The following is a 42,264-nucleotide window of genomic DNA, read 5'->3' on the forward strand; positions in this document are numbered from 1 at the left end:
AGCGCGCGCTCGGTTCGGACCAGCGCAACGCCGACCTCATCTCGCAGACGCGGGACCGCGCCGACCTGGTGCTGGAGAACCTGCCGCTGGCGAACTTCGCGATTTGACGCTCATCGTCACGGGCGGCAGCCGGGGGATCGGCGCGGCGATCTGCGTGCTGGCCGCCGCGCGCGGCCACGACGTCGTCGTGAACTACTCCGGCGAGCGGGCGCCCGCGGAAGACGTCGCCGCGCGGGTGCGGGCTTCGGGACGGCGGGCGCTGGCCGTCCGCGCGGACGTCTCCAGCGAGGACGACGTCCGCGCGCTGTTCGACGCGGCGGCCGAGCTGGGGCCGGTGACCGGCCTGGTCAACAACGCGGCGATCGTCGGCAACACCCCGGGCCGGCTGGAGGACTACGAGGTCGACGTCGTCCGGCGCACCCTCGACGTGAACGTCACCGGCGTGTTCCTGTGCTGCCGGGAGGCAGTGCGCCGGATGTCGACCCGACACGGTGGTGACGGCGGCGCGATCGTCAACATCTCCTCGACGGCCGCCCGCACCGGCTCGGCCGGGGAGTGGGTGCACTACGCGGCGTCGAAGGCGGCCGTGGACACGCTGACGTTCGGGCTCGCGCAGGAGGTCGCGGCGGACGGCATCCGGGTCAACGCGGTCCGGCCCGGCATGGTCCACACCGGCCTGCACGCGGCCGCTGGCCTGCCGGACCGGATGGCGAAGTACGCGCCGCAGATCCCGCTGGGCCGCGCCGGGCAGCCGGCGGAGATCGCCGAAGCGGTGTTGTTCCTGCTGTCGGCGGCGTCGTCGTTCACGACGGGCGCGGTCCTGGACGTCGGCGGCGGCCGCTGATCCTTGTGAACCGGCATTTCCCGGCTTTCGTGTGGTGAGCGTTCCCGGAACCGCGCGAAAGGTGAACGACAATGCGTACGTTCGAGCTGCCCGCTTCGGTGGGCGGGACGACAGCGGATCGGATACTGGGCAGGCAGCTGGTCCGGACCTGGGAGGACGACGGGATCTTCCAGGTCGCCGCCACTCCCGAGCAGGACCGCGTCACCGGCGAAGCGCTCGCCGAAAGCCGGCGGTTCTTCGCGAGGTCCCTGCCGGAGAAAGCGAAGTTCGTCAGCGACCTGACCTACAGCGGCTACATCGCCTCGGGGGAGGAAGTGACCGCGGGCGAGGCCGACTATTCGGAGATCTTCACGGTGTGCCCGGACATCCCGCGCACCGACACCCGCGTCACCGAGGGCTGGCCGTGCCACGGCCCGGTCCCGTGGCCGGACGACGGCTACCGGACGGCGATGGAGGCGCACCTCCGGCAGGTCGGCGAGATCGGCGAGAAGCTCCTGCGGCTCGTCGCGCTCGGGCTCGAGGTGGAGATCGACCGGCTGACAGAGCTCACCCGCGACGGCTGGCACCACATGCGCGTGCTGCGGTTCCCGGCCCGGTCCGCGACGACCGAGCGCGGGATCGGCGCGCACACCGACTACGGGCTGCTGGTGATCGCCGCGCAGGACGACGTCGGCGGGCTCTTCATCCGGCCGCCGGTGCCCGGCGAGCCGCGTCGCCGCAACTGGCTGCCCGACGAGAGCACGGCCGGGATGTACCAGGACGAGGAGCCGTGGCACTTCGTCGAACCCGAGCCGGCGGTGTTCACCGTGTTCCCCGGCGACATCCTGCAGTTCCTCACCGGCGGCCGGCTCCTGTCGACCCCGCACAAGGTCCGGCTCGCCGACCGGGAGCGGTACACGCTGGCGTACTTCCACGAGCCGTCGTTCGGCACCACGGTCCGCCCGCTGGCCGGCGGGGACGAGACCATCCACTACGGCAGGCACTTCACGAACATGTTCACCCGCTGCTACCCGGACCGGGTGACGACGAAGCGCATCCTCGCGGAGAACCGGTTGCGGTTGCTGTGACCATCACCGTCGGCCACCATCCGTAAGGTGCGTGTGACCGGCGGTAGGTTCCGTCCGCCTGCTGGGACGGCCGGAGACGGCGAGATCACGATTGGCCGGGGAATTGGTCACCTCGGTTTCGGCGATCGGCCGCTGTGCAACTCTGGGGAGCCGCACCGAGAAAGGACGGCTTCGGAAGCCATGGCCAAACTCATGTCCGTGCACCACCTCGCGCTCACCGTGACCGACGTGGACCGCAGCGTGCCGTGGTACGTGCGCGTTCTCGACCTCGAGGAGGTCACCCGGCGCGAGGAGCCGGACACGGGCCTGCGCAAGGTCGTGCTGCGGTCCGCCGGCGACGAGTTTTCGGTGGTCCTGGTGCAGCACGCGGACACCGGAAGGCGCGGCTTCGACGAGCGCCGGACCGGCCTGGACCACGTGGCCTTCCGGGTCCGCTCGGCGGCCGAGCTGGCGGAGTGGGAGAGCCGGCTGCAGGAGTTCGGCGTCCACTACCAGGACGCGGCGCCGTCACGCACGTTCGAGGGCTCGCGAGTGGTGGTGTTCCGCGACCCGGACGGCATCCAGCTGGAGATCTGGGCCGACCCGGAGCTTTGATTCACGCCCGTGCGTCGTCCGTCTCGTCGACCGGACGGCGCATCTCCTGCCGGTAGCGCAGCACGCCGTACCCGGTGCCGAACACGAAGAACGCGACGCTGATCCACAGCGCTGCCGTTTTCAGCCACGGCAGGGAGTCCAGCAGGCCCGCGCCGTAGTAGCCGAGCAGGACCAGCGTCGGGACCCACAGCAGCCCGCCGAACGCCGTCGCCACCAGGAAGCGGCGGGGGTCCATCCGGGCCGCGCCCGCGATCAGGGGTGCCAGCGTGCGGATCCACGGGATCCAGCGGGCCGCCACGATCGCGAAGAAGCCCTTGCGGTCCAGGAACCGCTGGGCGCGCTCGAGGTTGTGGCGGTTCAGCACCTTGCCGTCGCGGCGGGCGATCAGCTTCGTGCCGCTGGTGCGGCCGATGTAGTAGCCGATCTGGTTGCCCAGGATCGCGACGATCAGCGCGGCTCCCGACAGGAACCACGCGTTGGCGTCCGAACCGTGCTGCGCCAGCACCACGCCCGCCCCGAACAAGAGCGAGTCACCGGGCAGGAACAGCCCGATGATGAGCGCGCACTCGACCAGCACGAAGCTCAGCACGATCACCCAGACGAGCAGCGGTCCGGCCGTGTCCAGCCAGCTCACGCCGACGCCCGCGGCCTCGATGCTCACGACGTTCACACCGCGAGCCTACGTGGCCCAGGTGAACTCGCCGCGGCGAACGCTCAAATCGAGCGTTCGCTTCACCAAGGGTGAAGGCCCCCTCACCCAGCGATGAGAGGGCCTCCCCGGACCGAACCGACCTCAGAACTGGGGCAGCGACTCGCCCTGCACCGCTTCGACGTCCAGCTCGATCTTCACCGTCGTGCCGACCGCCGCGACGCCGGCGCGGACCATCGCGCTGTAGTTGATCGCGAAGTCGTTCCGGTGCAGCGTCGTCTCGGCGTGGAACGCCACCCGCACGCCACCCCACGGGTCCGGGCCCCAGCCGCCGTAGGTCAGCTCCAGCTCGACCTCGCGGCGCTCGCCGTGCAGCGTCAGCTCGCCCAGCAGCGTCCACGAGTCCGCGCCGCGCTGGCGCAGCCCGGTGCTGGTGAACGTGATCACCGGGTGGACGTCGACGTCGAGGAAGTCCGGCGACCGCAGGTGGTCGTCGCGCATCCGGATGCCGGTGTCGATGCTCGCCGCCTTGATCTCGGCGTGCACCGACGACCGCTCGGCCGGGCGGCCGATCTCGATCCGGCCGGAGACGTCCGGGAACCGCGCCTTGACGCTCGCGATGCCCAGGTGCCGGGCGGTCGCGACCACCGACGTGTGCATCGGGTCGATCACCCACGGCCCGGCGGGCGGCAGCTCGATCGCCTCGGCGACCGGGGCCAGCACGACGTCGCCGAGCGAGCCGCTGCCGTCCGAGGCGATCTGGACCGTCCGCGCGACCGGGGTGTACCCGGCCGCCGTGACGACAGCCGTGTACACACCCGGCGCGAGCGCGTCGGTGACGACCTCCCCGCGGACGTCCGCCGCCTGGCGGGCGACCTGCCGCCCGGCCGGGTCGGTGACGGTGAGCACCGCGTGCTCCACCGCCCAGCCCCCGTCTGTGCGGAAGGTCGCGCGCAGGCCGGTCATGACCGGTCGACCAGCTCGTCGAGGGCCTGGTCGTAGCTCAGCCGGACGTCGTGGCCGGCCTCGCCGCCGGTCAGCTCCACCTGGCTGGTCGCCGGCGGGTAGCCGCTCGCGACCACGGTGTACGCGCCCGCGGGCAGGTCGCTGACCACGTACCGGCCTTCGCCGTCGGTCCGCGCGACCGCGGCCACGTTGCCTTCGGCGTCGAGCACGGTGATCCGCGCGTCCGGCACGATCCGGTCGCCCTCGGTCCGCGCGGTGCCGGTGAGCAGCACCGAGCTGGCGAGCTCGACGTCGTGGCGCAGCACGCCGCTGTCGGGCACGGTCAGCGTCAGCGCGACGGGCCGGTAGCCCGCGCCGCTGGCGACCAGGGTGTAGGCCCCGGCGCCGACCCCGACGAAGGCGTAGGTGCCGTCCGCGGTCGTGATGAACGCGCCGTTCACCTCGCCGCGGCCGTCGGTGAGCGTCACCGTCACGTTCGGCAGCGGCTGGCCCGTCGAGGCCGCCCGCACGGTCCCGGTCAGCTCGCCGGACCCGGTGAGCGTGACGTCGACCGTCGCCGGGCCGTTGCTGATGACGACGCTGGAGGCCTGCGGCTGGTGGCCGTGCGCGGACACGATGAGCACGTACGCGCCCGGGCCCTGGCTGGGCACCGAGTAGCTGCCGTCGGCGGCCCCGGTGGCCCGCGCGACCTGGCGGCCGCGCTGGTCGATCAGGGTCAGCGCGGCGCCCGCCACGTGACTGCCGTCCTGGCGCCGGACGTGACCGGTCACCGGCACGCCACCGGCGCCGACGGGCGCGTCGACTTCGGCGTCCGCGACGGAGTTCGTGATCGGCAGCGCACCCGAGACGGCCTGGTAGTCGCCGTGCCCGTTCAGGGCGTGCTTCCCGCCGCCGACCAGGGCCGGCTCGCGGTCGGCCGGACGCACCGGCTCGACGATCTCGGTCGGCTCGTCGGCGTGGTCGTCGAGCAGTGCCTCGCCGCCCTCCATGGCCGCCGCGGCCGGGGCCGCGTTGGTCAGCGGGATCTCCTTCATGAACAGCAGCACCAGCGTGGCCAGCAGGGCCACCGCGCCCGCGATGTAGAACACCGTGGTGATCGACTCGGTGAAGCCGACCAGGATCGGCGTCTTGATCGCGTCCGGCAGGGTCTGGATGACGCTGGTGTTCTCGGACAGGTTCCCGACGCTCGCGCCGGCGCCGGCCGGCAGCTGGCCGCCGAACGCCTTGGTGATGTTCGGCATCAGCGTGTTGAACAGGACCGTCAGGAAGATCGCGACACCGGCGGTACCACCGATCTGGCGGAAGAACGTCGCCGACGCGGTCGAGACGCCCATGTCGCTGCGCGGGCCGGCGTTCTGCACCGCGATGATCAGCGTCTGCATGCACTGGCCGAGGCCGAGGCCGATGATGGCGGCCGCGACCAGCGGGTGCCACAGCGCCGAGTCGTACTTGACCTGCGCGAAGAAGAACGCGCCACCGGCGATGAGCAGCGTGCCGACGATCGGGAAGATCTTGTAGCGCCCGGTCTTCCCGGTGATCCGGCCGGACACGATGGAGCTGAGCATGATGCCCGCCATCAGCGGCAGCATCAGCAGCCCGGACTCGGTCGGCGTGTAGCCCTGCACGACCTGCATGAACTGCGGGATCATCGTGATCGCGCCGAACATCGCGACACCGACGATGACACCGCCGATGATCGCCACGGTGAACGTCGAGTTCTTGAACAGCCGCAGCGGGATCAGCGCGGCGTCCTTCATCAGCTTCTCGACCACGATGAAGGCGATCACGCCGACGCCGCCGATGACGTAGCAGAGGATGGCCTTCTGGTCGCCCCAGCCCCACTTCTGGCCCTGCTCGGCGACGACGAGGAACGGCACGACCGCGACGACCAGCGTCAGCGCGCCCCACCAGTCGATCCGGTGCTTGTGCGGGGTGTGCGGCACGTTCAGGACCTTCGCCACGACGAACAGCGCGACGATGCCGATCGGGACGTTGATCAGGAAGACCCAGCGCCAGCCGTGCAGGCCGGCCAGGCTGTCGATGCCGGCGAAGAAACCGCCCAGCACCGGGCCGAGCACGGTCGACAGGCCGAACACGGCCAGGATGTAGCCCTGGTACTTGGCGCGCTCCCGCGGCGGCACGATGTCGCCGAGGATGGTCATGGCCAGCGACATCAGGCCGCCGGCACCCAGGCCCTGGATCGCGCGGAACGCGGCCAGCTCGTACATCGACTGCGCGAACGTCGACGCCAGCGAACCGGCGACGAAGATGGTGATCGCGGCCAGGTAGAACGGCTTGCGCCCGTAGATGTCGGAGAGCTTGCCGTAGATCGGCGTGACGATCGTCGAGGTGATCAGGTACGCCGTGGTCGCCCAGGCCTGCAGGTCGAAGCCGTGCAGGTCGTTGGCGATCTTGACGATCGACGTGCCGACGATCGTCTGGTCGAGCGCGGCGAGGAACATGCCGCACATCAGGCCGCTCAGGATCGTGACGATCTGGCGGTGGCTCAGCCGTGGTGGTTCCTTCGCCACGGGTTGTTCGACGGTGGTGGTGCTCATGCGTTGGCCCCCTTGGCCGGTGCACCGGCGGACGCGTGGGCGTCGGCCAGCTGTGGAGAGTGGTTCTCGATACCTGTGTTGAGCCGGGCGAAGAGCCGGTTGAGGGTCTGGATGTCCCCGTCGGTCCAGTCCCCGAGCACTTCGGCCAGCCACTGGTTGCGCTGCTTGCGGTTCTCTTCGAACACCCGCATGCCCTCCGGCGTCGGCGCGAGCAGGCAGGCGCGCCCGTCCTCCGGGTCGGCCTGGCGCTCGACGAGGCCGTGCTGGACGAGCGAGCTCGACTGCCTGCTGATCGTGGAGATCTCGGAGTGGAGCGATTCGGCCAGCTTGCTGGTGCGCTGCGGGCCCTCGTGGATGAGGGTGAAGAGGATCGCGTACGCCGCCCGCTCGATGCCGTCCGGTCCCTGTTTGGCGACCTGCGACTTCGCCTTGTTGATCAGGCGGACCAAGCGGACGAGCTCGTGCCCGAGCTGGTCGGCGAGGTCCAGCTCGGCCCTGGGCCGGGTGGTGTTCGTTGCCATGGATGATCCTTCAAGGCGTTGGTTGGCGGCTGCAACTAGTTGCCTCAGGCAAGGATGTGCCTTCACTAGCGGTTATGCAAGCGGAGTACCTCGGGATGTGGTCGAACACACTTTAGTTGTTGTATGCAAGCACATTTTTTCGGGGGTGGCGGCCGGAACAACGGCGCCCGCGGTGGGTTGAGAAGAATATGACCGACGACACAGCGCTGAAGGACTTCCTCGCCGCCCGCCACCACGGCGTCCTCGCGACGATCCGCCGCGACGGCCGGCCGCAGCTGTCCACGATCACCTACCTGTACGACGCGGGAACGCTCATCGCGTCGATCACCGAGACCCGGGCGAAGACGAAGAACATGCGCCGCGACCCGCGGGTGACGTTCCACGTGAGCAGCGAAGACGGCTGGAGCTACGTGGTCGCCGAGGGCCGCGCGTCGCTGACGGCGCCGGCCGCGGCACCCGATGACGAAACGGTGGAAGGGCTGGTCGACTACTACCGCCGCGCGTCGGGCGAGCACCCCGACTGGGCCGAGTACCGCCAGGCCATGGTCACCGACCAGCGGGTGCTGCTGACTGTCCACATCGAGAAGCTGCTGGGGCTGGTCCGCTGACGCGCTGCTCCGTTACGGCTGGTTTTGAAAGAAAATTTCCGTACTGCGGACTGTCCGGGCTTACGATGAGGCCATGAGCAACGAAGCTTTGGTCACCCGGCTCCGCGACCTGCTCGGCAAGACCGCCGTGCTCACCGACACCGACGTCACCGCTTCCTACGCCCGCGACATGATGCCGCTGGCGCCGTCGGGCACGCCGCTCGCCGTGGTGCTGCCCGCGAACGCGGCGGAGGTGCAGGCCGTCGTCAAGGCGTGCGCCGAGGCCAAGGTGCCGATCGTGCCGCGCGGGGCGGGCAGCGGCCTGTCCGGCGCGGCCAACGCCATCGACGGCTGCGTCACGCTGTCGCTGACCAAGCTGAACGAGATCGTCGAGATCGACGCGGGCAACCGGCTGGCCGTGGTGCAGCCGGGCGTCGTCAACCTGGACTTCCGCAACGCGGTGGAGAAGCACGGGCTGTTCTACCCACCGGACCCGTCGAGCTACGACTGGTGCACGATCGGCGGCAACCTGTCGACCAACGCGGGCGGCCTCTGCTGCGTGAAGTACGGCGTGACGACGGACTCGGTGCTCGGCCTGGAGGTCGTCCTGGCCGACGGCTCGTTGCTCAAGACCGGCCGCCGCACGGTGAAGGGCGTCGCGGGCTACGACCTCGCCCGCCTGTTCGTGGGCAGCGAGGGCACGCTCGGCGTGATCACCCAGGCGACGGTCCAGCTCAAGCCCCTGCCCCAGGCCCCGGCGACGCTGGTGGCGGGCTTCTCGTCCACCGAGGCGGCCGGGGAGGCGGTCGCGCGGGTGGTTCGCGAGGGTCTCGTGCCGTCGTTGCTGGAGATCATGGACGCGTCGTCGATCAAGGCGTCGGAGGCGTACCTGAAGACGGACCTCGGCGCGGGCTCGAACTGCCAGGCGCTGTTGCTCGGCCAGTCGGACGCGGGCGGCGAGGTGGCCCGCCGCGAGCTGGCGGCCCTGGAGCAGATCTGCGTGGACTGCGGAGCGGACCTGGCGTACACGACGGAGGACATCGAGGAGGGCCGGATGCTCCTGCGGGCCCGCCGGGTGGTGCTGACGGCGCTGGAGACGTACGGCCTCTGGCTGACGGACGACGTGTGCGTGCCCCGAACACGCATCGCGGAGCTGATCCGCGGCTGCGAGAAGATCAGTTCCGAGGTGGGGCTGCGCATCGCGGTGGTCGGCCACGCCGGCGACGGCAACATGCACCCGACGATCGTGTACCAGCCGGACGACCCGGACGAGTTCGCGCGGGCGCAGCGGGCGTTCGACGAGATCCTCGAGGTCGGGCTGTCACTCGGCGGGACGGTGACCGGCGAGCACGGGGTCGGGAAGATCAAGCGCGAGTGGCTGGCGCGGGAGATCGGGCCGGTCGGGTTGCGGGTGCATCAGGAGATCAAGCGGGCTCTTGACCCGGAGAACCTGTTCAACCCGGGGTCGATGTTCTCGATGACCTGAGCAGCCCATGGGTACATTCGCTTCATGCGTCAGGTTCCGGTGTGCGAGCTGAACCAGAACACGGCCGGCGTGCTGGCCTGGGTAAAGGCCGGCGAGGATGTCGAGATCACCGAACGTGGCACCGTGATCGCTCGCATCGTGCCCGCCCAGCCAAGCCCGGTCTCGGCTTTGGTCGCGTCGGGAACGCTGCGCCCGGTTGGCGTGGGCGAGCCGATGCCCCGCCCGCTGGGCCCCGTGCGCACAGATCTTGAAGCCGGGGAGCTGCTCCGGCAGCGTCGCGACGACGAGCGGTACTGACGATCCACCGGGACACGGCCGCCCCCGGTGAAGCCGGTCCGGCGCGAAACCGAAAGCGCCGCGCTTGTCGACTGGCTGGGCGAACGACCGAACACGATGCTGGTCGCTCGGCACTGACCGAAGTCGAACTACCCCGGGCTCTCGCCGCAGCGATCCCGGTCTGGTGACCCATATCCTGAGGTGCTGAGCGAGTTGCCAGATCGACAAAACGGCCGCCGGCTGTCGCCGAAGCTCGGCTTGCCGAGCCCGGAGTTCGCGCGCAGGCTCCATCACGTAGCTGCGCCAACAGGGGTCCCCGCCCGGGGGACCCCTGTTTTCACGTTACCGCGAGGGTCCGACAGTTTCGGCCGGCTCAGTCCCTGATGCGCGGGATCCGCTGCGTGACCTCCGGGTCAGCCTCGGCCAGCGCCTTCTTCTCCCGGCGCGCCTTCAGGTACTCCAGCGCGATCGGCACCACCGAAACCAGCACGATCAGCACGAAGATCGCGTCGACGTTGTCGCGGATGAACGAGATGTTGCCCAGCAGCGAGCCCAGCACCGTGATGCCCGCGGCCCACAGGATGCCGCCGATCACCGTGTACGTGAAGTAGCGCTTCGGGTCCATGCGGCCGATGCCCGCGATCCACGTGATGAACGTGCGCACGAACGGCACGAACCGGGCCAGCACCACCGCCTTCGGGCCGTGCTTCTCCAGGAACTCGTGCGTCTTGTCGACGTACTCCTGCTTGAAGAACTTCGAATCCGGCCGGTTGAACAGCTTCGGCCCGGCGAAATAACCGATGTAGTAGCCGACCACGTTGCCGATCAGGGCCGCCGCCGTCACCAGGACGCAGACCAGCCACAACGGGGCGTCCAGCGTTCCGTTCGCGATGAACAGGCCCGCCGTGAACAGCAGGGAATCGCCCGGGAGGACCGGGAAGATACTGCTTTCGGCGAAGATGATCAGGCACAGCACCGCGACGACCGGTGTCGTCAGGCCGCTCAGCAGGTGCTGCGGGTCCAGCCATGACGGCAGCAGCGACATCGTGTTGACCGTGCTCTGGGCGAGAATCACCCCAAAAACGGTACAGGGTCACCCTGAGTCGTGACTGAGACCCGGTCAGACCAGCGTCAGGAGGCCGACCACGGACCCCGCGGCGAGCCCCAGCAGCACCGCCAGCAACAAGATCCAATACGCCGGGAGCTGCGCGGACGTCCGCACCGGCTCCGGCGGCCGCGGGGCGAACGTCGTCGGCGCCTCCGCGTCCAGGGCCGCGCGCTCCCGCTCCAGCGAGTCCGCGCTCGCTCCCGAGAGCAGCCCGTACGCCGACGGCAGATCGCTGGTCGGGACCGCGTCGGTGGCCGGTTCTGAAGGCGAGGCTGACGCCGAAGGCGCGAAGACGGCCTGCGCGCGAAGGGCGTCAGCCAGCAGCTGCTCGGGATCCTTCGGCTCGCTCATCTCCGCCCGTCCGCTCGCTAGGGAACCTACGTACTCAAGGTAGCCGTACCCACCTCGGCAACCCATTCTCCCCGGCGCAGCACCTTCGCGGGCCGCAGGTCCTGGTCGAGGACCACGATGTCGGCCTGGTAGCCCGGGCACAGGAGCCCGGTCCGGTCGGCGATGCCGAGCAGCTCGGCCGGCCGCCGCGACGTCGCGTGCACCGCGTCGAGGATGCCGAGTTTCGCACCCCGGACCAGATTGCGGAAGGCGGTGTCCATCGTCAGGGTGCTGCCGGCCAGCGAGCCGTTGTCCGCCAGCGTCGCGACGCCGTCGTGGACGTCGACCTCGAGCCGGCCCAGCGTGTAGCGGCCGTCCGCCGCGTCCGTCGCCGACATCGCGTCGGTGATGAGCACCGTGCGGTCGCGGCCCGCGTGCCGCGCCGCCAGGCGGACCACCGTCGGGTGCAGGTGGACCAGGTCGCAGATGAGCTCGATCGTGATGCGCTCGTCGTCCAGCAGCGCGCCGACCGGGCCGGGCTCGCGGTGGTGCAGCGGCCGCATGCCGTTGAACAGGTGGGTCGCCACCGTCGCGCCCGCGTCGATCGCGGGCAGCAGCTGCTCCTCGACGCCGTCGGTGTGCCCGATGGCCGCGATGACGCCGGACTCGGCGAGCTGGCGGACGGCCTTCACCCCGCCGTGCAGCTCGGGGGCGATGGTGACCATCCGGATCGCGCCCTGGCCCGCGCGCAGCAGCTTCTCGACCGTGCCGGTGTCCGGTTCGAGCAGCGTCTCCGGGTCGTGCGCGCCGCAGCGCGCCTTCGAGATGAACGGCCCCTCCAGGTGGATCCCCGCGACTTCGTCGTCCTGGACGAGCTCACGCAGCGCCGCGACCTGCTCACGCAGGATGTCGACCGGGTCCGAGACCAGGCTGGCGAGCATGGTCGTGGTGCCGTGACGGCGGTGCGCCCGCACCGCCGTCAGGAGTTCCCCGGGATCGAGGGAGGTGAACGAAGCGCCTCCCCCGCCGTGGCAGTGGGTGTCGACGAAACCGGGCACGACCAGCGCCCCGCCGACGTCCACGTGCTCGCCGGACGGCGGGGTCCCGGAACCCACGCCGGCGATCCGCCCGTCGGAGACGGCTACCCAGCCGTCGTCGAGTAAACGGTCCGGGGCGGCGACCCGGCCGCCCATGATCACGAAATCTCCGGCGCCTCTCACGCACCCCAGCATATATTGGTCTGGACCAAGCATGGTGATACGACTCAGTGATCGGAATGGTCCACCCGGGTCACTGCGGGGCTTGCATGGCCTTCTGGAGTGCCTCGAGCGCCCGGCTGGCGGTCGATTTGACGGTACCCTTCGAGATGCCTGCGGCCTCAGAGATTTCGGCCTCGCTCAGCCCGCCGTAGTACCGCAGCACCAGCACTTCGCGCTGGCGGGGCGGCAGCTTGGACAGCGCGCTGACCACGGCCTGGTGCTCGCTGGAAAGCATCGCGAGGCTCTCCGCGGACCGCGCGTTCACCGCGTGCGGCGGCACGTACTCCCGGGCCGTCTTCCGGCGGCGCAGCACGCTGCGCGACCCGTTGACCACCGCGGTGCGCAGGTAGCCGACGGCGGCCGCGGCGTCCCGGAGCCTGCCCCAGTTGCGGTGCAGGCCGGTGAAGGCCTCCTGGACCACGTCTTCCGCCGTCGCGGGCTCGTCGACCAGCAGAATCGCCAGCCGGACCAGCCGCATGCGGTGCTGGCGGTAGAGGTCTTCGAGGGTCAGCGGCGCGGCGGTCTGCGCCGGGGCCGGACCGTCCATGACCCGCAGGTGGCCGAGGGTCGCCTCGACGCTGCGTTCCGCATTGCCCTCGAGCATGAACCCCTGCCTGTTCTCGACCCCGGCTTGCACGGTGTGCCGCGTCAGCAGGTTCACGGTATTCACAGCGCTCACACAGGTACTGACGCGTCCCCAGCCTATCGGGTTCAAGTACCGGCGCCACAGATCGGCTGCTGGTACAGAACCGTGACACGGGTAGCGTCGGCACCGACCCGCCCGCGTCTGCCCCCGGAGATCCACATGGCCTGGTTCCTCGTCGAAATCACCTACGTCCAGGAGAAGATGCCGGACGTCCGGCCGCGGCACCGCGAGTTCCTCGCGAAGCTGGCCGAGGAGGGCCGCGTCGCGGTCGCCGGGCCGCTCGGCGACGGCACCGGCGGCATCACGCTGTACCAGGCCGACGACGAGGCGCACCTGAAGGAGACGATCGACCGGGACCCGTACTTCCTGGAAGGCGTCGTCGCGCAGCGGACCGTCCGGGAGTTCAAGCCGGTGATCGGCGCCTGGCTGCCGTCATAGGTCGAGCACGGTGGTGCCGCGGTCGACGCAGATCCGCATCGAACCGCCGTCGGCCGTCGGCACCGCGCACGTCCCGCAGAAGCCCTGCCGGCACGAATACGGCGTGGCCGGCCGGGCCGCCCGGAGGACGTCCAGCGCCGTCCGGTCGCCCGGCACGTCGAGCACCAGCCCCGACCTGCGCAGCGTCAGCCGGAACGGCTCGCCGTCGACGACCGGCGGCGGGGCGAAGCGTTCGAAGTGGACGGCGGCCGGCGTCAGCGCCAGGTCGACGCGGACACCGGTGATCATCGGCGCCGGGCCGCAGCAGTAGACCGCCGCGCCCTCGGGCAGGCCGTCGAGGAGCTCGGCGCCCGAGGCCGGGACGCCGTACTCGGTGTCCGGGCGGATCCACACGCGGTCGTCGTCCGGCAGTTCGGCCAGGAACGGCATCGACGCCCGGCCGCGTCCGGTGTAGACCAGCCGCCAGTCCGCGCCGCTCGCCACAGCCTGGTGGACCATCGGCAGGATCGGCGTTATCCCGATGCCGCCCGCGATGAACAGGAACGGCCCACCGCCGACGAAGGGGAACGCGGTCCGCGGGCCGCGCACGGTGACGCGCGTGCCGGGCACCAGCGCGTGGACCTCGGCCGACGCGGCCCCGATCTTCCGGACGGCGATCCGGTAGTGCGAGCGGTCGGCGGGGTCGCCGCAGAGCGAGTACTGCCTGACCAGGCCCGACGGCAGCACCAGGTCGATGTGCGCGCCGGGCCGCCAGCCCGGGAGCGGGGAACCGTGCGCGAGACGCAGGCTCACGACGTCTTCGGCTTCGGGCCGGGTGGCTTCGACGACCAGCGAAAGGTCCCGGTCCACAGTGCGCACGGCCGGCCGCCGCTTCCCGCTGAACCGCGACAGCCGCCGGTAGACGCCCACGACACCGACCAAAGTGGACATCAGGTGGTCGGTGCGCGCGCTGCCGTCGAGCCGGGTGGGCCGGCCGACGCTCATTCCGCCGCCCGGGCCGCGGGTGAGCTCGCCAGGTAGGCCACCGCCTGCTCGGTGTTGCCGGTCTCGGACGGGTGGTACGACCGCCGGAAGTACGGCCGGATCTCCCGCACCAGCTGACGTCCGGTCGGCAGCAACCCGCGCTTCGCGGCCCGGCGGTAACCCCGCAGCGACGCGCGGCCGGGCCGCGTCGGATCGTTGCGCATGAGATACCGCGTGCCCCGGGCGAAGACCCAGGCCAGCACCGGCGTCACCGCCGCCATGCTGCGCACCCGCCGCGTGTACCGCCCGTCGAGGTGCACGAACAGGGCGAACGCCACCGACCGGTGCTCGACCTCTTCGGCGCCGTGCCAGCGCAGGAGGTCGAGCATCACCGGGTCGGCGCCCGCGTCTGCCAGGGGCGCGTCGAGCACCCACTGGCCGAGGAACGCCGTGTAGTGCTCGATGGCCGCGATGATCCCCAGCCGCTCGACCAGCCACTCCTCGGCGGCCGGCCCGGTCAGGTCGCGGTCGCCGAGCAGCTTCCGGAACAGCCACTCCATCTGCGCCACGAACGGCCGCACGCGCACGCCCGCCGCCTCGAGGTGCGCCGCCGCGCCGTCGTGCGCCTCGGCGTGCACCGCCTCCTGGCCGATGAAGCCGAGGACGTCTTCCTTGAGCCGCTCGTCGCGGATCAGCGGCACCGCCTGCTTGAACACCTCGACGAACCACCGTTCGCCCTCGGGCAGCGCCAGGTGCAGCACGTTGATGGTGTGCGTGGCCTGCGGTTCGCCGGGGATCCAGTGCATCGGCAACGCCGCCCAATCGAACTTCACGTCCCGGGCGTGCAGGACGAGCTGTTCGTCGGGCGAGGTCATGACGCCCGGCCGGACAGCTCGTAGTCGGCCGGGTCGACCTTGCGAGTCTCCAGCCAGTAGCGCCAGGTGAAGCCGGGCCAGATCGTCCGGTTGACGCCCTGGGCGTCGAGGTACCAGCTCTTGCAGCCGCCCTGCGTCCAGACGCCCTTGACCAGCTTGTCCTGGATCTCGCGCTGGAACTCGTCCTGCACACCAGGCCGGACGTCGAGCGCGGCGGCGCCGCGGGAGTCGGCGAGCTTGATGGCGTCGACGACGTACCGCGCCTGCGACTCGATCATGAACACCACGGAGTTGTGGCCGAGCGCGGTGTTCGGGCCGAGCAGGAAGAACAGGTTCGGGAAGCCGGACACGGTGATGCCCTTGTGGGTCCGCATGCCCTCGGTCGCCCACTCCTTGGCGAGGTCGCGGCCGTCGACGCCGGTGATGTCGAGGTACTCCAGCGCGTCGGTCACCTTGAAGCCGGTGCCGTAGATGATGGCGTCGACCTCGTGTTCCACGCCCGCGGAGTCGACGATCGAGTGCGCCTTGACCTCCTTGATCCCGGCCGTGTTCACCTCGACGTTCGGCCGGGCCAGCGCCGGGTAGTAGTCGTTGGAGATCAGGACGCGCTTGCAGCCCATCGTGTAGTCCGGCGTGACCTTCTCGCGCAGCACGGGGTCCTTGATGGCCTTCGCGATGTTCCGCTTCGCGATCAGCTCGCCGGCCTTCATGATCGCCGGGTGGCCGTTGAAGCCGATGGCCCGCGCTTCGAGCAGCCAGTACAGCGCGTTGCGGTAGGCCCGCTGGGTGCCCGGGACGCGCTTGAACAGCGTCTGCGCCCAGTCCGGCATGGCGTGGTCGGGCTTGGGCATGATCCACGGCGGCGTCCGCTGGAACAGCGTCAGCTCGGCGACGTCGGGGGCGATCTTCGGGACGAACTGGACGGCGCTGGCGCCGGTGCCGACCACGGCGACGCGCTTGCCGCGCAGGTCGTACTCGTGGTTCCACCGCGCGGAGTGCCAGGTCTGGCCCCGGAACTCCCCGATCCCGGGCAGGTCGGGCACCTGCGGGATGTGCAGGCCGCCGACGCCGGAGACGAGGAACTGCGCGACGAACTCGCGGCCGTCCTTCGTGGTCGCCGTCCAGCGCCGCTCCCGCTCGTCCCAGTGGGCGCCGGTCAGCTCGACGCCGAAGCGGATCTTCTCGCGCAGGCGGTACTTGCCGGCGACGCCCTTGAGGTACTCGAAGATCTCCGGCTGCGGCGAGAACGACCGCGACCAGCCCGGGTTCTGCTCGTACGAGAACGAGTACATGTGCGACTGCACGTCGCACGCGCACCCGGGGTAGGAGTTGTCGCGCCAGGTGCCGCCCACCTCGGTGGCCTTCTCCAGGATCACGTAGTCCCGGATGCCGGCTTTTTCGAGCTGGATCGCCTGGCCGAGCCCGGAAAACCCGGTGCCCACGATCACGACCTTGAACCGCTCGGTCATCTGTCGGCCTCCGCTGCGTCGGGGATCCTGCCCAGATGACGTTACCTCAGGTAACAGTTACTTGGAAGTACTTGTTACCGGTTGGTACGCCCCGTCCGGCCGGCGCCTGAGGCGGCTCGCCCGCCGTGGCCGGTGACCGCCGACTCGAACGCGCCGCGGGCCTCGATGTCGGCCAGCGCGGCCTGGTCCGCCGCCGGTACCCGGCTGCGGGAGCCGATCTCGATGACCGGCGGGAGGAAGGCGCGCAGCAGCTTGAGCCCGCCGACCCAGCGCGGCACGTGGATGGTCCGGGCGCGCTTGAGGATGCCCGCCTCCAGGTCGTCCAGCGCGACGTCCAGCGGGTACGTCTTGCCGATCAGGCCGGGCATCGACGCGCGGAGCTTGCCGAACACCGGGTGCGCGTCGGCGCTCTCGACCAGGTCGGTGCGGATCCACGTCGGGTGCGCGACGCCGACCTTGACGCCCAGGTGGGCGACCTCGGCGCGCAGGCTGTTCGAGAACGCTTCGACGCCGGCCTTCGCGGCGGCGTAGTTCGCCATGCCCGGCGCGTGCGTGATCGCGGCGAGGCTGGAGATGGCCAGGAGGTAGCCCTTGCGCTCGATGACGTGCGGGAGCGTGACGCGGAACGTGCGCCAGACGCCGAGCAGGTCGACCTCGATGACCTTCTCGAACGCGGCCCGGTCGACCGAGCGGACGAAGCCCGCGGTCGCGATGCCGGCGTTGGCGATGACGATGTCGATCCCGCCGAAGTGCTCGACGACGCTCTTCGTCGCGGCTTCGAGCGCGTCCCAGCTGGTGACGTCGGCTTCCCACGATTTCGCGTTCGGCCCGATCCGGTCGGCGACCTTCTTCTGCTCTTCGGCTTCGAGGCCGACGAGGGCGACCTTCGCGCCGCGGGCGGCCAGCCGCTCGGCGAGCCCGGCGCCGATGCCGCGGGCGGCGCCGGTGATCAGCACGACCTTGCCGTCGACCTTCTTGGTGCCGCTCAGCAGCGAAAACGGGTTGGCCACGGTGCCCTCCTAGTGTCACTTGGGGGCACCGTACCTCAACTTACCCGCGGTAAGCTACCTGAGAGTAGCCAATTCGTCCGGGGTCAGCGTCAGGGTGACCGACGCGATCAGGTCGGTGAGCTGCTCCGGGGTGCGGGCGCTGGCGATCGGCGCGGCGACCGTCGGCTGCTGCCGGAGCCAGGCAAGGGAGACCGTGGCGACCGAAACGCCGTGCGCGGCCGCCACCGCGTCGAGCTTGGCGAGGACGTGCTCACCGTCGGCGTCCAAATAGGACGCTGCACGGGCGGCGCGCGGGCTGTCGCCGAGGTTGTCCTTCGTGCGGTACTTGCCGGTGAGGAAACCCTTGGCGAGTGCGAAGTACGGCAGCGTCGCGAGGCCTTCGCGCTCGACGAGCGGGGCGAGGTCACGCTCGTAGCCGCGCTCGACGAGGTTGTAGTGCGGCTGCAGCACGGCGAACCGCGCGAGGCCGTTCCGGTCCGAAATGGACAGTGCTTCGGCGAGCCGCTCGGCGGTGTAGTTCGACGCGCCAAGGTAGCGGACCTTGCCCGCCCGGACCAGCGCGTCGAACGCCTCGACGGTCTCTTCGAGCGGGGTGTCCGGGTCGTCGCGGTGGGCGTAGTAGAGGTCGATGTGGTCGGTCCGCAGGCGCCGCAGCGAGTCCTCCGCCGCGGCCTGGATGTTCTTCGCCGACAGGCCAGGCCTCCCGTCCCACATGCCGACCTTGGTCGCCACGACGACGTCGTCACGCCGGCCGCGGGCGGCCAGCCAGTTGCCGATGATCGTCTCGGAGCCCCCGCCGCCGCCATAGCGGTCGGCGCTGTCGAGGAAGTTGCCGCCGGCCGCGGTGTAGGCGTCGAGGACGGCGAAGGACTGCGGCTCGTCGGCCGTCCAGCCGAAGACGTTGCACCCGAGGTTCAGCTCGTAGACGTCGAGGTCGGTGTTACCCAGCTTGGTCATGCTCCCGACGTTAATGCTTCCCACGATCCGGGAAGCCGGGAGGAAAATCGCCGTCTCGTGCGTTGGGGTGTTCCATGGCAATCGAACTCGGCAAGCTCGGTATCTGGCGGCACTACTCGGGCGTCGACGCGCAGTTCGCGGCGGAGGCGGAGAAGCTCGGCTACGGCGCGATCTGGCTGGGGGCGTCCCCGGGCGGCGACCTGTCCTACGTCGACGACCTGCTCGCGGCGACGGACCGCCTGGTCATCGCGACCGGCATCGTGAACATCTGGCAGGACCAGCCCGCGGACATCGCCCGCGTGTACGAGCGGATCGCGGGCAAGTACCCGGATCGCTTCCTGCTCGGCGTCGGCGCGGGCCACCGCGAAGCGACGAAGGAGTACAAGAAGCCGTACGCGGCGCTGGTCGACTACCTGGACGGCCTGGACGCGGCGGGCGTCCCGGTTGCCGATCGCGCGCTGGCGGCGCTGGGACCGAAGATCGTCCAGCTGTCCGGCGAGCGCACCGCGGGCGCGCACCCGTACCTGACCACGCCGGAGCACACGCGCGGGGCGCGCGAGATCCTCGGCGAGGGCAAGCTGCTGGCCCCGGAGCAGAAGGTGGTCCTCGGCACCGACGCCGCCGAGGCCCGCGCGATCGGCCGCAACACCGTGAAGTTCTACCTCGGGCTGTCGAACTACGTCGCCAACCTGCGCAAACTCGGCTTCACGGACGCCGACCTGGAAGGCGAGGGCAGCGACCGCCTGGTCGACGCGCTGGCTCTGCACGGCGACGCGGAGACGATCGCGACCGGCGTCCGCGCGCACTTCGAGGCGGGTGCCGACCACGTCAACATCCAGGTGCTGAACGAGGACCCGTGGCCGGCGTACCGCGCGCTGGCGTCCGAGCTGCTGTGATCCCCGTCCGGCCGCCGGCTCGCCCGGCGGCCGGACGCCTCCCTTCTGAACCGATCCGACGTGCGGGAAAGTTTCTTCGCGGGGACCGGTGTGCGGCGGCGGCCGACCTCGTACGATGCGGTCGGGACCACCCTGTGCCAAGGAGGAGTAACGATGCCCATCGCCACCCCCGAGGTCTACGCGGAGATGCTCGACCGGGCCAAGGCGAACGAGTTCGCCTACCCGGCCATCAACGTGACCTCGTCCGAGACCGTGAACGCCGCCATCCGCGGCTTCGCCGAGGCGGAGAGCGACGGCATCATCCAGTTCTCCACCGGCGGTGCGGAGTTCGCGTCCGGCCAGAAGGTCAAGGACATGGTCACCGGCGCGACCGCGCTGGCCGAGTTCGCCCAGGTCGTGGCGGCTCGCTACGACGTGAACGTCGCGCTCCACACCGACCACTGCCCGAAGGACAAGCTGGACGGCTTCGTCCGCCCGCTGATCGAGATCTCGGCCGAGCGCGTCAAGAACGGCCAGAACCCGCTGTTCCAGTCCCACATGTGGGACGGCTCGGCGATCGACCTCGACGAGAACCTGGAGATCGCCCAGGAGCTGCTGGCCAAGACGGCGGCGGCGAAGATCATCCTCGAGGTCGAGATCGGCGTCGTCGGCGGCGAGGAAGACGGCGTCGAGGCGGAGATCAACGAGAAGCTGTACACCGCCGAAGGCGACTTCCTGAAGACGATCGACGCCCTCGGCGCGGGCGAACGCGGCCGTTACCTGCTGGCGGCGACGTTCGGCAACGTCCACGGCGTGTACAAGCCGGGCAACGTGAAGCTGCGCCCGGACGTGCTGAAGGGCGGCCAGGAAGCGGCGGCGAAGAAGCTCGGCCTGGACGCGGGCTCGAAGCCGTTCGAGCTGGTCTTCCACGGCGGCTCGGGCTCGCTCCCGGAGGAGATCCGCGAGGCGGTGTCGTACGGCGTGGTGAAGATGAACGTGGACACGGACACGCAGTACGCGTTCACCCGCCCGATCGTGGACCACTTCTTCAAGAACTACGACGGAGTCCTGAAGATCGACGGCGAGGTCGGCAACAAGAAGGTGTACGACCCGCGTTCGTACCTGAAGGCCGCGGAGGCCGGCATGGCGGCTCGGGTTGTCGAGGCCTGCCAGGCGTTGGGCTCGGCCGGCACGAAGCTCAAGTAGTCACCCGCGAAGGGGCGGCACTTTCCCGGGAAAGTGCCGCCCCTTCGTCGTGTTCAGACCGATTCGGCGACCGAGCGCCGCGCTGCCCACTTCCGGGTCAGGGGTTCCGCGCCGGCCCACAAGGCGAACAGCCCGCCCAGCACCACCAAAGCCGTCCAGTACGCCGCCGGGGGTGCCGACTCCGTGTGTGCCTCACCGAGCACCCACGGCCGGAACTGCGACTGCAGCCAGAACGCCCCGTACCCGAACGCAGTCACCAGCAAGGCCCCCGCGGCCGCACGCACCACGCCGCTGCTCATCGCGAACGCCAGGTCGACCGCCAACCCCACGAACACCAGGTAGAACGGCACCGTCGACACCGGAAAGCCCATCCCGAGCAGCAGCGGCCACATCACCGACCGATAAGCCACGTACGCGAGCGCCACCGAAGTCGCCGCCCAGCGGAAGCCCAGTGTGTGCCGGGCCAGGACCAGGATCAGCGCCATCACGCCGATGCCCCACAGCGGGTACACCCACTCCGGGATCGGCATCGTGAAGTGCAGCACCGCCGTCCGGTCGACCGGGTGGCCGATCTGGTTGGCCGCGAAGTCCAGCAGCGACTGCTCCGCCTCCGGCTCGCCGCGCTCCCACGCGCGCAGGCCGAGGATGCCGTACTCCTGCTGGCCGTTCGGGAAGAACGTGTTCTCCAGGAAGAACGCCCACAGCCCGAGCAGCACGCCCGTGCGGAAGCGGCCCGGGGGCGAAAACCGCAGCCAGCCCAGCAGCACGCCCGCCTGCATGATGCCCGTGCCCAGGTACAGCATCATGTGGGACGGGCTCCACGCCGTCAGGTCGAGGCCGTTGACGCGGTGGTTGATGACGTCCAGCGGCGCCGCGATCAGGAACGTCAGCAGGCCGATCTGCATCAGGCGCAGCGACCGCTTGTCACACCCCAGGCCCGTGTAGCTGTGGATCGCCACCAGCACCACGATGATCACCGTGCCGACGGTGTTGATCAGGTGCGGCGGGGCCAGGTCGTCGCGCAGCCACATGAAGTGCCACGACATGTCCCACGACGAGCCGACCAGCTTGAACGCGAACGCCGCCAGCCACATCCCGTAGCAGAACCGGAGCACCCAGTCCGGGGTCGGCTGCCCGGGGGCGCCGCGGTGCCAGTGCCGCGTGAAGAACAGCCGTGTCTTGGCGACGGGGCTGCGCGGGATCACGTCCACCGGGACGTCGACTGCCTTGGCCATGCCGGACATCATGGCCGGTCATGGTCACGAGTGGGCCAAGACCGTGGCAAACGACGCGAAAATCCGGATTCACCCTTAGGGGTGGACGACTTGCTTTCGGCGGCTCCGGCTTGGCAGGGTGTCGCGCCATGATGCCGAAACGAGTCGTCGCGGGCGTGCTGGTCGCCGCCCTGGTGCTGGCCGGAGCCGGGGTGCTCGGAACCCTCTTCCTCTGAGGGCACAATGGGCGGCATGACGCACAACCTGCTCGGCCCCGAGCCGACGCTGCTGCCCGAGCACACCGCCGCCCAGGCCGCGCTCGACGCCGGGACCGACCCGGCCACCGTCGCCGCCGAACACCCCGACTACAGCGAGGCGTGGGCTTCGCTGGCCGAGAAGGCCCTGGACGCGGGCGAGACCGTCGCCGCGTACGCGTACGCCCGCACCGGCTACCACCGCGGGCTCGACCAGCTGCGCCGCGCGGGCTGGAAGGGCTTCGGCCCGGTGCCGTGGTCGCACCGCCCCAACCAGGGGTTCCTCCGCGCCCTCGCCGTCCTGGGCAAGGCCGCCGGGAAGATCGGCGAGACCGAGGAACACGAGCGCTGCCGGACCTTCCTCGCCGACTCCGACCCCGCCGCCGCGGAAGCCACCGGCCTGAAGTGACCCGCCCGGTCGTGAGTGAGAAACAGTGTTCTAACGCTGTTTCCCACTCACGACCTGCTGCGGGAGACCTCAGAACCAGCCGCAGTTGACCGGTGCCGGCAGCCCGGCGAAACGGCCCTCCAGCCAGGCGAACGCCTCCGGGTACGCCCGCACCGCGCCGAGCACGTGCGTCGGCACCAGCGACGTGCTGAACTGCACCTGCACACCCTTGCGGCACCACGTCCGGCCCAGGTCGCGGTCCTGCGCGTAGGGCACGATGTCGTCGAGGGCGCTGTGGACGATCAGCACCGGGGCCGTCGGCTTCAGCGAGCCGATCTTCTGCTCGGCCACGCGCGACCGGTACGGCTCCTCGTCGAGGTACGCGACGAGCGAGCGGCCGTCGTTGGTCAGCGTCGACGACCGCGTGAACGCGTGCGCGGCGATCGCCTCCACCGTGCACTCGGTCCGGACCTGCTCGAACAGCTGCTTCCCGCGCGCGTTGAGCAGCGCCGGGATGTTCAGCTCCGGGTACGCGTAGTTCATGCTCACCAGCGCGAACCCGAGGAAGCCGACCGCGTAGTGGCCGTCGAGGTTCTTCGCGACCTCGGCGAGGTCCGCCGGCACCGCGCCCGCGTACGCGCCCTTCAGCTTCAGCTCCGGCGCGTAGCTCGGCTGCAGCTCCGCCGCCGCGGCCGACGCGCCGCCGCCCTGGGAGTAGCCCGCGATCGCCACCGGGCCGTCGTCCGGCAGGCCCGCCTCCGGCAGCCGCTGCGCCGCGCGGATCGCGTCGAGCACCGCGTGGGCCTCCGCCTCGCGGTTGACGTACGTGTGGTCGCCCGGCGTGCCGAGCCCTTCGTAGTCGGTGACGACGACGCCGTAGCCCCGCGCCAGCAGCCCGGCGATGAACGGGCCTTCGTACTCGAAGCCCGCGGCAAGCGCTTTCGACGGCGCGCAGTCGTCGCCCTCGCCCTGGGTGCCGACGGCGTAGGAGACGATCGGGCGCACCCCGCTGCCGTGCCACGCCGACCGCGGCGTCAGCACCGTGCCGGTGACGGCGATCGGCGAGCCGTGCGTGTCGGTGCTGCGGTACATGATCCGCTGCACGCTCGCGTCGGCCTTGATCAGCTGGATCGGGTCGATGTAGAACGTCGACGTCTCGTGCCGGATGACGTCGCCGTTGCTGCCCGCCGGCAGGGGTGACGGCGGGTCGTAGAACGACGTGGCGGACGCGGCAGGCGGGCTGAGCGCGGCCAAGGCCAGAATGGAAACTCCTGCGACGGCCGCGGACAGGGCGCGGCGGGGGAAGATACGCATGCGTGCTCCTCGTTGAGCAGGGCGGGTGCGCGGGGGTAACACCTTTTTTGACAGAGGTGTCGGAAAAAGAATCACGTGAGGTGGACCACCATGTCAAGCCCGGCCCCACGCGGGCGGCCGCGCAAGCTCCCGGTTTCCGAGCAGCGCGCCCGTGTGCTGCAGGCGACCGCGCGGGTCGTCGCGCAGCACGGGATGCAGGGCGCGACGATCGAGCAGATCGCCCGCGAAGCCGGCGTCTCGCGCCAAGCCGTCTACGAGCAGTTCGGCGACCGGGCGACGCTGTTCGCCGAGGTCGTGGCCGAAACCGAGGAGCGCGCGTTCACCGCCATCGCGGGCCCGTCGGTAGCCGACGAGCAGCCAGGCCTGCGGGCCTGGGCGAGGGCCAACTACGCCAACATGGTCACCTTCGTCGCCGACCACCCCGAGGGCTACGGCGTGCTCCGCGCGGCCGAGCGGGCGGGCGACCCCGCTCTCACCCGGTTGAGGGAGAGACTGGCCGTCGTCTACGCCGAAGCCAGCCGCAAGCGGTGGGCCGCGCACGGCATCGACTCCGGCCGTGCGGACCGCGCGCTCGTGACGCTCTTCTTCGCGATGACCGAGTCGCTGGTCCAGGCCACCTGGGACGGCGAGCCGCCGGACCAGGACGCGCTGATCGACCTGCTCACCGAATTCACCGTGGGCGGCGTCGCCCGCCTGCAGACCAAGGCGAGCGACGTCATCGACCGGTTGCGGTAGGGCGCTAAGCCGCGGCCAAGGCCGCCGCGGCCGACCCCACCACCCGATTTCGCCCGCCGTGTTTGGCCGCGTACACGGCCGCGTCGGCGGACGCCATCACCTCCTCGATGGACGAACCGTCCAGCGGGTAGGCGGCGACGCCGATGGACGCCGTCTGCCGTTCGATGTCGACGGCGGCGCCCTCGTTGGTCGTGGTGCTGATGACCAGCTCGCTGACCCGTTGCCGGATCCGTTCCGCCGTGACGATCGCGTCCTCCTTGGACGTCGACGGCAGCAGCGCGACGAACTCCTCGCCGCCGAACCGGCCGACCAGGTCGTGCGCCCTGGTCTCCTGCTTGACGACGGCGGCGACCGCCTTGAGCACGTCGTCGCCCGCGAGGTGCCCGTAGGTGTCGTTGATCCGCTTGAAGTGGTCGAGGTCGATCATCATGGCGCCGAAGCTGCCGTTCTCCCGCTCCGCGCGCGAGATCTCGCGCTGCGCGCCGTCCTGCCAGGTCGTGGCGTTGAGCAGCTGCGTCTTCTGGTCCGTCGTGGCCAGCTCTTCCAGCCGCTTGATCAGCACGGACCGCTGCAGCACGTACAGCGGCAAGATGACGAGGACCGACAGCAGCGGCTCTTCGTTGAGCACCATCACCAGCAGCGCACCGACGCACAAAGTGGACAGTTCGAGCAGGTTGTCGTCCATGTTGCCCAAGCAGGACACCGGGGTCGCGTTCTTCGGGTCGGCCAGGTAGAGGCCGAGGCCGGTCAGTGCGGTGTTGACCGTGAAGAAGGCCAGCGCGGCCAGCGTCACCGTCGCCACGCCGCTGCCGATCGTCATGTGACCGACGACACCCGCGGAGAAGGCCGAGAGGATCATCGTGGTCGCGTTCGCGGCCACGCGGTGAAATTCACCCGGACGGGTGCCGGACCAGCTGCGGAACGCCAGGTAGACGTACAGCACGACACCGAGCGCGGCGATCAGCTGGGCCGGCAGCAGCAGGCCGGCGGGCAGCAGCCACACCGAAGTCATCGAGATGTAGGGCCCGTTGCTGAGGATGCGGCGCTGCCGCTCCAGTCGCCTGCTGACCTCCGTCTGCGCCACGGCCAGGGCTGTGAGCAGCGCAAACGTGCCCAGCTGGGCGACGGTGACCGGCACGGTCAGCAGCGAAACGGCCGTCCAGCTCAGCATGACCGTGATGGCGGTCAGCGTCGCGATGATCCAGTCGCGGGGGCGGGTCCACAGTGCCCAGCCCCGCGCCCAAGAAATCAAGTCTTGGCCGCGCTGTTCCCCCGATGTGACCATTTTTCCCCCAGACCCTTGCGTGGTTGTACGGTGACAAAGTACTCACGGACAGTTTCAGACCGTTCGCCCGCTGTCCACAAGGGCTTTCGGTGTGTACTTTTTCTTTGACACCGGAACGAGAGGTGGCCAGCGATGCGCGGCAAAGAACAGTGACCGCACAGCGCACCGCAAGGTCGCGCAGGTCGAGCCCACGCGCGGGGCATGTCATGCATGTTCGGCGCGTGCGGCTTCTTTGTCGATCCATCGGTCCGGCTCGCCCGACAGCGCCCGGGCCCACAGCACCGCCAGCGGCAGCGTGAGCACGATCCCCACGATGCCGAAGATGCCGACCGTCGCGTGCGGCGTCAGCTGATCCGCGAGCACGCCGCCGATCAGCGGGCTGATGCCCATCATCGTGGTCAGCCCCGTGTTGGACAGGCCCATCACCTGCGCGCGCTGCTCGTCGGGCACGGCCAGGGTCAGTGACGCGGTCGCCTGCAGGAGGCAGACGGTGCCCAGGCCGCCGGAGATGATGAACAGGACGATCGACGAGACCGGTCCGGGGTTCAGGAAGCAGAGCACCAGCGGCACGGCGCACAGCGCCGACAGCGGGCCGATCAGCTTCGGCCGCAGCCGCGCGGGCACCCAGCGCGTGTAGACGAAGGTCGCGATCACGCTGCCGATCGGGTCGGCCGCGAGCAGCAGGCCGATCGCTTCGGGGCCACCGCCCGCCGCCGAGACGTACGGCGCCGCGATGCCCTCGTAGACCGGCAGGAGTCCCATCAGCCAGGTGAACAGCACCAGTGTCCGCAGCGGCGAGCTCGCGAACGCCGTCCGGCCACCGCCGCCGAGCGTCGCGAAGAAGGACTTCCGCCGCTCGCCGGTCGCCGCGGCCGGCCGGGCCCGGAGGCCGAAGCGGATGAACAGCGCGGACAGCACGAACGTGGCGGCGTCGATGATCAGCGCCACGTGCGGGTCGAGGGCGATCAGCAGCGCGCCGCCGCCGGCGAAGCCGAGCAGCTGGGCGCTCTGCACGGTCATGCTCCGGATGCCCATCCCGACCACGAACCGGTCGCCTTCGAGCACCTGTGGCAGCAGCGCCAGCTGGGACGCCTTGAACGGCGGGTTGACCAGGGAGACGCCGCCGACCAGCACGCACATCAGCCAGAACGGCATCCCGGGCACGGCGACCAGCAGGATCAGGCCGGCCCGCAGCAGGTCGACGAGCACCATCACGCTGCGGCGCGGGAAGCGGTCGGCGAAGCCGGTCAGGAAGATGCCGCCCAGCAGCGACGGCGCGTAGGTCAGCGCGTAGGTCAGGCCGGTGAGCGTCGCGGAGTTCGTCCCGGTGAACACGAGGATCGACAGCGCGACCCTGGCCAGCTGGTCACCGGCGATCGAGAGCAGCTCGCCGAACCACAGTGCCCGGAACTCGGCGACCCCGAACACCTCGCGGAACGTGACGCGATCCGGCGGTGCTGCCATGCGTTTTCTCCCGACCTCTTGTGCAGACCGCGTCCGTCGCATGACCAATGGTGACGAGACGGACCAGTCGGTCATGAGGCAGTCACGGTACGTGAGTTACCCCAGCCAGTGTCCCGTGACTGTTGGTAAATCTCTAGGTTCTTTCGCCGGTATCCAAGGTGTCACGGAGCTTTCCCGAACGGGTCAGACGATAGCCCGCAGTGTCTGACCGGTGGCTCAGGAGTCACCAATGGATCATTCCGTACCGGCTGGTCGGTCGCCAGAGGCAAAAGTAGCCACCTCACGTTCGCGAGGTGGCTACCGGGGCAGGGCGGCTCAACTGCGGCCGCGCGACCGCTCGATGACCTCGATCGACGCGCGGACCTGCTCGAAGGTGGGCGGGACCGCCCGGTTGAACACGACGGTCAAGGACCGGCGCGGGATGACCACGAACTCGACGTCGACCCCGGCCGCCTCCGCGGCGGCCTCGACGACGTCCCGCCAGTGCTCGGGGTCGATCCCGTCCGGATCGGCCCATTCGTGGGCGAAGATCGCCCAGTTCCCCCGGAGGAGGGTGCCGACCACGTCCTGCGCGGTGTGGACGCGGTGCGGCGAACCGATCTCATCGGCCAAGTATTCGCTGGTGGCGGTATGCGGCAGAGGCCCGGGCGCCTCGGTGGACGAAGGTCAACATCGCTCCTTTCGCCGGTGTACCCCAGGACTTCGGAGCCGACGGCGTCGTGGATGGGTTCCGCTCCGTGAGAAGGCGTTCCGGCACCGGAAGTCCGGCGTAGCTTCGGGGTCGTGGCCGATCTCGCGCCGTTCACCCTGGCTGTCGTGGGCGCCGGACCTCGCGGGGTCGGCGTCCTCGAACGGCTCGGCGCGAACGCCGCGGAACTCCTCGGCGGACGGCGGCTCGAGGTGCACCTGATCGACCCGTTCCCGCCGGGGCCCGGCCGCGTGTGGCGCTACGACCAGTCACCGCTGCTGCGGATGAACTCCATGCCCGAGGACGTCACGATGTTCACCGACGAGTCGGTGCGGATGGCCGGTCCGGTCCGGCGGGGGCCGTCGCTGCTGGAGTGGGCGCGGCAGGTGCGCGCCGGCGGGCTCGAGGCCGACGTGCCACCCGACGTCGTCGCCGAGCTGACCGCGCTCGACCCCTTCGACTTCCCCACCCGGCGCCTGCAGAGCGCCTATCTGAGCTGGGTGTACCGGAAGGTCGTCGACGACCTGCCCGGCGGCGTCGACGTCGTCGAGCACGCGGCCCGCGCGACCGGCGTCGACGGGGACACCGTCCGGCTGTCCGACGGAACGGCGATCGCGGCGGACGCCGTCGTCTTCACCGTCGGGCACCTCGACGCGGAACCCGACGATCGGGAGCGCGAGCTGGTGGCGTTCGCCGCGCGGCACGGGCTGGCCTACTACCCGGCCGGCTACACCGCCGACGTCGACTACGCGGGTGTCGAACCGGGCGAAACCGTGCTGGTGCGCGGGTTCGGGCTGGCGTTCGTCGACCTGATGCTGCTGCTGACCGAGGGCCGCGGCGGCCGGTTCGAGGACCTCCCGTGCGGCGGCCTCCGCTACCACCCGAGCGGCGCCGAGCCGGTGCTGCACGTCGGCTCGCGGCGCGGGGTGCCGTACCACGCGAAGATCGGCTACCGGCTGCGTGGGAAACCTTTGCGGCTGCCCAGGTTCTTCGACGCCTACGCCATCGACGCGCTGGCCGGCGACGTGCTCGACTTCCGCCGGGACGTCTGGCCGCTGGTCGCGAAGGAGCTGGCCTGGGGTTACTACAGCGAGCTGTTCACCGGGCACCCGGACCGCGTGCGCATGGACTTCGCCGTGTTCGCCGACGCCTTCGCCGACCTGGACTGGGCTTCCCCCGCCATGCGCGACCTCGTGGCGCGCGCGGTGCCCGCCGAGGCCGACCGGCTCGACCTCGACCGCCTGGACCGCCCGATGGCGGGTCGCGCCTTCGGTACGGCGGAGGAGTTCGGCAAGGAACTGCGCAAGTACGTCGAGGCCGACCTGGCGCGCCGGGCGGACCAGGAGTTCAGTGCGGACCTGGGTGCCTTCACGGCGCTGCTGTCGGTGTACGGCCAGGTGCCCACTCTGGTCCAAAAAGGACGGCTGAGTGCCGGATCGCAAGTGTCCGATGTGGACGGCTGGTTCCACGGCTTCTTCTCCTACTACGCCAGCGGTCCGCCGCCGCGCCGCCTGGAGGAGCTGCTCGCCCTCCAGGAAGCCGGGCTCGTTTCCTTCGCGGGCGCGGAAATGCGGGTGACGGCGGAGCGCGGCGTCTTCGTGGCGTCGTCGACGAGCCACCCGGAGACGGTCGAGGCACGCACGCTGATCGAGGCCCGGCTGCCGGGCCCGAGCGTGACCCGCGCGGCCGACGGCCTGCTCCGGCAGCTGCGCGACGCGGGCGAGCTGGCCGAGGAGACGGTGGCGGACCCGGGGACGGGTGTCGCGCTGCCGTCGGGCCGCATCCACACGCGGGTCGCGGACTCCCGGCTGCTCGACGGAACGGGACGTCCCCACCTGAACCGGTTCGCGGTCGGACCGCACACGAGCGCCCGCTCGGCGGCGGCCTTCACCCGGCCGCGGACGAACGCGCTGTCGTTCCGCCAGAACGACGCTGTGGCACGGGAGATCCTGGAGCTGGTCAGCCAGCCCAGCTGACCAGCTCGCCCAGTACTTCCTCCGGCGCGGGCATCCCGGCGATCTCGGCCGCGATGCCCCGAGCGACCTCCCGCGCCACCGAGCCGTCCAGCAGCTCCCGGGCCGCCGCCTCGATCGCGTCGATCCGCACGGCGTCCCCCACCAGCGCCTTCGCCGCGCCGAGCGCCGACAGCGTCTCCGCGTTGGCGAACTGGTCGGCGCCCTGCGGCAGGACCAGCTGTGGCAGACCCGCGGCGAGCGAGCCGAGCACCGTCCCCGTGCCGCCGTGGTGCACCACCAGGCCCGCGTGCTCCAGCACCTCGGCCTGCGGCACGAACCCGGCGACCCGCACGTTCCCCGGCACCGGGCCCAGCGCCGCGGGGTCGCCGGGGCCGGTCGCCACCAGCACGTCCACCGGCAGCCGCGACAACGCCGCGATCGCCCCGCGCAGCACCTGCGTCGCGCCGAAGACCACCGTGCCCAGCGTCAGGTACACGAAGCCGTCCGCCGGGAGCGGTGGCAGCGGAACGTCCGCGTCGTACGGCGTCGGCCGCATCCGGAACACCTTCGGCACCGCCGCCGGGCCCGGGTCGCGGACGCTGTCGGGCCAGATGTCGACGCAGGCGTCGCCGAACATGGCGTCCGCCGGCGACGTGCCCCAGAGCGGCGCCAGCCGTTCGGCCGCGACCGCGCGCACCTCCGGCGGCATCGACCGGCCGATCACGTGCGAGACAGCCGGGATGCCCGCCTGCCGCGCCACGGCGCCGGCCCCGACGTCGCTCTGCTCGTAGACCACCAGATCCGGCCGCAGCCCGGGCAGCAGCGGCCGCAGGTCGGCCATCGTGGCCCGCGGCAGCAGCTCGGCGAACATCGTGATGCCGAGTTCGCGGAAGCCGGCGTCCGCCCCGTGCCGTCGCTTGGCCTCGGCCTCCGCGTCACCGATGGCGATGCCCACGCGGTGGGTCTCGAAGCCGAGCTCACGCACCTTCGGCACGAACGCCTCGCCGGTGCCGAAGACGACCTCGTGCCCGGCCGCGCGCGCCGCGTCCGCCAGCGGGAGCAGGGGAAAGAGGTGGCCGTACGCCGGGCGGCACGAGAAGAAGATCCGCACCGCCCGAGCGTACCGGCGTCAGCAGCGGTTGAGCATGTCCGTCAGGGCGGTCTTCTCGGCGGAGTTGATGGTCAGCTTGAACTTGTACTTCACCGCGACCCACATCTTCGCGTAGGTGCACCAGTAGCCGACCAGCGGCGGCTTCCACTGGTCGGGCGATTTGTCGCCCTTCTCCTGGTTGACGTTGTCCGTCACGGCGATCAGCTGCGGGTCGGTGAGGTCGTTGGCGAACGCCTGGCGCTGCGCGGTCGTCCACGAGGACGCGCCGGTGCGCCACGCGTCGGCCAGCGGCACGACGTGGTCGATGTCCACATCGGACGCCTGAGTCCAGGTCGCGCCGTCGTAGGGGCTGACCCACTTGCCGGAGGTCGCGGCGCAGCTGGAGTCGGTCACCACGTTCGTGCCGTCGCGCTTGAGCACCACTTCGCGGGTGTTGCAGCTGCTGCCCTGGTCGATCCAGTGCGGGAACTTGTCCCGGCTGTAGCCGGTCTGCGAGCCGTCGGCCTTGACGGTGAGCGCGGCGAGGTTGGACTTCGCCGTGGTGGCCGAGGGGATGCCCGGCGGGGTCGCGTTGGCGACGCCGGCCAGGGTGCTGGAGAGGACCGCGGTGACGGCCAGCACAGTGAACGAATGACGAACAGCACGCCTGGTTGGCATCTTGCTGCCTCCGTGTCAGAAGTGGGGACAGCTAACCCTGAAGCACGGGAGTGGCGTGTACAACACGTATAGGTGACATGTTGCTGTCCGTCAAACGGCGCCCCGGACCAGCCGCAGGTCCTCGGTGTGCCGGTACCAGGTCCACTTGTTCACCGCGCGCTCGAAGACGACGTCGTCGCGCACCGGCCGGGTCGGGATGCAGCCGATCTGGAACGCCCGCGAGTACAGCGTGGACGGCCGCTTGAAGATCGTGCCCTTCACGACGCGGACGGCCAGGCCGGGGCCGCCCGGGTCCGGCAGCACCTCGATCGACGCGGCCGGCCCGCGCAGCGCCACCTGCTCGTCGGCGTAGGCCACCCCGCGGACCAGCCGCAGCTGCCCGCGCCCGACGAGCACGCCGCCGACGTCGTCGCGGATCAGCGGCACCGGGTCGACCTCGCCGCGCAACGCCAGCGCGAGCGCCCGCAGCGGCGTCTTCGGCAGGTCCCAGAGCGCGCCGACGACCGAGTCCGGCGACGACGGGACGAACCCGACCGACACGCCGGAGAGCGCGTCCTTCCGGAGCAGGCGCAGCACGACCGCGGCGAGGTCGGCGTCCGTGCCCGAGACGACCAGATGATCGTGTTCGCCCAGCAAGGGGTCGATTTCCGCCTTGCCGGGACGGCTCGGCACCCGGACCGACTCGACGTCGTCGACGTCCTCGAAGCCGGCCGCGTCGTCGCCACAGGCCACCACGATTCCGCGCACCCGCAGGTCCTCCGTTACAGTCATGCACCGGCATTTAGCAGCGCCACCGGTGTCCGTCCGGGACACTAAACCTCAGTCGTCGAACACCTGGAGTGTCACATGCCGGCCATCGTGCTCATCGGTGCCCAATGGGGAGACGAAGGCAAGGGCAAGGCCACCGACCTGATGGGTGACCGCGTCCAGTGGGTCGTCCGGTACCAGGGTGGCAACAACGCCGGTCACACGGTCGTCCTGCCGAACGGCGAGAACTTCGCCCTGCACCTCATCCCGTCCGGCATCCTGACCCCGGGTGTGACGAACGTCATCGGCAACGGCGTGGTGGTCGACCCCGGCGTGCTGCTCGACGAGCTTTCCGGCCTCGAAGCGCGGGACGTGGACACGTCCAAGCTGCTGATTTCGGCCGACGCGCACCTGATCATGCCGTACCACGTGGCCATCGACAAAGTCACCGAGCGGTACCTCGGCAGCCGCAAGATCGGCACCACCGGCCGCGGCATCGGGCCGTGCTACCAGGACAAGATCGCCCGCGTCGGCGTCCGCGTGCAGGACCTGCTCGACGAGAAGATCTTCCGCCAGAAGGTCGAAGCCGCGCTGGAGTTCAAGAACCAGGTGCTGGTGAAGGTCTACAACCGCAAGGCGCTCGACGCCGACCAGGTCGCCGACGAGGTGCTGGCGGCGGGCGAGAAGTTCGCGCACCGCATCGCCGACACGCGCCTGCAGCTCAACCAGGCCCTGGAGCGCGGCGAAACCGTGCTGCTGGAGGGGTCCCAGGGCACGCTGCTCGACGTCGACCACGGCACCTACCCGTTCGTGACGTCGTCGAACCCGACGTCCGGCGGCGCGAGCGCGGGCTCGGGCATCGGCCCGGGCCGCATCACGACGGTGCTCGGCATCCTCAAGGCCTACACCACCCGCGTCGGCTCCGGCCCGTTCCCGACCGAGCTGCACGACGAGTCCGGCGAGTACCTGCGCAAGCAGGGCGGCGAGTTCGGCGTGACGACGGGCCGCTCGCGGCGCACCGGCTGGTTCGACGCGGTGATCGCCCGGTACGCGGTGCGCGTCAACGGCATCACCGACTACTTCCTCACGAAGCTGGACGTGTTGTCCGGCCTGGAGAAGGTTCCGGTGTGCGTCGGCTACGAAGTCGACGGATTCCGCACCCAGGACATGCCGATGACGCAGACCGACGTGCACCACGCGATCCCGATCTACGAAGAGCACCCGGGCTGGTTCGAGGACATCTCCGCGTGCCGCACGTTCGAGGAGCTCCCGGCGAACGCTCGCGCGTACGTCGAGCGCCTGGAAGAGCTGTCGGGCGCCCGGATTTCCGCGATCGGCGTCGGCCCGGGCCGCGAGCAGACGATCGTCCGGCACCAGTTCGTTTAAGTCAGCTTCGTGCTGACGGGCGTTTCGTTCCGGAACAGGTCGAGCACCGGGCAGTGCTCGTCGACCTCGCGCTTGAGGTCTTCGTAGCGCTCCCGGCTCGCCGGGCCTTCGAGCTCGACGGACACGCGGACGTCCCCGAAGCCGGGCCGCGTGTTGAAGGAGAAGCCGAAGAAGCCGTGCAGGTCGAGGTCCCCGTCCACGGTGACCTTGACGGAGTCGAGCGGAATCCCGCGCTTCGCCGCCCAGAACTGGTAGGTGATCACCTGGCAGGAGCCGAGGGCGGCGAGCGCGTACTCGACGGGGTTGGCGGCCTGGTCGGTGCCGCCGAGCGCGGCCGGCTCGTCGACGGTGAAGCTGTGGTCCCGCACCTTGACCTCGACTTCGGTCCGGGTCCCGGGCTTGAGGGCGTTGCCGACGCTGAAGGAGACGGCGGCGTTGTGCGGATCGGCGTCGACGGCCCTGCGGGTGCCTTCGATGACTTCGGTCAGCGACATGGGCTCTCCTGAAGATCGTGATTTCGCTTCAGGGTGGGGGATTTCACTCCCGGGCGCTCGGGTTCTCATGCGTTGGGAGCCGGGGTGTCCGGCATGCGGAAGCGCTTGCTAGCCCAGGCGGTTCGGGATAGTCGCCGACACCGCCAGCTCCTCCAGGTCCAGTTCCCGCAACACCTTCCGCAGCACGTCGTCGTCGAGGCGGCCCGCGCGGTTCTCCTCGATCATCGCCTTGCGCTGGGTGATCAGCAGCTCGCGCCGGGCCTTCGCGAACTGGGCCTGCGGACTCCCCGAATGTTCTTCGCCGGACAGCGTGATCGCCGCCTTGGCGAACCGGTAGCGCATGTCGATCAACCGCTGGAGCCGGTCCTTGAGCCGGTCCACCTTCTCCGGGGGCAGGTCCAGCGAAGCCAGCCGCTCGCGGCTGAGCTCGCGCAGCCGTTCCTGCGCTGCCTTCTTCGCCACTTCGCGCGCGGCGAGTTCTTCGGCCTCGTCACGGGCGGCCTCGGACGGGTCCTCGACCTTCAGTGCCCGGATCAGCGGCGGCAGCGTCAGCCCCTGGAGCAGCACCGTCCCGATGGCCACGGTGAACGCGAACAGCTGGATCTCCTCGCGGCCCGGTGTCCCGGCCGGCACCCCGGCCGCCGCCGCCAACGTGACCACCCCGCGCATGCCCGTCCACGAGACCACCGCCAGTACCCGCCACGACGGCGCCGCGCGGCCGCGGCCGAACAGCCGCATCGCCCGTGGCAGGTACGCGGAGACGAACACCGCGGGAATCCGCACCAGCATCGTCACCGCCAGGACGGCCACCGCGACCAGCGCGAGCGTGCCGTTGTCTCGGGCCGCGTGCTGGGCGCCGTCCAGCACGAACGGCAGCTGCAGCCCCATCAGCGCGAACACCAGCGCCTCCAGCAGGACGTCGATCGACGCCCACACCGATCTGTCCTGCATGCGGGTCGCCGGTGACGCGTACAGCGAGCGGTGCCCCAGGTAGAGGCCGGCCGCGACGACGGCGAGCACGCCTGACCCGCTGAAGTCGTCGCCGAAGGGGTGCAGGTGCTCGGCGGTGACGTACGCGGCGAACGGCACGATGATCCCGAACGCCGACTCCATCAGCGGGTCGTCGAGCAGCCGCCGGATCAGCACCACGACGACGCCGATCGCCAGGCCCACCGCGATGCCGAGCGCGGTCGCCACCCCGAACACCGCGAACCCGTGCCCGGCCGAGCCCGCGGTGCCCGCGACCGCGGCGAGCGCGACCTTGTACAGCGTCAGCGCGGCGGCGTCGTTCACCAGGCTTTCCCCGGTCAGCACGGCCATCACCCGCCGGGGCAGGCCGAGCTTGCGTCCGATCGCCACCGCCGTCACCGCGTCCGGCGGCGCCACGACCGCGCCGAGGACCAGCGCGGACGCGAACGGCACGTCCGGCAGCAGCAGGTGCACCACGACGGCGACGACCACCGCGGTCACCGCCACCAGCACCACGCCCAGCGCGATGATCGGCCGCAGGTTGGTCTTGAAGTGCGTCAGCGAGCTCTCGAGCGACGTCGAATAGAGCAGCGGCGGCAGCACGACGGTGAGGATCAGCTCGGGCTCCAGCTCCAGCCGCGGCACGCCGGGGATCAGCCCGACGCCGAGCGCGACGACCACCACCAGCAACGGCGCGGACAGGTTCCAGCGCCGTGCGATCGCCGTCAGCGCGAGCGAACCGGCGAGCACGCCCATCAACGTCAAGATCTCCACAGCCCGATCTTTCCGCAGGTCGCACGGCCTTGCTCGGCTTCCGGTGAGCGGAAAGGCGCTGGAAAGTGTCGGACCCCACATGCATGCTGTTCGCAATACGCACACCTGTGCGGAACACGCGCACCTCCGGAGGTTCCGATGTCCCCTGGTACCCGCGGCTGGGTCGTGCCCCTGGCCTGGACAGCCGTCCTGCTCGACGGGTTCGACCTGGTCGTGCTCGGCACCGTGCTGCCCGTGCTCCTCCGCGGCCACGTCTGGGGCCTGACGCCCGCCACGGCGTCGGTCGTGTCGACCGTGGGGCTCGCCGGGATGATGCTGGGCGGGCTGGCGATCGGCACGGTCACCGACGTCATCGGCCGCCGGAAGTCGCTGATCATCTCCGTCACGCTGTTCTCGCTGTGCACGCTGCTGTGCGCGTTCGCGCCGTCGACGTTCGTCTTCGGGTTGCTGCGGTTCGTGGCCGGGCTCGGCCTCGGCGGCTGCCTGCCGACGGCGATCACGCTCGTCACGGAGTACGCGCGCCACGGCAGGTCCGGCAGCGCGACGACCACGGTGATGACCGGCTACCACGTCGGCGCGGTGCTGACCGCGCTGCTGGGCATCGTGCTGATCGCGCCACTGGGCTGGCGCGCGATGTTCGTCGCGGGCGCGCTGCCCGCCGTGGTGCTGGTCCCGCTGATGGTGAAGTACCTGCCGGAGTCCGAGACGTTCGAGCGGGTCCGCGAGAGCGAGCGGTCGGCCGGGCACGCCGTCGCCGGGCTGTTCCGCGGCGGCCTGCTGCGCGCGACGATCGCTTTCTGGGTCACCTCGTTCATGGGCCTGCTGCTGGTCTACGGGCTGAACACGTGGCTGCCGGAGATCATGCGCCAGGCCGGCTACCCACTGGGCGCGGCGCTGAGCCTGCTGCTGACGCTGAACGTCGGGGGCATCGTGGGCCTGCTGGTCGCGGGCCGGGTCGCCGACCGCGTCGGCATCCGCCCGTCGGCGATCGCCTGGTTCTGCGCGGGCGCGGTGTTCCTCGCGCTGCTGAGCGTGAAGCTGCCGGCGGTGGGGCTGTACGCGGCGGTGTTCCTGACGGGCTGTTTCGTGTTCAGCGCCCAGGTGCTGGTGTACGCGTACGTCGGCCGCATCTACCCGGACGCGATCCGCGCGACGGGCCTCGGCTGGTCGGCGGGCATCGGCCGGATCGGCGCCATCTCGGGCCCCCTCCTCGGCGGCGCGTTGCTGACGGCGGGAATCGCGTACCCGTGGGGCTTCTACGCGTTCGCGGCCGTGGGCGCCCTGGGCGCGGCAGCCGTGACGGTGGTCCGCCCCGGCCGCCGCTCCCCAGCTCAGGACAGCACCTCGGCAGCTACGGAGTCCCGACCTGCGACGACGTGAAAGCTACGGTCCCGGCCAGCCGTGACGGGCTGTCCGGGACCGGCTGTCAGGCGACCTGCTTCTCGCTCACACTGCCGGTTTCCGCCAACGCGCCGACGGGCTGGACCGCGGCCTTGCGCAGCGCAGCCCGGCGCGGGCTGAGCCAGCGTGACCCGGCGAACCGGATGACCCGCCACCGCAGCCGCGCGGCGATGGACAGCATGTGTTCCTGGTTGTCGCGCTTGGCGACCAGGTAGGCGAGCGTGTGCTCGCCCGGCTCCGGGATGAGCAACGGCCGTGGCCGCACCTTGATCTCGCCGAGCTCGAGGCCTTCCAGCTTCCCGGGGTTGTTGGTGAGCAGCGTGACTTCCTTGAGTCCCAGCTGCTTCAGCAGCGCTACCGCGTCGCCGTACGACCGCGAATCGGCCTTGCACTCCATCGCCGCGTACGCGGCGAACGTGTCGATGCCGGTTTCCTGGCAAAGCCGGTATCCCCGCGCCTTCGTCAGGAGACCGGCACCACGGCCTTCCTGATCCAGGTAGATGAGGACCCCGGAGTTCTGCTTGATCTCCTCGAGCGACTTGTCGAGCTGGTAAAGGCAGTCGCAGTTGGTGGATCCGAATATCTCGCCGTAGAGGCATCGGGACTGGATTCGCACGAGGCAGCCGTCCCGCGGTTCGCCGAACACCGCCGCGCACGCCGGATTGGGCTGCTCGGTACCGGCGAGGACGACGACCCGGAAATCGCCGTCCGAATCCTGCAATCTGTGCTCCACGACCTCGGTCACGGGTTCTCCACGTCGGATTTTCTCCACAGCCGGTCGACGTCTTCGGTACCGGGCATGGAGTCGGTGATCTCCTCGATCGTGAGGTTGGCGGTCATGGCCCGGATCGCCCATTCGAGGGCATCCCAGGTCAGGTCTCGGCCGTCCTTGAGGAGTTGGAAGGTCAGGGCCGCGGAAAACGCTTCGCGGGCCCCGGGAGTGTCTTCGAGCGGAACGTTCGGGCCCTCGATGTCCCTGGACCGGGTCCGGGACCGGATCTTGGCGCCGAAGTTCTCCACCACGCAGACTGTCTCCACGCCTAGGGTGAGCAGTTCCTCAGCCAGCGCGTCGACCGTGCCGGGGCGGTCCGGGTAGGACAGGAGCCCGCGCAGTTCGCCTTCACGGCCGACGAGGTAATCGACGCCGTGAAGATGCCGGTAAAGCTGTTGCGGCGTTGCCGTGGGTGGCGAAGCCTGCAAAAGAACCAGCGGTTTCGGTGATTGCCGGGCGGCCGCGTCGAGCGCCCATTGCACCGTTTCCACCGGTGGTTCCAAGGTGACCATGACCGCATCGGCGTCGGCGATTGCTTGTTTCGTGCGCGGTTGTTCGAATTCCGTGGTGGACAGCGAGACCTTACCCGTGTTCATCCAGCCCAAATAACGGGTTTCACCCCTTTGTGTCACGAGCATCAGGGCCCGCGGGTTCGCCTCTCCCGGCGTCGTCCGGATCAGCTCGGTCGAGAGGCCTTCTTGCTGCATGTAGCGCGTGAGCTCGCGTGCGGCCTCGTCGCCCCCGATGGCGGCGCAGAGCCGCGCGCGGAGGCCGAACCGCCGGGCGGCGACCGCCAGGTTGAGCCCCTTGCCGCCCGGGTGCTCCTCGAATGAGCTCGCCTGCACCGCAGCCCCGATTTCGGGTAGCTCGTCGGAGACCACGACCACGTCCGTCACCGCGCCCCCGACCACGACGATCGAGTTGCTGGGTTCACGGGCATCGGCGGCCGGCTCCAGCAGTGCTTCCGGACCGTGCACGCAGCGCTCGGCGAGCTGGAGCAGCGCGCGTGCCTCGACGGGACCACGCAGGGTGCGCACCGTCGGCGCCGGGGGAATCTCGGTCACGTCGAGCAGGCGGTGGTAGGTCTCCCAGTGCCGGGCGAGCGCATTGCGCCGCTCGCCGAGGTCGTCGGCGTACAGCCCACGCAGCTTCGGCCGGTCGGAGAGCACGTCGTCGAGCACGCGGAGGGCGAGCACCGCGTCGACGATCAGCCGGTCGGTCGGCTCGAGATCGCCGGCGACCCGGGTGACGACGTCGACGATGGCCTGGTCGGTGGACACGGCGTGCTCACGCGCGTACCGGCGCACGACGGGCAGGTCGGCGAGCAGCGCGACGTCGACCTCCGTCGCGCTGAGCCGCTCGACGGTGAGGCCGCTGCGGGTGCGCAACTTGAGGAAGACGTTTCGGACGCCCTCGACGGCGGCGTCGGGCTTCGCCATCAGCCCAGCCTACCCTTCCCCTGTCATTTGACCTCTTCAAGATGACACTTGTTGGACAAACTTCGGGCGACTCCATGGCAGGTCCACGAGTGTGCGTCACGATCGGTTCACCTGCCGCAGGCGAGAGTACCTCCTCCGCTAGTCCGTTCAGGTGTGACTCCCCGGTTTTGACCGGCGCTCGACTCCTCAGCGAGAGGGCGCCGAGGTGGTGGCCGTAAATGACCTGTCCGGTCTATCGCGGTGTCAATTGACATCGTTACTCGGCAAATGTCACCCTTGGGTTGCCTCATCGGCCCCAAGGAGGTCGCCATGAAGCCCTGCACCTTCGGTTCAGGCCACGAAACCCGTCTCGCCGACACGGCGTCCGCGCTGCGGATTCCGCAGGAAGACGCGCTGATCCGCGCCGGAACGCGACGGAGTCCGGCAATTGCCGTGCTGGGATTGCTGGTGCTGTCAGTCGCCGGGTGCGCCGTCCCTTCGAAGCCGGTCAGCTCCTCCGGCGGAGACCGCGTCGTCATCGTCGCGAGCGCCACCGCGAACGAGCCCCGCCCCGCCGTAACCGATATGGCCCGCAAGCTCCTCGTCGACGCCGCGAACAGCGGAAACGTCTCGTCGCAGGGCTCCGGCAACAGCAGCGTGGCGCTCGTTTCGGCCGCCGACGGTGCCGGCTCGCGCGAGGTCGTCCTCACGCCGAGGCGAGCGGACGGATCGCTGGAGCACGGGTTGCAACGACCGTCGCTCATCGAGCGCAACGTTCAGGCCGTCGCCGACACGGTCGCGGCCACCGCTGCCGCGCGGTCCGGGCTCGACCTGCTCGGGGGGATCGACGCCGCCGTCCGCGGGGCCGCTCCCGGGCGGCTGATCGTGGTGAGCAGCGGGCTGAGCACGGCCGGGGCCTTCGACCTGCGGCAGGTCGGGTGGGACGCCGATCCGGAGACGGTGGCGAGCCAGCTGGCCGCCAAGAACGCGTTGCCGCACCTCGAAAACTGGCACGTGCTGTTCACCGGGCTCGGCAGTGTCGCCGGCGCGCAGCCGCCTCTGCCCGGCCCCACGCACGACAAACTCCTCCAGTACTGGCAAGCGATCTGTGCACGAGCTCAAGCCGCCGGCTGCGACTTCGACGACAAGCGCGTCGCCGCCCACCTGCCACACGCCACCGTGGCCACGCCGGTCGTGCCCGTGCCAGGGGTGACATCGGTGGTCGGGCCCGCGGGCCAGGTCAGCACCACCGTGTCCGACAGCGCACTCGGGTTCTCGGGCGATTCCGCGGTGCTGTCCCCAGGCGCCCTCGACCTGCTGCGCACGCTCGCCGGGAGCATCACCGGGCGGCTGGCGGACCGGCCCGGCGCGGTGGTGACCGTTCGGGGCTACGCCGCCGATCCGCCGGGATCGACCGCGGCCGGCCGCCAGGCACTGGCCGACCAGCGTGCCCGCGCGGTGGCCGACGCGCTCGGCCAGGCCGGGGTGCGCCAGCGGGTCGACATGGCTGGGGTCGGCACCCAGCCCGGCCGGACGGCGATGGTGGGCGGCCGGTTCGACGAAGCCGCGGCAGCCGCGATGCGGCGGGTGGAGATCAATTACTAGCAGACGAGGAGGTACCGCCATGACCAGCAGCGACGAAACACGCAACCTGCCACTCCCGCAGCCGCGACGCCAACGGGAGGGGCAGCACACCGGGGGCTCCTCGGCGGCCGGTGACCGGCTGCTCGCCCGGATCCGGGAGCTGCGCTACCTGCGCGACCGGGTGATGGACGACCACGTCGTCGGCCCGCACGGGCAGAACCTGACGGTCGCCGAAGCCCACGCCAGGGCCGGGCTCCTCGACGGGCTGATCGAGCTGGAACAGGTGCGCGGCAGCCTGCGCCACCGCCGCGTCAACCGGCTCACCCGGGTGCTGACCCTCCTCATCGTCACCGTGGTCGACCTGCCGATCATGCTGTGGCTGGCCAGCTCGGTCTTCAACGTCGACTGGGCGGCCCCGCTCGGCTTGCCGCTGCTCATCAGCGTGGTGATCTCGGTGCTGGCCACCGTCGGCGCCGCGACCGCGTTGCACCACCTGGGTCACAACCAGCGCCAGCACAAGAACCACCGCCGCCAGTTGGAGTGGAGCAGGCTGTCCACCGGCGCGAAGCTGAGCTTGCTCACCGTCGGGCTGCTGGTGGGCCTGATGGGCGTGGTGATGTTCGTCCGGGTCTCCACCGAGGGGCTGCTGTCGGGGATGAACGGCCTCGCGCTGCTGATGGCGGTGCTCGTCGCGCTCGTCATGGTCGTGTCGGCGACGCTGGTGTTCTGGACGGCCTTCCGCGACGGCTCCCTGGAGCAGGATGACCTGCGCCACTACAGCGAGTGCGTCCGGCCACACCTGGCCGCCAAGCGCGAGTACGAGGACCAGGCCTACGAGCTGGGGTGCCAGCACGACCTGCTGCGCCGCCGCGCCGAGCGGGAGGACGCCATCGGCGCGCCCGCCGAGTGAGCGCGTCGTGGGGGGGGGGGGGGGGGGGGGGGGGGGCCGCCCGCCCCCCCCCCCCCCACC

At 70.4% G+C, this 42,264-nt stretch carries 42 protein-coding genes (1 of these 42 cut by a window edge); 17 read left to right on the forward strand and 25 right to left on the reverse strand.

Annotated elements, in window-relative coordinates; translation table 11 throughout:
• The 4 genes from I4Q55_RS03090 to I4Q55_RS03105 all read left to right on the forward strand — a co-directional run.
• A protein-coding gene (locus I4Q55_RS03090; RefSeq protein WP_206784435.1) for a nucleoside/nucleotide kinase family protein crosses the window boundary here: on the forward strand, positions 1-107 show its final stretch. Its footprint begins 529 nt before the window's first position; the window shows 107 of its 636 coding nt (coding positions 530-636); the start codon falls outside the window, past its left edge; the stop codon is at positions 105-107.
• Positions 104-844 carry an SDR family oxidoreductase gene (locus I4Q55_RS03095; protein WP_206784436.1) on the forward strand — a complete coding sequence of 247 codons (741 nt, stop codon included), beginning with the start codon at positions 104-106 and terminating at the stop codon, positions 842-844. Before I4Q55_RS03090 ends, I4Q55_RS03095 begins: the two co-directional genes overlap by 4 nt.
• Before the next feature lie 71 nt (positions 845-915).
• Positions 916-1,911, forward strand: coding sequence for an isopenicillin N synthase family oxygenase (locus I4Q55_RS03100; RefSeq protein WP_206784437.1), 996 nt, complete (start codon positions 916-918; stop codon positions 1,909-1,911).
• Positions 1,912-2,091: 180 nt separating this feature from the next.
• Positions 2,092-2,505, forward strand: a complete 414-nt coding sequence (locus tag I4Q55_RS03105; protein WP_206784438.1) for a VOC family protein — start codon at positions 2,092-2,094, stop codon at positions 2,503-2,505.
• Between the two features lies 1 nt (position 2,506).
• On the opposite strand, the gene I4Q55_RS03110 is transcribed toward I4Q55_RS03105, so the two are convergent.
• From I4Q55_RS03110 to I4Q55_RS03125, 4 genes are all read right to left on the reverse strand, one after another.
• Positions 2,507-3,175, reverse strand: coding sequence for a DedA family protein (locus I4Q55_RS03110; protein WP_206784439.1), 669 nt, complete (start codon positions 3,173-3,175; stop codon positions 2,507-2,509).
• A 123-nt stretch (positions 3,176-3,298) separates the two neighbouring features.
• Positions 3,299-4,120, reverse strand: a complete 822-nt coding sequence (locus tag I4Q55_RS03115; RefSeq protein ID WP_206784440.1) for a YceI family protein — start codon at positions 4,118-4,120, stop codon at positions 3,299-3,301.
• A complete protein-coding gene (locus I4Q55_RS03120) occupies positions 4,117-6,678 on the reverse strand; it encodes an MFS transporter (protein WP_206784441.1) in 2,562 nt (853 codons plus the stop codon). Before I4Q55_RS03120 ends, I4Q55_RS03115 begins: the two co-directional genes overlap by 4 nt.
• Positions 6,675-7,199 (reverse strand): MarR family winged helix-turn-helix transcriptional regulator, encoded by a 525-nt coding sequence (locus tag I4Q55_RS03125; protein WP_206784442.1) that lies wholly within the window; start codon positions 7,197-7,199, stop codon positions 6,675-6,677. Before I4Q55_RS03125 ends, I4Q55_RS03120 begins: the two co-directional genes overlap by 4 nt.
• A 188-nt stretch (positions 7,200-7,387) precedes the next feature.
• Here I4Q55_RS03125 and I4Q55_RS03130 point away from each other — a divergent pair, with 188 nt between their 5' ends.
• From I4Q55_RS03130 to I4Q55_RS03140, 3 genes are all read left to right on the forward strand, one after another.
• On the forward strand, positions 7,388-7,807 hold the full coding sequence (locus I4Q55_RS03130; RefSeq protein WP_206784443.1) for a PPOX class F420-dependent oxidoreductase: 420 nt from the start codon (positions 7,388-7,390) through the stop codon (positions 7,805-7,807).
• Positions 7,808-7,880: 73 nt separating this feature from the next.
• Positions 7,881-9,272, forward strand: a complete 1,392-nt coding sequence (locus tag I4Q55_RS03135; protein ID WP_206784444.1) for an FAD-binding oxidoreductase — start codon at positions 7,881-7,883, stop codon at positions 9,270-9,272.
• A 24-nt stretch (positions 9,273-9,296) separates the two neighbouring features.
• Positions 9,297-9,569: a type II toxin-antitoxin system Phd/YefM family antitoxin gene (locus I4Q55_RS03140; protein WP_242545128.1), complete on the forward strand. Its 273-nt coding sequence runs from the start codon at positions 9,297-9,299 to the stop codon at positions 9,567-9,569.
• Positions 9,570-9,921: 352 nt separating this feature from the next.
• On the opposite strand, the gene I4Q55_RS03145 is transcribed toward I4Q55_RS03140, so the two are convergent.
• From I4Q55_RS03145 to I4Q55_RS03160, 4 genes are all read right to left on the reverse strand, one after another.
• Positions 9,922-10,623 carry a DedA family protein gene (locus I4Q55_RS03145; protein ID WP_206784445.1) on the reverse strand — a complete coding sequence of 234 codons (702 nt, stop codon included), beginning with the start codon at positions 10,621-10,623 and terminating at the stop codon, positions 9,922-9,924.
• Between the two features lie 45 nt (positions 10,624-10,668).
• Complete coding sequence (locus I4Q55_RS03150) at positions 10,669-11,007, reverse strand: hypothetical protein (protein WP_206784446.1); 339 nt, start codon at positions 11,005-11,007, stop codon at positions 10,669-10,671.
• A gap of 26 nt (positions 11,008-11,033) precedes the next feature.
• Positions 11,034-12,185 carry an N-acetylglucosamine-6-phosphate deacetylase gene (gene nagA / locus I4Q55_RS03155; RefSeq protein ID WP_206784558.1) on the reverse strand — a complete coding sequence of 384 codons (1,152 nt, stop codon included), beginning with the start codon at positions 12,183-12,185 and terminating at the stop codon, positions 11,034-11,036.
• A gap of 91 nt (positions 12,186-12,276) precedes the next feature.
• Positions 12,277-12,849 (reverse strand): RNA polymerase sigma factor, encoded by a 573-nt coding sequence (locus tag I4Q55_RS03160; RefSeq protein WP_163046624.1) that lies wholly within the window; start codon positions 12,847-12,849, stop codon positions 12,277-12,279.
• A gap of 201 nt (positions 12,850-13,050) precedes the next feature.
• Here I4Q55_RS03160 and I4Q55_RS03165 point away from each other — a divergent pair, with 201 nt between their 5' ends.
• Positions 13,051-13,329 (forward strand): YciI family protein, encoded by a 279-nt coding sequence (locus tag I4Q55_RS03165; RefSeq protein ID WP_206784447.1) that lies wholly within the window; start codon positions 13,051-13,053, stop codon positions 13,327-13,329.
• On the opposite strand, the gene I4Q55_RS03170 is transcribed toward I4Q55_RS03165, so the two are convergent.
• The 5 genes from I4Q55_RS03170 to I4Q55_RS03190 form a co-directional block, all read right to left on the reverse strand.
• Positions 13,324-14,313 (reverse strand): PDR/VanB family oxidoreductase, encoded by a 990-nt coding sequence (locus I4Q55_RS03170; protein ID WP_206784448.1) that lies wholly within the window; start codon positions 14,311-14,313, stop codon positions 13,324-13,326. The two genes, I4Q55_RS03165 and I4Q55_RS03170, sit on opposite strands and share 6 nt — an antisense overlap.
• Positions 14,310-15,167, reverse strand: a complete 858-nt coding sequence (locus I4Q55_RS03175) for a metal-dependent hydrolase (protein ID WP_206784449.1) — start codon at positions 15,165-15,167, stop codon at positions 14,310-14,312. The genes I4Q55_RS03170 and I4Q55_RS03175 overlap by 4 nt, the downstream gene beginning before the upstream one ends.
• Positions 15,164-16,636 carry an NAD(P)/FAD-dependent oxidoreductase gene (locus I4Q55_RS03180; RefSeq protein ID WP_206784450.1) on the reverse strand — a complete coding sequence of 491 codons (1,473 nt, stop codon included), beginning with the start codon at positions 16,634-16,636 and terminating at the stop codon, positions 15,164-15,166. Before I4Q55_RS03180 ends, I4Q55_RS03175 begins: the two co-directional genes overlap by 4 nt.
• 74 nt (positions 16,637-16,710) lie before the next feature.
• A complete protein-coding gene (locus I4Q55_RS03185; protein WP_206784451.1) occupies positions 16,711-17,646 on the reverse strand; it encodes an SDR family oxidoreductase in 936 nt (311 codons plus the stop codon).
• A 54-nt stretch (positions 17,647-17,700) separates the two neighbouring features.
• Complete coding sequence (locus I4Q55_RS03190; protein ID WP_206784452.1) at positions 17,701-18,603, reverse strand: aldo/keto reductase; 903 nt, start codon at positions 18,601-18,603, stop codon at positions 17,701-17,703.
• Positions 18,604-18,677: 74 nt separating this feature from the next.
• Here I4Q55_RS03190 and I4Q55_RS03195 point away from each other — a divergent pair, with 74 nt between their 5' ends.
• Together I4Q55_RS03195 and fbaA are read left to right on the forward strand one after the other, a co-directional pair.
• A complete protein-coding gene (locus tag I4Q55_RS03195) occupies positions 18,678-19,499 on the forward strand; it encodes an LLM class F420-dependent oxidoreductase (RefSeq protein ID WP_206784453.1) in 822 nt (273 codons plus the stop codon).
• Between the two features lie 153 nt (positions 19,500-19,652).
• Positions 19,653-20,684 carry a class II fructose-bisphosphate aldolase gene (gene fbaA / locus I4Q55_RS03200; protein ID WP_206784454.1) on the forward strand — a complete coding sequence of 344 codons (1,032 nt, stop codon included), beginning with the start codon at positions 19,653-19,655 and terminating at the stop codon, positions 20,682-20,684.
• Between the two features lie 53 nt (positions 20,685-20,737).
• On the opposite strand, the gene I4Q55_RS03205 is transcribed toward fbaA, so the two are convergent.
• Positions 20,738-21,919: a hypothetical protein gene (locus I4Q55_RS03205; RefSeq protein WP_206784455.1), complete on the reverse strand. Its 1,182-nt coding sequence runs from the start codon at positions 21,917-21,919 to the stop codon at positions 20,738-20,740.
• Between the two features lie 231 nt (positions 21,920-22,150).
• Here I4Q55_RS03205 and I4Q55_RS03210 point away from each other — a divergent pair, with 231 nt between their 5' ends.
• Complete coding sequence (locus tag I4Q55_RS03210) at positions 22,151-22,561, forward strand: DUF3151 domain-containing protein (RefSeq protein ID WP_091304838.1); 411 nt, start codon at positions 22,151-22,153, stop codon at positions 22,559-22,561.
• A 69-nt stretch (positions 22,562-22,630) separates the two neighbouring features.
• Here I4Q55_RS03210 and I4Q55_RS03215 read toward each other — a convergent pair whose 3' ends face one another.
• A complete protein-coding gene (locus I4Q55_RS03215) occupies positions 22,631-23,854 on the reverse strand; it encodes an alpha/beta fold hydrolase (protein ID WP_206784456.1) in 1,224 nt (407 codons plus the stop codon).
• 90 nt (positions 23,855-23,944) lie between these two features.
• Between I4Q55_RS03215 and I4Q55_RS03220 the strand changes: the two genes are divergently transcribed.
• The gene (locus I4Q55_RS03220; protein ID WP_191315828.1) at positions 23,945-24,589 is read left to right on the forward strand and encodes a TetR/AcrR family transcriptional regulator; all 645 of its coding nucleotides are present in this window, start codon (positions 23,945-23,947) and stop codon (positions 24,587-24,589) included.
• A gap of 4 nt (positions 24,590-24,593) precedes the next feature.
• On the opposite strand, the gene I4Q55_RS03225 is transcribed toward I4Q55_RS03220, so the two are convergent.
• From I4Q55_RS03225 to I4Q55_RS03235, 3 genes are all read right to left on the reverse strand, one after another.
• Positions 24,594-25,757 (reverse strand): GGDEF domain-containing protein, encoded by a 1,164-nt coding sequence (locus I4Q55_RS03225; RefSeq protein WP_206784559.1) that lies wholly within the window; start codon positions 25,755-25,757, stop codon positions 24,594-24,596.
• Positions 25,758-26,078: 321 nt separating this feature from the next.
• Complete coding sequence (locus I4Q55_RS03230) at positions 26,079-27,338, reverse strand: MFS transporter (RefSeq protein ID WP_206784457.1); 1,260 nt, start codon at positions 27,336-27,338, stop codon at positions 26,079-26,081.
• A 315-nt stretch (positions 27,339-27,653) separates the two neighbouring features.
• Entirely contained in the window at positions 27,654-27,950 is a 297-nt protein-coding gene (locus I4Q55_RS03235; protein WP_206784458.1) for a hypothetical protein, read from the reverse strand.
• 171 nt (positions 27,951-28,121) lie between these two features.
• On the opposite strand from I4Q55_RS03235, the gene I4Q55_RS03240 reads away from it, so the two are divergent.
• The gene (locus I4Q55_RS03240) at positions 28,122-30,002 is read left to right on the forward strand and encodes an FAD/NAD(P)-binding domain-containing protein (protein ID WP_206784459.1); all 1,881 of its coding nucleotides are present in this window, start codon (positions 28,122-28,124) and stop codon (positions 30,000-30,002) included.
• Here the strand turns inward: I4Q55_RS03240 and I4Q55_RS03245 are convergent.
• The 3 genes from I4Q55_RS03245 to I4Q55_RS03255 form a co-directional block, all read right to left on the reverse strand.
• Positions 29,986-31,092 carry a glycosyltransferase gene (locus tag I4Q55_RS03245; RefSeq protein WP_206784460.1) on the reverse strand — a complete coding sequence of 369 codons (1,107 nt, stop codon included), beginning with the start codon at positions 31,090-31,092 and terminating at the stop codon, positions 29,986-29,988. The two genes, I4Q55_RS03240 and I4Q55_RS03245, sit on opposite strands and share 17 nt — an antisense overlap.
• Positions 31,093-31,110: 18 nt before the next feature.
• Entirely contained in the window at positions 31,111-31,749 is a 639-nt protein-coding gene (locus I4Q55_RS03250; RefSeq protein WP_206784461.1) for an HNH endonuclease family protein, read from the reverse strand.
• Positions 31,750-31,839: 90 nt separating this feature from the next.
• Positions 31,840-32,520, reverse strand: a complete 681-nt coding sequence (locus tag I4Q55_RS03255) for a hypothetical protein (RefSeq protein WP_242545130.1) — start codon at positions 32,518-32,520, stop codon at positions 31,840-31,842.
• 75 nt (positions 32,521-32,595) lie between these two features.
• Between I4Q55_RS03255 and I4Q55_RS03260 the strand changes: the two genes are divergently transcribed.
• Complete coding sequence (locus tag I4Q55_RS03260; RefSeq protein ID WP_091304830.1) at positions 32,596-33,882, forward strand: adenylosuccinate synthase; 1,287 nt, start codon at positions 32,596-32,598, stop codon at positions 33,880-33,882.
• Here the strand turns inward: I4Q55_RS03260 and I4Q55_RS03265 are convergent.
• Positions 33,879-34,376, reverse strand: a complete 498-nt coding sequence (locus I4Q55_RS03265; protein ID WP_206784462.1) for an OsmC family protein — start codon at positions 34,374-34,376, stop codon at positions 33,879-33,881. The two genes, I4Q55_RS03260 and I4Q55_RS03265, sit on opposite strands and share 4 nt — an antisense overlap.
• 108 nt (positions 34,377-34,484) lie before the next feature.
• Positions 34,485-36,119: a sodium:proton antiporter gene (locus I4Q55_RS03270; protein ID WP_206784463.1), complete on the reverse strand. Its 1,635-nt coding sequence runs from the start codon at positions 36,117-36,119 to the stop codon at positions 34,485-34,487.
• A gap of 138 nt (positions 36,120-36,257) precedes the next feature.
• Here I4Q55_RS03270 and I4Q55_RS03275 point away from each other — a divergent pair, with 138 nt between their 5' ends.
• Positions 36,258-37,499: an aromatic acid/H+ symport family MFS transporter gene (locus I4Q55_RS03275; protein ID WP_206784464.1), complete on the forward strand. Its 1,242-nt coding sequence runs from the start codon at positions 36,258-36,260 to the stop codon at positions 37,497-37,499.
• 46 nt (positions 37,500-37,545) lie between these two features.
• Here I4Q55_RS03275 and ribA read toward each other — a convergent pair whose 3' ends face one another.
• Both ribA and I4Q55_RS03285 read right to left on the reverse strand, forming a co-directional pair.
• Entirely contained in the window at positions 37,546-38,265 is a 720-nt protein-coding gene (gene ribA / locus I4Q55_RS03280) for a GTP cyclohydrolase II RibA (RefSeq protein ID WP_206784465.1), read from the reverse strand.
• Complete coding sequence (locus tag I4Q55_RS03285; protein WP_206784466.1) at positions 38,262-39,731, reverse strand: carbohydrate kinase family protein; 1,470 nt, start codon at positions 39,729-39,731, stop codon at positions 38,262-38,264. Before I4Q55_RS03285 ends, ribA begins: the two co-directional genes overlap by 4 nt.
• Before the next feature lie 309 nt (positions 39,732-40,040).
• On the opposite strand from I4Q55_RS03285, the gene I4Q55_RS03290 reads away from it, so the two are divergent.
• Both I4Q55_RS03290 and I4Q55_RS03295 read left to right on the forward strand, forming a co-directional pair.
• Complete coding sequence (locus tag I4Q55_RS03290; RefSeq protein WP_242545131.1) at positions 40,041-41,315, forward strand: hypothetical protein; 1,275 nt, start codon at positions 40,041-40,043, stop codon at positions 41,313-41,315.
• 19 nt (positions 41,316-41,334) lie between these two features.
• A complete protein-coding gene (locus I4Q55_RS03295; RefSeq protein WP_206784467.1) occupies positions 41,335-42,204 on the forward strand; it encodes a hypothetical protein in 870 nt (289 codons plus the stop codon).
• Positions 42,205-42,264: the final 60 nt, after the last annotated feature.

Source organism: Amycolatopsis sp. MtRt-6 (genome assembly GCF_017308975.1).
GTDB lineage: Bacteria > Actinomycetota > Actinomycetes > Mycobacteriales > Pseudonocardiaceae > Amycolatopsis.

Bases quoted from the DNA above. Each gene is read 5' to 3' on its own strand.
- I4Q55_RS03255 (WP_242545130.1), bottom strand. From the start codon at position 32,520: ATGACTGTAACGGAGGACCTGCGGGTGCGCGGAATCGTGGTGGCCTGT.
- I4Q55_RS03175 (WP_206784449.1), bottom strand. From the start codon at position 15,167: ATGACCTCGCCCGACGAACAGCTCGTCCTGCACGCCCGGGACGTGAAG.
- I4Q55_RS03105 (WP_206784438.1), top strand. From the start codon at position 2,092: ATGGCCAAACTCATGTCCGTGCACCACCTCGCGCTCACCGTGACCGAC.
- I4Q55_RS03230 (WP_206784457.1), bottom strand. From the start codon at position 27,338: ATGGCAGCACCGCCGGATCGCGTCACGTTCCGCGAGGTGTTCGGGGTC.
- I4Q55_RS03215 (WP_206784456.1), bottom strand. From the start codon at position 23,854: ATGCGTATCTTCCCCCGCCGCGCCCTGTCCGCGGCCGTCGCAGGAGTT.
- I4Q55_RS03130 (WP_206784443.1), top strand. From the start codon at position 7,388: ATGACCGACGACACAGCGCTGAAGGACTTCCTCGCCGCCCGCCACCAC.
- I4Q55_RS03290 (WP_242545131.1), top strand. From the start codon at position 40,041: ATGAAGCCCTGCACCTTCGGTTCAGGCCACGAAACCCGTCTCGCCGAC.
- I4Q55_RS03165 (WP_206784447.1), top strand. From the start codon at position 13,051: ATGGCCTGGTTCCTCGTCGAAATCACCTACGTCCAGGAGAAGATGCCG.
- I4Q55_RS03295 (WP_206784467.1), top strand. From the start codon at position 41,335: ATGACCAGCAGCGACGAAACACGCAACCTGCCACTCCCGCAGCCGCGA.
- I4Q55_RS03195 (WP_206784453.1), top strand. From the start codon at position 18,678: ATGGCAATCGAACTCGGCAAGCTCGGTATCTGGCGGCACTACTCGGGC.
- I4Q55_RS03135 (WP_206784444.1), top strand. From the start codon at position 7,881: ATGAGCAACGAAGCTTTGGTCACCCGGCTCCGCGACCTGCTCGGCAAG.
- I4Q55_RS03180 (WP_206784450.1), bottom strand. From the start codon at position 16,636: ATGACCGAGCGGTTCAAGGTCGTGATCGTGGGCACCGGGTTTTCCGGG.
- I4Q55_RS03210 (WP_091304838.1), top strand. From the start codon at position 22,151: ATGACGCACAACCTGCTCGGCCCCGAGCCGACGCTGCTGCCCGAGCAC.
- I4Q55_RS03140 (WP_242545128.1), top strand. From the start codon at position 9,297: ATGCGTCAGGTTCCGGTGTGCGAGCTGAACCAGAACACGGCCGGCGTG.
- I4Q55_RS03150 (WP_206784446.1), bottom strand. From the start codon at position 11,007: ATGAGCGAGCCGAAGGATCCCGAGCAGCTGCTGGCTGACGCCCTTCGC.
- I4Q55_RS03190 (WP_206784452.1), bottom strand. From the start codon at position 18,603: ATGACCAAGCTGGGTAACACCGACCTCGACGTCTACGAGCTGAACCTC.
- I4Q55_RS03115 (WP_206784440.1), bottom strand. From the start codon at position 4,120: ATGACCGGCCTGCGCGCGACCTTCCGCACAGACGGGGGCTGGGCGGTG.
- I4Q55_RS03220 (WP_191315828.1), top strand. From the start codon at position 23,945: ATGTCAAGCCCGGCCCCACGCGGGCGGCCGCGCAAGCTCCCGGTTTCC.
- I4Q55_RS03275 (WP_206784464.1), top strand. From the start codon at position 36,258: ATGTCCCCTGGTACCCGCGGCTGGGTCGTGCCCCTGGCCTGGACAGCC.
- I4Q55_RS03260 (WP_091304830.1), top strand. From the start codon at position 32,596: ATGCCGGCCATCGTGCTCATCGGTGCCCAATGGGGAGACGAAGGCAAG.
- I4Q55_RS03160 (WP_163046624.1), bottom strand. From the start codon at position 12,849: ATGCTCGAGGGCAATGCGGAACGCAGCGTCGAGGCGACCCTCGGCCAC.
- I4Q55_RS03250 (WP_206784461.1), bottom strand. From the start codon at position 31,749: ATGCCAACCAGGCGTGCTGTTCGTCATTCGTTCACTGTGCTGGCCGTC.
- I4Q55_RS03120 (WP_206784441.1), bottom strand. From the start codon at position 6,678: ATGAGCACCACCACCGTCGAACAACCCGTGGCGAAGGAACCACCACGG.
- I4Q55_RS03205 (WP_206784455.1), bottom strand. From the start codon at position 21,919: ATGGCCAAGGCAGTCGACGTCCCGGTGGACGTGATCCCGCGCAGCCCC.
- I4Q55_RS03170 (WP_206784448.1), bottom strand. From the start codon at position 14,313: ATGAGCGTCGGCCGGCCCACCCGGCTCGACGGCAGCGCGCGCACCGAC.
- I4Q55_RS03125 (WP_206784442.1), bottom strand. From the start codon at position 7,199: ATGGCAACGAACACCACCCGGCCCAGGGCCGAGCTGGACCTCGCCGAC.
- I4Q55_RS03100 (WP_206784437.1), top strand. From the start codon at position 916: ATGCGTACGTTCGAGCTGCCCGCTTCGGTGGGCGGGACGACAGCGGAT.
- fbaA (WP_206784454.1), top strand. From the start codon at position 19,653: ATGCCCATCGCCACCCCCGAGGTCTACGCGGAGATGCTCGACCGGGCC.
- I4Q55_RS03285 (WP_206784466.1), bottom strand. From the start codon at position 39,731: ATGGCGAAGCCCGACGCCGCCGTCGAGGGCGTCCGAAACGTCTTCCTC.
- I4Q55_RS03265 (WP_206784462.1), bottom strand. From the start codon at position 34,376: ATGTCGCTGACCGAAGTCATCGAAGGCACCCGCAGGGCCGTCGACGCC.